Annotated in this window: 59 protein-coding genes, 1 tRNA gene and 1 pseudogene (2 of these 61 only partly in view); 31 read left to right on the top strand and 30 right to left on the bottom strand. The window is 62.6% G+C overall.

What is annotated here, in order from left to right:
* Window positions 1–667 carry the 5' portion of a monovalent cation:proton antiporter family protein gene (locus NTU39_RS03315; RefSeq protein WP_150665347.1) on the bottom strand. The gene continues 1,316 nt to the left of window position 1, outside the view, so the window shows 667 of its 1,983 coding nt (coding positions 1–667); it begins with the start codon at window positions 665–667; its stop codon lies off the left edge, out of view.
* A gap of 216 nt (window positions 668–883) precedes the next feature.
* Between NTU39_RS03315 and NTU39_RS03310 the strand changes: the two genes are divergently transcribed.
* From NTU39_RS03310 to rapZ, 11 genes are all read left to right on the top strand, one after another.
* Window positions 884–1,864, top strand: coding sequence for a KpsF/GutQ family sugar-phosphate isomerase (locus tag NTU39_RS03310; protein WP_039395525.1), 981 nt, complete (start codon window positions 884–886; stop codon window positions 1,862–1,864).
* Between the two features lie 107 nt (window positions 1,865–1,971).
* Window positions 1,972–2,457 (top strand): KdsC family phosphatase, encoded by a 486-nt coding sequence (locus tag NTU39_RS03305; protein ID WP_246184674.1) that lies wholly within the window; start codon window positions 1,972–1,974, stop codon window positions 2,455–2,457.
* Between the two features lie 24 nt (window positions 2,458–2,481).
* Window positions 2,482–3,168: an LPS export ABC transporter periplasmic protein LptC gene (gene lptC, locus NTU39_RS03300; protein ID WP_150665345.1), complete on the top strand. Its 687-nt coding sequence runs from the start codon at window positions 2,482–2,484 to the stop codon at window positions 3,166–3,168.
* A complete protein-coding gene (gene lptA, locus NTU39_RS03295) occupies window positions 3,165–3,863 on the top strand; it encodes a lipopolysaccharide transport periplasmic protein LptA (protein ID WP_257959186.1) in 699 nt (232 codons plus the stop codon). Before lptC ends, lptA begins: the two co-directional genes overlap by 4 nt.
* Before the next feature lie 25 nt (window positions 3,864–3,888).
* Window positions 3,889–4,659: an LPS export ABC transporter ATP-binding protein gene (gene lptB, locus NTU39_RS03290; protein WP_150665584.1), complete on the top strand. Its 771-nt coding sequence runs from the start codon at window positions 3,889–3,891 to the stop codon at window positions 4,657–4,659.
* Window positions 4,660–4,752: 93 nt separating this feature from the next.
* Window positions 4,753–6,243 carry an RNA polymerase factor sigma-54 gene (locus NTU39_RS03285; RefSeq protein ID WP_150665343.1) on the top strand — a complete coding sequence of 497 codons (1,491 nt, stop codon included), beginning with the start codon at window positions 4,753–4,755 and terminating at the stop codon, window positions 6,241–6,243.
* Window positions 6,244–6,384: 141 nt separating this feature from the next.
* Window positions 6,385–6,741 (top strand): ribosome hibernation-promoting factor, HPF/YfiA family, encoded by a 357-nt coding sequence (gene hpf / locus NTU39_RS03280; RefSeq protein ID WP_039395515.1) that lies wholly within the window; start codon window positions 6,385–6,387, stop codon window positions 6,739–6,741.
* Window positions 6,742–6,976: 235 nt separating this feature from the next.
* Window positions 6,977–7,432, top strand: coding sequence for a PTS IIA-like nitrogen regulatory protein PtsN (gene ptsN, locus NTU39_RS03275; RefSeq protein WP_150575389.1), 456 nt, complete (start codon window positions 6,977–6,979; stop codon window positions 7,430–7,432).
* Window positions 7,433–7,522: 90 nt separating this feature from the next.
* Complete coding sequence (hprK, locus tag NTU39_RS03270) at window positions 7,523–8,488, top strand: HPr(Ser) kinase/phosphatase (RefSeq protein ID WP_039395509.1); 966 nt, start codon at window positions 7,523–7,525, stop codon at window positions 8,486–8,488.
* A 184-nt stretch (window positions 8,489–8,672) separates the two neighbouring features.
* Window positions 8,673–9,005 carry a PsiF family protein gene (locus tag NTU39_RS03265; protein WP_150661073.1) on the top strand — a complete coding sequence of 111 codons (333 nt, stop codon included), beginning with the start codon at window positions 8,673–8,675 and terminating at the stop codon, window positions 9,003–9,005.
* Between the two features lie 167 nt (window positions 9,006–9,172).
* A complete protein-coding gene (gene rapZ / locus NTU39_RS03260; RefSeq protein ID WP_150665342.1) occupies window positions 9,173–10,045 on the top strand; it encodes an RNase adapter RapZ in 873 nt (290 codons plus the stop codon).
* 16 nt (window positions 10,046–10,061) lie between these two features.
* On the opposite strand, the gene mutY is transcribed toward rapZ, so the two are convergent.
* Together mutY and mutM are read right to left on the bottom strand one after the other, a co-directional pair.
* Entirely contained in the window at window positions 10,062–11,228 is a 1,167-nt protein-coding gene (mutY, locus tag NTU39_RS03255; protein ID WP_150665341.1) for an A/G-specific adenine glycosylase, read from the bottom strand.
* A 24-nt stretch (window positions 11,229–11,252) separates the two neighbouring features.
* Entirely contained in the window at window positions 11,253–12,083 is an 831-nt protein-coding gene (mutM, locus tag NTU39_RS03250) for a bifunctional DNA-formamidopyrimidine glycosylase/DNA-(apurinic or apyrimidinic site) lyase (RefSeq protein WP_150665340.1), read from the bottom strand.
* Window positions 12,084–12,162: 79 nt separating this feature from the next.
* Between mutM and NTU39_RS03245 the strand changes: the two genes are divergently transcribed.
* The 7 genes from NTU39_RS03245 to pth all read left to right on the top strand — a co-directional run bounded on the left by NTU39_RS03245 (window position 12,163) and on the right by pth (window position 18,309).
* Window positions 12,163–14,097 (top strand): tetratricopeptide repeat protein, encoded by a 1,935-nt coding sequence (locus tag NTU39_RS03245; RefSeq protein WP_150665339.1) that lies wholly within the window; start codon window positions 12,163–12,165, stop codon window positions 14,095–14,097.
* A gap of 23 nt (window positions 14,098–14,120) precedes the next feature.
* Window positions 14,121–14,765, top strand: coding sequence for an outer membrane lipoprotein LolB (locus NTU39_RS03240; protein WP_257959185.1), 645 nt, complete (start codon window positions 14,121–14,123; stop codon window positions 14,763–14,765).
* Window positions 14,766–14,817: 52 nt separating this feature from the next.
* Entirely contained in the window at window positions 14,818–15,687 is an 870-nt protein-coding gene (gene ispE, locus NTU39_RS03235; RefSeq protein ID WP_150665337.1) for a 4-(cytidine 5'-diphospho)-2-C-methyl-D-erythritol kinase, read from the top strand.
* Between the two features lie 54 nt (window positions 15,688–15,741).
* A tRNA-Gln gene (locus NTU39_RS03230) sits at window positions 15,742–15,818 on the top strand.
* A 50-nt stretch (window positions 15,819–15,868) separates the two neighbouring features.
* Complete coding sequence (locus tag NTU39_RS03225) at window positions 15,869–16,816, top strand: ribose-phosphate pyrophosphokinase (protein WP_039395490.1); 948 nt, start codon at window positions 15,869–15,871, stop codon at window positions 16,814–16,816.
* A 155-nt stretch (window positions 16,817–16,971) separates the two neighbouring features.
* A complete protein-coding gene (locus NTU39_RS03220; RefSeq protein WP_150575381.1) occupies window positions 16,972–17,589 on the top strand; it encodes a 50S ribosomal protein L25/general stress protein Ctc in 618 nt (205 codons plus the stop codon).
* Between the two features lie 123 nt (window positions 17,590–17,712).
* Window positions 17,713–18,309, top strand: a complete 597-nt coding sequence (pth, locus tag NTU39_RS03215; protein WP_150665336.1) for an aminoacyl-tRNA hydrolase — start codon at window positions 17,713–17,715, stop codon at window positions 18,307–18,309.
* Window positions 18,310–18,392: 83 nt separating this feature from the next.
* Here pth and NTU39_RS03210 read toward each other — a convergent pair whose 3' ends face one another.
* Window positions 18,393–18,650, bottom strand: a complete 258-nt coding sequence (locus NTU39_RS03210) for a YfhL family 4Fe-4S dicluster ferredoxin (RefSeq protein WP_039395480.1) — start codon at window positions 18,648–18,650, stop codon at window positions 18,393–18,395.
* Between the two features lie 493 nt (window positions 18,651–19,143).
* On the opposite strand from NTU39_RS03210, the gene NTU39_RS03205 reads away from it, so the two are divergent.
* Window positions 19,144–19,911 carry a transporter substrate-binding domain-containing protein gene (locus tag NTU39_RS03205; RefSeq protein WP_246184673.1) on the top strand — a complete coding sequence of 256 codons (768 nt, stop codon included), beginning with the start codon at window positions 19,144–19,146 and terminating at the stop codon, window positions 19,909–19,911.
* 198 nt (window positions 19,912–20,109) lie between these two features.
* Here the strand turns inward: NTU39_RS03205 and coaD are convergent, their stop codons facing one another.
* Both coaD and rsmD read right to left on the bottom strand, forming a co-directional pair.
* The gene (gene coaD, locus NTU39_RS03200) at window positions 20,110–20,604 is read right to left on the bottom strand and encodes a pantetheine-phosphate adenylyltransferase (RefSeq protein ID WP_150575378.1); all 495 of its coding nucleotides are present in this window, start codon (window positions 20,602–20,604) and stop codon (window positions 20,110–20,112) included.
* A 55-nt stretch (window positions 20,605–20,659) separates the two neighbouring features.
* Window positions 20,660–21,253: a 16S rRNA (guanine(966)-N(2))-methyltransferase RsmD gene (gene rsmD / locus NTU39_RS03195; RefSeq protein WP_150665334.1), complete on the bottom strand. Its 594-nt coding sequence runs from the start codon at window positions 21,251–21,253 to the stop codon at window positions 20,660–20,662.
* A gap of 303 nt (window positions 21,254–21,556) precedes the next feature.
* Between rsmD and nodI the strand changes: the two genes are divergently transcribed.
* The 3 genes from nodI (at window position 21,557) to NTU39_RS03180 (ending at window position 24,521) form a co-directional block, all read left to right on the top strand.
* Window positions 21,557–22,474 carry a nodulation factor ABC transporter ATP-binding protein NodI gene (gene nodI / locus NTU39_RS03190; protein ID WP_150665333.1) on the top strand — a complete coding sequence of 306 codons (918 nt, stop codon included), beginning with the start codon at window positions 21,557–21,559 and terminating at the stop codon, window positions 22,472–22,474.
* Window positions 22,467–23,267, top strand: coding sequence for an ABC transporter permease (locus tag NTU39_RS03185; RefSeq protein WP_257959184.1), 801 nt, complete (start codon window positions 22,467–22,469; stop codon window positions 23,265–23,267). Before nodI ends, NTU39_RS03185 begins: the two co-directional genes overlap by 8 nt.
* A 136-nt stretch (window positions 23,268–23,403) precedes the next feature.
* Window positions 23,404–24,521 (top strand): IS3 family transposase gene (locus NTU39_RS03180; protein ID WP_373275357.1). Its coding sequence is split into 2 segments (ribosomal slippage): window positions 23,404–23,665 and window positions 23,665–24,521, totalling 1,119 coding nucleotides; the frame shifts between segments, so codons are not numbered across the junction.
* 134 nt (window positions 24,522–24,655) lie between these two features.
* On the opposite strand, the gene NTU39_RS03175 is transcribed toward NTU39_RS03180, so the two are convergent.
* Window positions 24,656–26,095 carry a M16 family metallopeptidase gene (locus NTU39_RS03175; RefSeq protein WP_257959183.1) on the bottom strand — a complete coding sequence of 480 codons (1,440 nt, stop codon included), beginning with the start codon at window positions 26,093–26,095 and terminating at the stop codon, window positions 24,656–24,658.
* Between the two features lie 14 nt (window positions 26,096–26,109).
* Complete coding sequence (locus NTU39_RS03170; RefSeq protein WP_150664152.1) at window positions 26,110–27,528, bottom strand: M16 family metallopeptidase; 1,419 nt, start codon at window positions 27,526–27,528, stop codon at window positions 26,110–26,112.
* 396 nt (window positions 27,529–27,924) lie between these two features.
* On the opposite strand from NTU39_RS03170, the gene ftsY reads away from it, so the two are divergent.
* Window positions 27,925–29,202: a signal recognition particle-docking protein FtsY gene (gene ftsY / locus NTU39_RS03165; RefSeq protein WP_373275389.1), complete on the top strand. Its 1,278-nt coding sequence runs from the start codon at window positions 27,925–27,927 to the stop codon at window positions 29,200–29,202.
* Window positions 29,203–29,293: 91 nt separating this feature from the next.
* Here ftsY and NTU39_RS03160 read toward each other — a convergent pair whose 3' ends face one another.
* Together NTU39_RS03160 and maiA are read right to left on the bottom strand one after the other, a co-directional pair.
* A complete protein-coding gene (locus tag NTU39_RS03160) occupies window positions 29,294–29,920 on the bottom strand; it encodes a LysE/ArgO family amino acid transporter (RefSeq protein WP_150664150.1) in 627 nt (208 codons plus the stop codon).
* A gap of 7 nt (window positions 29,921–29,927) precedes the next feature.
* Window positions 29,928–30,581, bottom strand: a complete 654-nt coding sequence (gene maiA / locus NTU39_RS03155) for a maleylacetoacetate isomerase (RefSeq protein WP_150664149.1) — start codon at window positions 30,579–30,581, stop codon at window positions 29,928–29,930.
* Window positions 30,582–30,803: 222 nt separating this feature from the next.
* On the opposite strand from maiA, the gene ybiB reads away from it, so the two are divergent.
* A complete protein-coding gene (gene ybiB / locus NTU39_RS03150) occupies window positions 30,804–31,772 on the top strand; it encodes a DNA-binding protein YbiB (RefSeq protein ID WP_150664148.1) in 969 nt (322 codons plus the stop codon).
* Window positions 31,773–31,923: 151 nt separating this feature from the next.
* Here the strand turns inward: ybiB and NTU39_RS03145 are convergent, their stop codons facing one another.
* Entirely contained in the window at window positions 31,924–32,313 is a 390-nt protein-coding gene (locus tag NTU39_RS03145; RefSeq protein WP_039395446.1) for a nuclear transport factor 2 family protein, read from the bottom strand.
* 223 nt (window positions 32,314–32,536) lie between these two features.
* On the opposite strand from NTU39_RS03145, the gene rpoH reads away from it, so the two are divergent.
* The 5 genes from rpoH to cydX all read left to right on the top strand — a co-directional run bounded on the left by rpoH (window position 32,537) and on the right by cydX (window position 37,116).
* On the top strand, window positions 32,537–33,475 hold the full coding sequence (gene rpoH, locus NTU39_RS03140; protein ID WP_150664147.1) for an RNA polymerase sigma factor RpoH: 939 nt from the start codon (window positions 32,537–32,539) through the stop codon (window positions 33,473–33,475).
* Window positions 33,476–33,924: 449 nt separating this feature from the next.
* The gene (gene cydP / locus NTU39_RS03135) at window positions 33,925–34,227 is read left to right on the top strand and encodes a cytochrome oxidase putative small subunit CydP (protein ID WP_150664146.1); all 303 of its coding nucleotides are present in this window, start codon (window positions 33,925–33,927) and stop codon (window positions 34,225–34,227) included.
* On the top strand, window positions 34,217–35,821 hold the full coding sequence (locus tag NTU39_RS03130; RefSeq protein WP_150664145.1) for a cytochrome ubiquinol oxidase subunit I: 1,605 nt from the start codon (window positions 34,217–34,219) through the stop codon (window positions 35,819–35,821). The genes cydP and NTU39_RS03130 overlap by 11 nt, the downstream gene beginning before the upstream one ends.
* Before the next feature lie 26 nt (window positions 35,822–35,847).
* Window positions 35,848–36,984 (top strand): cytochrome d ubiquinol oxidase subunit II, encoded by a 1,137-nt coding sequence (cydB, locus tag NTU39_RS03125; protein ID WP_150664228.1) that lies wholly within the window; start codon window positions 35,848–35,850, stop codon window positions 36,982–36,984.
* Between the two features lie 15 nt (window positions 36,985–36,999).
* Complete coding sequence (cydX, locus tag NTU39_RS03120; protein ID WP_042114280.1) at window positions 37,000–37,116, top strand: cytochrome bd-I oxidase subunit CydX; 117 nt, start codon at window positions 37,000–37,002, stop codon at window positions 37,114–37,116.
* A gap of 114 nt (window positions 37,117–37,230) precedes the next feature.
* On the opposite strand, the gene NTU39_RS03115 is transcribed toward cydX, so the two are convergent.
* From NTU39_RS03115 to NTU39_RS03095, 5 genes are all read right to left on the bottom strand, one after another.
* Entirely contained in the window at window positions 37,231–37,836 is a 606-nt protein-coding gene (locus NTU39_RS03115; protein ID WP_257959180.1) for an SCO family protein, read from the bottom strand.
* A gap of 125 nt (window positions 37,837–37,961) precedes the next feature.
* The gene (gene cyoE / locus NTU39_RS03110) at window positions 37,962–38,867 is read right to left on the bottom strand and encodes a heme o synthase (RefSeq protein WP_150661057.1); all 906 of its coding nucleotides are present in this window, start codon (window positions 38,865–38,867) and stop codon (window positions 37,962–37,964) included.
* 19 nt (window positions 38,868–38,886) lie between these two features.
* Window positions 38,887–40,077, bottom strand: coding sequence for a COX15/CtaA family protein (locus NTU39_RS03105; RefSeq protein WP_257959179.1), 1,191 nt, complete (start codon window positions 40,075–40,077; stop codon window positions 38,887–38,889).
* A gap of 94 nt (window positions 40,078–40,171) precedes the next feature.
* A complete protein-coding gene (locus tag NTU39_RS03100) occupies window positions 40,172–40,804 on the bottom strand; it encodes an SCO family protein (protein ID WP_150664142.1) in 633 nt (210 codons plus the stop codon).
* Window positions 40,805–40,822: 18 nt separating this feature from the next.
* Entirely contained in the window at window positions 40,823–41,548 is a 726-nt protein-coding gene (locus NTU39_RS03095; protein WP_150664227.1) for an SURF1 family protein, read from the bottom strand.
* A gap of 144 nt (window positions 41,549–41,692) precedes the next feature.
* Here NTU39_RS03095 and NTU39_RS03090 point away from each other — a divergent pair, with 144 nt between their 5' ends.
* A complete protein-coding gene (locus NTU39_RS03090) occupies window positions 41,693–41,896 on the top strand; it encodes a twin transmembrane helix small protein (RefSeq protein WP_039395424.1) in 204 nt (67 codons plus the stop codon).
* 205 nt (window positions 41,897–42,101) lie between these two features.
* Here the strand turns inward: NTU39_RS03090 and NTU39_RS03085 are convergent, their stop codons facing one another.
* From NTU39_RS03085 to NTU39_RS03055, 7 genes and pseudogenes are all read right to left on the bottom strand, one after another.
* Window positions 42,102–42,962, bottom strand: a complete 861-nt coding sequence (locus tag NTU39_RS03085; protein WP_150664141.1) for a cytochrome c oxidase subunit 3 — start codon at window positions 42,960–42,962, stop codon at window positions 42,102–42,104.
* A gap of 39 nt (window positions 42,963–43,001) precedes the next feature.
* On the bottom strand, window positions 43,002–43,223 hold the full coding sequence (locus tag NTU39_RS03080; protein ID WP_150661054.1) for a DUF2970 domain-containing protein: 222 nt from the start codon (window positions 43,221–43,223) through the stop codon (window positions 43,002–43,004).
* Window positions 43,216–43,833 (bottom strand): cytochrome c oxidase assembly protein, encoded by a 618-nt coding sequence (locus NTU39_RS03075; protein WP_150664140.1) that lies wholly within the window; start codon window positions 43,831–43,833, stop codon window positions 43,216–43,218. Before NTU39_RS03075 ends, NTU39_RS03080 begins: the two co-directional genes overlap by 8 nt.
* A complete protein-coding gene (locus NTU39_RS03070; RefSeq protein ID WP_211279338.1) occupies window positions 43,833–43,952 on the bottom strand; it encodes a cytochrome oxidase small assembly protein in 120 nt (39 codons plus the stop codon). The genes NTU39_RS03075 and NTU39_RS03070 overlap by 1 nt, the downstream gene beginning before the upstream one ends.
* 2 nt (window positions 43,953–43,954) lie before the next feature.
* The gene (gene ctaD / locus NTU39_RS03065) at window positions 43,955–45,547 is read right to left on the bottom strand and encodes a cytochrome c oxidase subunit I (protein WP_150664139.1); all 1,593 of its coding nucleotides are present in this window, start codon (window positions 45,545–45,547) and stop codon (window positions 43,955–43,957) included.
* 37 nt (window positions 45,548–45,584) lie between these two features.
* Window positions 45,585–46,811: pseudogene (gene coxB, locus NTU39_RS03060) on the bottom strand (cytochrome c oxidase subunit II); the annotation flags it as partial.
* A 43-nt stretch (window positions 46,812–46,854) separates the two neighbouring features.
* Window positions 46,855–47,334, bottom strand: a complete 480-nt coding sequence (locus NTU39_RS03055; RefSeq protein WP_150664138.1) for a DUF2244 domain-containing protein — start codon at window positions 47,332–47,334, stop codon at window positions 46,855–46,857.
* Between the two features lie 637 nt (window positions 47,335–47,971).
* Between NTU39_RS03055 and NTU39_RS03050 the strand changes: the two genes are divergently transcribed.
* A complete protein-coding gene (locus NTU39_RS03050; RefSeq protein WP_257959178.1) occupies window positions 47,972–48,886 on the top strand; it encodes an autoinducer binding domain-containing protein in 915 nt (304 codons plus the stop codon).
* Here NTU39_RS03050 and NTU39_RS03045 read toward each other — a convergent pair.
* The 7 genes from NTU39_RS03045 to sbnB all read right to left on the bottom strand — a co-directional run.
* Entirely contained in the window at window positions 48,837–49,481 is a 645-nt protein-coding gene (locus tag NTU39_RS03045; RefSeq protein WP_150664136.1) for a flavin reductase family protein, read from the bottom strand. The two genes, NTU39_RS03050 and NTU39_RS03045, sit on opposite strands and share 50 nt — an antisense overlap.
* A 57-nt stretch (window positions 49,482–49,538) precedes the next feature.
* A complete protein-coding gene (locus tag NTU39_RS03040; protein ID WP_257959177.1) occupies window positions 49,539–50,507 on the bottom strand; it encodes an FAD-dependent oxidoreductase in 969 nt (322 codons plus the stop codon).
* Complete coding sequence (locus NTU39_RS03035) at window positions 50,504–51,772, bottom strand: threonine synthase (protein ID WP_150664134.1); 1,269 nt, start codon at window positions 51,770–51,772, stop codon at window positions 50,504–50,506. The genes NTU39_RS03040 and NTU39_RS03035 overlap by 4 nt, the downstream gene beginning before the upstream one ends.
* A complete protein-coding gene (locus tag NTU39_RS03030; protein WP_257959176.1) occupies window positions 51,772–52,785 on the bottom strand; it encodes an ornithine carbamoyltransferase in 1,014 nt (337 codons plus the stop codon). The genes NTU39_RS03035 and NTU39_RS03030 overlap by 1 nt, the downstream gene beginning before the upstream one ends.
* A 136-nt stretch (window positions 52,786–52,921) precedes the next feature.
* Window positions 52,922–53,884 (bottom strand): diiron oxygenase, encoded by a 963-nt coding sequence (locus NTU39_RS03025; RefSeq protein ID WP_257959174.1) that lies wholly within the window; start codon window positions 53,882–53,884, stop codon window positions 52,922–52,924.
* On the bottom strand, window positions 53,874–55,355 hold the full coding sequence (locus tag NTU39_RS03020; protein ID WP_150664131.1) for an adenylosuccinate synthetase: 1,482 nt from the start codon (window positions 55,353–55,355) through the stop codon (window positions 53,874–53,876). Before NTU39_RS03020 ends, NTU39_RS03025 begins: the two co-directional genes overlap by 11 nt.
* On the bottom strand, window positions 55,352–55,596 hold the final stretch of the coding sequence (gene sbnB, locus NTU39_RS03015) for a 2,3-diaminopropionate biosynthesis protein SbnB (RefSeq protein ID WP_150664130.1). It continues 790 nt past the right edge of the window; 245 of the gene's 1,035 nt are visible here — the last part of the coding sequence; its start codon lies beyond the right edge, outside the window — the gene reads right to left on this strand; its stop codon occupies window positions 55,352–55,354. The genes NTU39_RS03020 and sbnB overlap by 4 nt, the downstream gene beginning before the upstream one ends.

The following is a 55,596-nucleotide window of genomic DNA, read 5'->3' as shown; positions in this document are numbered from 1 at the left end:
GCATGAAGAGCTCTTGCGAGCGACGCGCGGCCACGATGTGGAACCAGCGTCCAACGAGTTTTTGCCCAATCCAGAGGAGCAACGCCAGTGCGCCGGTGATCTTGAGCGCCGCCAGCGAGAGGGCGAGCACCAGCGCCTTCGAGTTGCCGCCGAGCGCGGAGATCACGATCAGCAACGGCACCACGGCCAGATCCTGGAACAGCAGCACGCCCATGATGTTGCGGCCGTGCTCCGTCTCCAGTTCAAGCCGCTCGGCGAGCATCTTGGTGACGATGGCCGTCGAGGACATGGCGAGCGCGCCGCCCAGCGCCACCGAGGCCTGCCATGAGAACGACCAGAACAGGTTGACGAGTGCGCCCAGTCCGACGGCGACGAGCAACGTCCCGAGAACCTGTGAAACGCCGAGTCCGAGCACCACTCTTCTCATGCTCTTTAGCTTGGGCAATGAGAATTCGATGCCGATGGAGAACATCAGGAAGACGACGCCGAACTCCGCGAGGTATTGCACACGCTGCGAATCGGCGGCCAGCCCCAGCGCATGCGGGCCGATGACGATGCCCACGCTGAGATAGCCCAGCATCGGCGGCAGATGGAGCATGCGAAACAGCACCACCCCGACGCAGGCGGCAAATAACAATACGAGAGTGAGTTCGAGCGGCGATGCCATCAGCTAGGGTCGGTTTCCTGAGTGAATCCGGGTGAGCGGGGTGCGTTGTCTTGCCAATGTCATGCAAGGGCCGTGCCAGCGTACGTCCGGACGGCGGCCACGGGAGAGGAAACCGGACCGGTTCGGGCGATGTCCCGAATGGCGCTGGGCGGGGCGCAGGGCCAGACGTGGCGCGGCTGTCCTTCGACGCCACGTCCGTTTTGATATACTCCGCGCATGATAGCGAAAATCAATCCAGGCCGGGCACTAGAGGTCGCCCGGGAGGTGTTGCGCACTGAAGCCGACGCCATCGAACGCGTGTCCGCGCACCTCGACGACAGCTTCTTCGAAGCGGTCTCGCTGCTGCTTGCCTGCCGTGGGCGCGTCGTCGTCACCGGGATGGGCAAGTCCGGCCACATCGGCCGCAAACTCGCTGCCACGTTCGCCAGCACCGGCACTCCCGCATTCTTCGTTCACCCCGCAGAAGCCAGCCACGGCGATTTGGGCATGATCACGGCCGACGACGTCGTCGTCGCCCTGTCCAACTCCGGCGAAACGGGTGAGCTCGTCAGCATCCTGCCGATGATCAAGCGCATTGGCGCGAAGCTCATCGCCATGACCGGCAACGCCGCATCGAGCCTTGGCCGTCTGTCCGACGTGCATCTCGACGCGCACGTCGAGAAAGAAGCCTGCCCGCTGGGCCTCGCGCCCACCGCCAGCACCACAGCCGCCCTCGCCCTCGGCGACGCGCTCGCCGTCACGCTGCTCGACGCACGCGGCTTCGGCGCGGAAGACTTCGCCCGCTCGCATCCGGGTGGCGCGCTGGGCCGTCGGTTGCTGACCTTCGTGCGCGATGTCATGCGCACCGGCGACGCCGTGCCGCGCGTGCGCTCCGACGCCAATCTCTCCGACGCCCTGATCGAGATGACCGCCAAGGGTCTCGGCATGACCGCCATCGTGGATGCCGACGATCGCGTCGTCGGTATCTTCACGGACGGCGACTTGCGTCGTTTGTTCAAGCGTACACTCGATTTCACCTCGTTGAAGCTGGCCGACGTCATGAAGGCCGATCCGCGCACCATCGATCCGGACAAGCTCGCCGCAGAAGCCGCCGAACTGATGGAACGCTTCGGCATCATGCAGTTGCTCGTGACGGAAAACGGCCGCCTTGTCGGCGCCCTGAACGTCCACGACCTGTTCGCCGCCAAGGTCGTGTGAGTTTTCTGCCAATGAGTCAAACGAGTCAACCGAATCCCGCCAATACTTCGGGCATCGCTCAGTTCGATGTCGCCGCTGCCACGCAACGCGCGGCGCGTCTGCGCGTCATGGTGTTCGACGTCGACGGCGTGCTGACCGATGGCGGCCTGCGCTACGGCCCGACAGGCGAAGTCATCAAGACCTTCGACTCGCTCGACGGTCACGGCCTGAAGTTGCTCAGCGAAGCCGGCATCGTCACCGCCATCATCACGGGACGCCAGTCGGATATCGTCGCCAAACGCGCCGCGGATCTACGTGTCGCACACGTCTATCAGGGCGTGCACGACAAGCGCGCCGCGTTTGAAGACCTGTGCGCCAAAGTGGGCGTGACGGCCGACGTCTGCGGACATATCGGCGACGACTGGCCCGACCTGCCCGTGCTCACGCGTGTAGGCTTCGCCGCCTGCCCGGCCAATGCGCATGTCGAAGTGAAGGCACGCTGTCACTGGATCGCGAGTACGCGCGGCGGCGAAGGGGCTGCACGCGAGTTGTGCGACTTCATCTTGCGCGCGCAGGGGCGTTACGACGCCCTGCTCGCCGAAGCCATCGCCTGACGCGCCGGGAGAGTCGATCCACTCATGGCCATCCAACGCGTCTCGCCCGCTTCGCTGATCGCGATTGCCGTCCTGGCAAGCCTTGCCGCCGGCACGTACTGGCTCGTTCAGCGCACGCTGCCGTCCGACGCCGACCGCGCGCCGTACGTGAAGCAGCACATCCCCGATTACTACGCCGACGACATGGTGATTTCCATGCTCGCGCCCAACGGGGTGACGCAGTACCGCGTCAACGCCGTCCACATGACGCACTTCGAAGACGACCAGACCACGGCCATGACGATGCCCGCCGTGCGCGCCTTCACGCCGGATCAGCCCGAAGTCACCGCCACGAGCAAGCGTGGCACGCTCAACGCCGATATGTCGATCGTCGATCTGTACGACGACGCGGTCGTGGTGCGTCAGCCGGGGCCGCGCGATCCCGAAATGCGTGCGCTGTCCGAGCACTTCCAGGTGCTCGTGAACGAAGACATCGTGCGCACCGAGAAGCCGGTGCAGCTGTTCCGCGGGTCGTCCGTGATGTATGGCGACGGCATGATTTTCAATAACATCTCGCGCGCCGTACAATTGCTCGGCAATGTTCACGGCACGATCCAGCCGGCGGAACTGGGCGCCAAGCGCCCGCCGCCGTCAGGCCAGTCCACACTGCCTGTTAAGCCGACCGCTCCGCGCGCGCCATCTCAGACTCCACAGGGCCCCAAGACCCCATGACCGATCGCCTTTCACTGCGACCCGCCACTGTATCGCTGCGTGCGCTTCGCGCGCTGGCCGCCGCCTTCGCCGTTCTTGGCGCACTGGCTGCACCGCTGGCCCACGCCGAACGCGCCGACCGCGACAAGCCGCTCAATATCGAGTCGGACCACATGAGCTATGACGACCTCAAGCAGGTCAACATCTTCACCGGCAACGTGACGATGACCAAGGGGACGATTCTCCTGAAGGCCGATCGCGTCGAAGTGACTCAGGATCCGGAGGGCTATCAGTACGCCACCGCTTACTACAAGCCGGGCGGCCCGCTCGCCTACATGCGTCAGAAACGCGACGGCATGGATGAGTACATCGACGGCTGGGGCCAGACCATCTATTACAACGGCAAGACCGAAGTCGCGACGCTCACCACGCAGGCCACGCTCAAGCGCCTGGCCGGTGGCACCAAGGTGCTCGACGAGATTCACGGCAGCGTGATCACGTACGACACCTACAATGAGGTCTACACCGCCAACAGCGGCGCCGATCAGGTCAACCCCAACAATCCGAACGGTCGCGTGCGCGCCACGCTCGCACCGCGCAACGCCACGGGCGCGCAGGCGCAGGCACCGGGCGCTGCCAGCAAGCCGGCCACCGCGCCCAAGGGCGACCTGCCGCCGCTGTCGCCTTCCAAGAACATCGGGAATCCGCGTGAGTAATTCTGCCAATAGCAACGCCTCGACCATCAACCCGGGCAACGCCCCGGTGGGCAAGCCCAGCGCGCTCGTCGTGCGCTCGCTCAAGAAGCAGTACGGCGCGCGTACCGTCGTCAAGGACGTGTCGCTCGACGTGAAGAGCGGCGAGGTCGTGGGTCTGCTTGGCCCGAACGGCGCGGGCAAGACAACCTCGTTCTACATGATCGTGGGACTGGTGCCTGCCGACGATGGCGAAATCCAGCTCGACGGCAACCTCATCAGCGAACTGCCGATCCACGAGCGCGCCCGCATGGGCGTCTCGTATCTGCCGCAGGAAGCGTCGGTGTTCCGCAAGCTCACGGTCGAAGACAACATTCGCGCCGTGCTCGAATTGCAGGTCGATGCACAGGGCAAACCCCTCAAGCGCGACGAAATCGAACGCCGCATCGAAGCCCTGCTCGACGAGCTTCAAGTGGGCCATCTGCGCGAAAATCCGGCGATGTCGCTCTCGGGTGGCGAGCGTCGTCGCGTGGAAATCGCACGCGCCCTGGCCACACAGCCGCGTTTTATTTTGCTCGACGAACCGTTCGCGGGCGTCGACCCGATCGCCGTGCTGGAAATTCAGCGGATCGTGCGCTTTCTCAAGGACCGAGGCATCGGTGTCCTGATTACCGACCACAACGTGCGCGAGACGCTGGGTATCTGCGATCACGCGTACATCATCAGCGAAGGCTCGGTGCTCGCCGCCGGCACGCCTGACCAGATCGTTGCCGACGAAAGCGTGCGTCGCGTCTATCTGGGCGAAAATTTCCGGATGTAAAGCAGATTTTTCGCATGTAAACCCTGCCTCCGATAGGAGTCAGGGACGGTTCCGTTGGCGTGACAAAGCCTCTACAATGAAGGCGAGACCGCTATGAAACCGACTCTTCAACTCCGCACCTCGCAGCACCTGACCCTCACGCCGCAGTTGCAGCAATCGATCCGGTTGTTGCAACTGTCGACGCTCGAACTCCAACAGGAAGTCGAGCACGCGCTCACCCAGAACCCGATGCTCGAACGCGAGGACGATTGGCTCGCCGGTTCGGTACGTGTGGGCACAGACGGGTCGCTGCGCAACGAGCGGAGTTCGTCGTCCAGCAGTTCGAACGACAACGGCCACGAGTCCGCCAACGGCCACGACGAAGCGCGCGAACTCGATGGCGAGGCCCGCTTCGACGACAACGCGTCGGACAATGGCAGCGACTGGAGCCTGAACGACTTCGCCCGCTCCGGCAGCGCATCGGACGACGACGACAATGCGCGTCCGCAACTGCATGTCGACCACCCCAATCTCCGCGAACATCTGCTGGCCCAGCTGCGCCTGACCAAGGCGAGTCCGCGCGACCGCGCGCTGGTGGAATTCCTGATCGAATCGCTGGACGAAGACGGCTACCTCGGTAGCCTGCTCGACGAGATTCAGGCCGAAATGCCCGAAGAGCTGGCGCTCGAAACGGAAGAAATCAACGCGGCGCTGGCGCTGCTGCAAAGCTTCGATCCGGCGGGCGTGGGTGCCCGCAGTCCGGCCGAGTGCCTGCGTCTACAGCTCCAGCGACTACCCGCAAGCGGTGTGCGCACCCTGTCGCTGCGCATCGTCACCGATCACCTGGAACTGCTGGCCGCGCGCGATTACACGCGTCTGCGCCGCCTGCTGGGTGTCGGCGAAGACGGTCTGCGCGCCGCGCATCAGCTGATTCGCTCGCTGGACCCCTTCCCGGGCTCGGCTTACGGCTCGCCTCAGGCCGACTACGTCGTGCCGGACGTGCTGGTACGCAAGCAAGGGAGCGGCTGGACGGCGGAGCTGAATCCGGAAGTGATGCCGCGTCTGCGCATCAACGAGATGTATGCGCGCATTCTCCGAAATAACCGGAACGATCCGGGAACCGGCAACCTCCAACAGCAGTTGCAGGAAGCGCGCTGGCTGATCAAGAACATCCAGCAACGCTTCGACACGATCCTGCGGGTGGCGCAGGCGATTGTCGAGCGTCAAAAGAACTTCTTCACGCATGGCGAAATCGGCATGCGGCCCTTGGTTTTACGCGAGATTGCTGATACGCTGGGTTTACATGAATCCACGATTTCACGGGTGACGACGAGTAAGTACATGCTCACTCCATTTGGAACCTTCGAGCTTAAGTACTTCTTCGGATCACACGTGGCAACGGAAGCCGGAGGCGCTGCGTCATCGACCGCCATCCGCGCACTCATCAAGCAACTCATAGGAGCTGAAGACCCGCAGAGCCCCCTTTCCGATAGCCGTATCGCGGAACTGCTGGCAGAGCAAGGTTTTGTGGTGGCGCGGCGCACTGTCGCGAAGTACCGCGAGGCCATGCGAATCCCCGCAGTGAACTTGCGCAAATCTTTGTAGGACAGTCCTGGTGCGCCATGTTGGCCGCTGGGGCATAACGCCGCAGTGCGACATTGCGTCACGTCAATGGCTCGCACCCTCGCTAGCCAGCGTCAACGTTGACGCGGCCTGCACTTCGGCATTTCAGCAAGGAGAGCAGCTATGAATCTGAAGATCAGTGGACACCATCTCGAACTCACGCCTTCGCTGCGCGAATTTGTCGTCAACAAGCTTAACCGCGTGTTGAATCATTTCGACCAGCTAATCGGCGCCGAGGTGATCCTCTCTGTCGACAAGACCAAGGAGAAGAGCGGACGCCAGATCGCGAGCGTCACGGTGTTTCTCAAGGGCAAAGAAATTTTCGTCGAGAAGTGTGACGAGAATATGTATGCCGCCATCGACAAGCTGATCGACATGCTCGACCGCAAGGTAATGCAGTACAAGGACAAGGTTCAGGATCACGGTCGCGAGGCCATCAAGCACCACGAACTTCCTCCTGAGGCGGAACCGCTGCAATAGCATCTTCAGGCGTGGTAATCGCATTGGCTGATACCGACGAAAACCCGCAAGGAACCACCCGAGCGCATATCCGTCTGTTGTAAGTCTGGCATCACCCACCGCGGGGCCGTTGAACGGCCCCTTTTGTATGGTTCGCCCCACTTCCGTGACTTGCCGCGAGCGCGGCGGCGAGTGGTCTATAATGCGAGGTCAATCGGGGGTTGGAGGGCGACTAAGCGTTCGCCCGCATTACAAGATGAACCGTTTAGCCAAACTCATACTCGAGTCCAACATCCTGCTTGGACTGTCCGTTACCAGCAAGAAGCGCCTGTTCGAACAGGTCGGCCTCCTCTTCGAGAACAATGCCGGGCTTTCTCGCGCTGTGGTAACCGACAATCTCTTCGCCCGTGAGCGTCTCGGCTCGACGGGTCTTGGAGAAGGCGTGGCGATTCCGCATGGACGCATTAAAGGCCTGAAGGTCCCAGCCGCCGCGTTCATCCGCCTGGAAGAGGCCATTCCGTTCGAAGCGCCCGACGGTCAGCCGGTTTCCCTCCTGTTTGTGTTGCTCGTGCCCGAGCAGGCGACGCAGCAGCACCTCGAAATCCTGTCCGAAATTGCCCAGTTGCTCTCGGACCCCGAGATGCGCAGTATCCTGATCAACGCGCCTAGCGCCAAAGATGTCCACACCGCGCTGACGAACTGGAAGCCCTGAGTCGTCCCGAGTCGTCTGCGCACCGGTACGAATCGCCGCGAACACACACGAATTCCGTAGCTCCCACACCCAACCGAACGAGGCGACGCGGTGGAACTGACCGGCATCAACGCGCAAAGCATTTTCGACGACAACGCCGCGACGTTGCGTCTGTCGTGGCTCACGGGCCATGAAGGTTGGGAGCGCGGCTTTACGCCGGAGAGCGTGGCTACGGCCACCTCCAGCGCCGACCTCGTGGGCCACCTGAACCTCATCCACCCGAACCGGATTCAGGTGCTCGGCGAAGCGGAGCTACGCTACTACCAGCGTCTTACGGACGAAAACCGCAAGCGTCACATGGGTGAAGTCATCGCGCTGGAACCGCCGTTCCTCGTGGTGGCAGACGGCCTTGAAGCGCCGCCCGATCTGGTGCTGCGCTGTACACGCTCCTCCACCCCGCTGTTCACCACGCCGCTGTCGACGGCCTCCGTCATCGACAGCCTGCGTCTGTACATTTCTCGCGTTTTCGCGCCGCGTTGCACGATGCACGGCGTTTTCATCGACATTCTGGGCATGGGCGTGCTGCTCACCGGCGACTCCGGTCTCGGCAAAAGCGAACTCGGTCTGGAACTGATCAGCCGTGGACACGGCCTGGTGGCGGACGATGCGGTCGATTTCGTGCGTCTCGGGCCGGATTTCGTCGAAGGCCGCTGCCCGCCGCTGCTGCAAAACCTGCTGGAAGTGCGCGGTCTCGGTCTGCTCGACATCAAGACCATCTTCGGTGAGACGGCTGTGCGCCGGAAGATGAAGCTCAAGCTGATCGTGCAACTGGTGCGCCGTCCCGATGGCGAATTCCAGCGCCTGCCGCTCGAAGCGCAGACGGTCGACGTGCTGGGCCTGCCGATCAACAAGGTGATTCTGCAAGTGGCCGCCGGGCGAAACCTCGCCGTGCTGGTCGAAGCGGCCGTGCGAAACACGATTCTGCAACTGCGCGGGATCGATACGCTCAAGGACTTCATGGAGCGTCAGCGCCAGGCCATGCAGGACCCGGACGGCATGCAGGGCAAATTGCTCTGAGCGTTCGCGATTCGGCGGCCCGAATCCACCGAGTCCGCCGAATCCGCCGAAACCTTCCGGGTATACCGCTATTTTTGCGTTTTTCTGTCAACGCCGCGCGATTGCGGCGCGTTTTCTAACATGTTGTAATCGCAACGCGGTTCATCCCCGTGCCCGCGCGTCACGACCTTTTGGAGAGACGATCATGAAAAAAGCACTCGCTGCACTGCTTCTGGTATCCCCGCTGCTCGCATCGCCCGTGTTCGCTCAAACGGCCGCCGCCCCGGCATCTGCCCCCAAAGCGACCAACGCCCAACAAGACAAGATGAAGGCTTGCAACTCGCAAGCGACCGGCAAGAAGGGTGACGACCGCAAGGCCTTCATGAAGCAGTGTCTGTCCGCTGGCGGGGCCGCACCGGCCGCCAAGCAGACGCAGCAGGAAAAGATGAAGACCTGCAATACGCAAGCGAGCGGCAAGAAGGGCGACGATCGCAAGGCGTTCATGAAGCAGTGCCTGTCGAACGCTCCGGCGGCCTAAGTTTTACGCCTGACGAGCCTGACGGCGCCCCATGCGGGCGCCGTTTTCGCTTGCAGAACGGGGATTCTCGAAAACGCAGCGAAAACGGTAGAAACTCCCTAGTTTTTGCCTACGCGACACCCGTACGACACAATCGCTTACCATGATGGTTGTATTCGGGAAATGTCATGAAGATCGTACTGATTACCGGCGTCTCCGGTTCGGGCAAATCGCTCGCCCTGAACGTCCTCGAGGATGCGGGTTACTACTGCGTCGACAATCTGCCGTCGCGCTTTTTGCCTGAACTCGCCGTCTACCTCGGAACACAACACTACACGCGCCTCGCGGTCGCCATCGACGCGCGCAGCGGCGGCTCGCTCGCCGATCTGCCGCCGATCATTGGCGGCCTGCGCCGTTTCGGCCATGACGTTCGTGTGCTGTTCCTCAATGCGACCACGCAAACGCTGGTGCAGCGCTTCTCGGAGACGCGCCGCCGTCACCCGCTTTCCGCAACTGGCGACGACACGCTCTCGGCCACCGGCTCGCTTGTCGAAGCCATCGAGAAAGAGCGTGAGATGCTCAGCAGCGTCACCGAGCTGGGTCATCAGATCGACACCAGCAATCTGCGCGCGAGTGCACTGCGCCGCTGGATTCGCGAATTCGTGCAACACGATCAGACCGGCCTCACGCTGATGTTCGAATCGTTCGGATTCAAACATGGCGTGCCGCTCGACGCCGACCTTGTCTTCGATGTCCGCTCGCTGCCCAATCCGTATTACGACGTGCAATTGCGCCCGCTGACCGGGCGCGATCAACCCGTGATCGATTTCCTGTCCGCCATTCCCGAAGTGGACGAGATGATCAACGACATCGGCGCCTATCTGCAAAAGTGGTTGCCGAGCTATATGCGCGACAACCGCAGCTATCTGACGGTCGCCATCGGATGTACGGGCGGGCAGCATCGCTCCGTGTTTATCTCCGAGACGCTCGGCGCGCGCTTTCGCGACGAAGCGAGCGTGCTCGTGCGTCACCGCGAACTCGCCCCCATCGATACGAAGTGAAGGGTCGCCGGCTGGCTTACGCCGGCAGCGACAACTGACCGTCGTTCACACCGTGCAGCGACAGCGCGTCGGCGATCTTGCGAATCGGTGACGGCAACCCGGCGGCCGCGACCCCCTCCCCATCCAGCCATGAACGGTTGGCATCGTCGATCGATGTTGCCGCTGTCGCTGATGATGCGCACAGCGTCACCATCCACGGTCGCAAATGCAATTTGAAGTGCGTGAAGACGTGCGTGAGACCGTGCAGCGGCATGAGCGACTGCACCGCGCCGACCTTCGCGCCAAGTGCCGCCGCATGCCCCGTCAGACGCTCGCGCAGTAACGCGTCGTCGGCGTCGCGTGCGTCGGTCGGCGGCGTGAGTTCCGGCAGGCTCCACAGACCACCCCAGATACCGCTGTCGGGACGTCGCTCGAACAACACGCGATCGCCTGCGCGGATGACCAGCACGTCGACATAGCGCTCCGGCTGCGCCTTTTTCGGCTTGGAGGTCGGCAACGTCCGCTCGCGCCCCGTCGCATGCGCGACGCAATCGCTGTCGAACGGACACTCGCCGCAGCGTGGCTTGCCGCGGGCGCACAGCGTCGCGCCGAGGTCCATCATCCCTTGCGTGTAGGCTGGCAAATCGCTTTGCGGCAACAGCGATTCCGCCAGCGTCCACATCTCTCGCTCGATCTTCGGCGTGCCCGGGAAGCCTTCGATACCGAACACGCGCGCGAGCACCCGTTTGACGTTGCCGTCGAGGATGGCGGCGTGCGCGTCGTAGGCAAATGCGGCAATCGCCGCCGCAGTGGACCGGCCAATGCCTGGCAGCGTGGCGAGCGTTTCAGGGTCTGATGGGAAACGTCCGCCGTGGGTCTCTACGACGACCTGCGCGCAACGATGCAGGTTGCGCGCACGCGAGTAGTAGCCAAGACCGCTCCACAGCGCCATCACATCGTCTTGCGGTGCGCTGGCCAGTGCGGCGACGTCGGGGAAGCGCTCGAGAAAGCGGCCGTAATACGGGATCACCGTGGCGACCTGCGTCTGCTGAAGCATGATCTCGGACAGCCAGATGCGGTAGGCGTCGCGCGTGTTCTGCCACGGCAGATCGTGACGGCCGTGTTCGGCCTGCCAGGCGATCAGACGCTGCGCGAAGGTGTCCGCAAGCGTACCGACGGCGATGTCGTTGGGGGCGTCTTTCATGGGGTTTTCGGGAGAAGCTTTAATTTATTTCTGGCATTTCGGACAGAAGAACGTGGAGCGCTGTCCCTGCACGATCTGCCGGATCGTCGTGCCACACACGCGACACGGCTGGCCCGCGCGATCGTAGACGAAATACTCCTGCTGGAAATAGCCGCTCTGACCGTCGCTGCCGACGAAGTCTCGCAACGTGCTGCCGCCCTTCTCGATCGCAGCGGCGAGCACCGTCTTGACGGCTTGCGCAAGCTTCTCGGCACGCGGGCGCGACAGCTTGCCCGCTGCCATGCGTGGATGAATGCCTGCACGGAACAGGCTCTCCGAGGCGTAGATATTGCCCACCCCCACGACGATGCTGCCCGCGAGCAGTGCCTGTTTGATGGAGACGGTGCGTCCGCGCGTGCCCGCGTAAAGCCAAGCGCCGTCGAAGTCGTCGGTCAGTGGCTCGACGCCAAGACTTGCAAGCAGCGGATGCAGCAGCACATCGCCCGACGCGCGCGGATGGAAGAGGACTGCCCCAAAGCGGCGCGGGTCGCGATAACGCAGCGCGCAACGCTCGAAGACGAGGTCGATATGGTCGTGAACGCCTGCGCTCGGCAGCGACTGCGGTTCCGGCATGACGCGCAACGTCCCGGTCATGCCCAGATGCACGAGCAACCAGCCGGGCGCGTATTCGAGCAGCAGGTACTTGCCGCGACGGGTGACGCCGATGAGCGTTTCGCCGCGCAGGAGGGCGTCGAGCCCATCGGGCACCGGCCAGCGCAACGACCCGTTACGCACGTCGATGCGCGCGATACGCGTGCCGGCTACGTGCGGCGCGATACCGCGGCGGGTGACTTCGACTTCTGGGAGTTCAGGCATGCCTGCGAACGTTTGCTGAGGATTTAGACTCTATTGTATCGGGCGCGCTACAATCGCTCGAAACCTGCCGTGGATCCCTATGCCGAACACCCGATTCCAGTCCATTCCCGCCGCTGACCGTACTGCGGAAACCGTGGCACCCGTGGTTTTGCGCCTGCGCGGCGCCCTGGCTCGCGGGGCCTGGGCCGGAGCCACGGCGCTTGGCGTGACCTGCGCCAGCGCAATCATGGCATTCCTGCCATCTTCGAACGCCTTCGCCCAATCCGGACCGGCGGCGCAGACCGCACCCAAGGCACCTGCCGCGCCCGCCAAGGCCAGCGCACCGGGTGCCGCGAGCGGTGCTTCCACCGATGTCGACAGCGAAGACGTCGCACCGAATGCGAACGTCCCGCGTGAGAAGCTGCCGAATGTTGCGCTTAGCAGCGAGATCGTCTTCGAAGTGATGGCCGCCGAACTGAGCCTGCAACAAGGCAATCTGGCCCCCGCTTTCAATACCTACGTCGCCCTCGCTAACCGCACGAAGGATCCGCGCATGGCGCGCCGCGCGGTTGAGATCGCACTCGGCGCACGCCAGCTCGGCGACGCGCTGATTGCCGCCAAGCTGTGGCATCAGCTCGATCCGTCGTGGCGTCCGGCGACCCAACTGCTGGCCAGCCTCGAAGTCGGCACCGGCCATCTGGCCGAGGCCGAACCGCTGCTGGTCGACGAACTGAACAAGGTGCCCGAAGCGCGTCGCGGCCAGGCCATCCTCGAATTGCAGCAGATGATCGCCCGCAGTCCGGAGCGCGCCACCGGCATCGACTCGCTCAAGCGCATGCTGGCGAACGACATGCAGCGTCCGGAAGCGCAACTGGCCATCGCCCGTTCGCAGCTCGACGCAGGCGACACCGCCGGCGCACGCACGTCGCTCGAAACTGCGCTCAAGCTCAAGCCCGATTACGAAGCCGCAGCCCTGCTCTACGGCCAGATGGGTCCGGCGGAGCGCACCGGCGCGATCGCCAGCCTGAAGTCGTTCCTCGATCGGAATCCGAACGCCAAGGAAGCTCGCTTCGCCTACGCCAAGTTGCTGCTCGCCGACAATCAGCTCGACGCGGCGCAAAAGCAATTCGAAACGTTGGAAAAGCGTTACCCGCATGAACTGTCGACGCTGATGGCGCTCGCGCTGCTGAACCTGCACGCCAACCATCCGGAACAGGCCGAGCAGTATTTGCAGAAGTACGCGACGGAAGCCGAGCAGCAGAACACCGACGGCGCGCAGGCATACGTCTACCTCGCGCAGATCGCACAGGACCGCAAGGACTACCCGGCCGCCGACAAGTGGCTCTCGAAGATTCGCGAAGACAGCAACGCCTATCTGCCGGCGCAAATCGGCCGCGCGCAGTTGCTGGCGGATCAGGGCAAGCTCGAGGAAGGCCGTGCGCTGTTGCATGGCATCAAGTCGAGCGAGCCGCGTGAGCAACTTGCACTCAAACGTGCCGAATCGGATCTGCTGGTCAAATCCAAGCGTTACGACGATGCGGAGAAGTTGCTCGCCGTCGAAGTCAAAAACCATCCGGACGATGCCGACCTGCTCTATCAGTACGGCATGGTGGCCGAACTGAACAAGCACTATGACGTGATGGAAAAGGCGATGCGTCGCGTGATGGCATCGCAGCCGGATAACGCGCAGGCGTACAACGCGTTGGGCTACTCGCTCACGGAACGCAATACGCGACTGCCGGAAGCGCTCAAGCTGCTGCAAAAAGCGTCGTCGCTCTCGCCGGAAGATCCGTACATCATGGACAGCCTCGGCTGGGTGAAGTACCGCCTTGGCGACAAGTCGCAGGCGCTCGAACTGCTGCGCCGTGCGTACGGCATTCAGGCGCAGGCGGAAATCGGCGCGCATCTGGGCGAAGTGCTGTGGGAGTCGGGTCAGCAAGACGAAGCGCGCAAGACCTGGCGCGAAGCGCTCAAGCTCGATGGCGACGACGACACGCTGCGCTCGACGATGAAGCGTTACAACGTCGCGCCGTAATGACCGTAATGACGTTAGTGCGTATGGTCGAGAAGTCTCTATTCGCGTCGCGCCCGGTGACACGCCGTGCCGACGCATCGAAGTTCGTTCGTGCGGCCGCCCTCGTGGTGGCCTGCGCGGCGAGCGTCATCGCAACAGGATGTGCCAGCCTCGCACCGCCAACACCCGTCGAGCCGACTGCGGGCACCACCGTCGAACACTACCGCGGCCGCTTCTCGGTGCGTTACGAGCAGAATGGCGAAGCACGCAATACGTACGGCAATTTCGACTGGCAGCAGAACGGCGAGAACGCCACCGTCCAATTGCTCGACCCGCTGGGTCAGACGCAAGCGATCGTGCGCGAGAATCCGCGAAGTGCCTCGTTGGAACTGCCGGGCAAAGCACCGCTCACCGGGCCTCGTCTCGAAGATGTGATGCACGATGCGCTCGGCTTCGCGTTGCCTGTGGGCGGCCTGCGTTACTGGCTACGCATGCAGGGTGCGCCGGGGTCGCAGGCGAGCATCGAACGCGATCCGCAAACGCAGCGCCCCACCCATCTGACGCAGGATGGCTGGACCATCGACTATCAGGCATATTTCGACGGCACACCGTTGCGCGTCAAACGTGTCGATCTGTCGCGCGATCTCGACGGCTCTCCGCTCGCCGTGCGACTCGTGATCGACGAATAAGCCTGCGCCCCGCTCCCCCACCCATTCACCGTCTTCCGTTTTTTGCCTCGCCATGTACGAAATCCTGCGTGACTGCCCGGCCCCGGCCAAGCTGAACCTGTTCCTGCACATCGTCGGGCAACGGCCTAACGGGTATCACGAACTGCAAACCGTCTTTCAACTGATCGACTGGGCCGACACGCTGCATTTCGAGCGCCGCGACGACGGGCAGATCGTTCACACGAATCCGCTGCCCGGCGTGCCGCCGGAGACCGATCTGACGGTGCGCGCCGCGCGCCTGCTGCAAGAACACTGCGGCGTGCGTTTCGGCGTGGATATCGGCATCGAGAAGCGCTTGCCGGCCGGTGGTGGCATTGGTGGCGGCAGTTCCGACGCCGCGACGACGTTGCTCGCGCTCAACCGCATGTGGCAACTCGATCTTCCGCGCGAAACCCTCCAGACATTGGCCCTGAAACTCGGTGCAGACGTGCCGTTTTTCGTTTTCGGCCGCAATGCCTTCGCAGAGGGCCTTGGCGAAGAGCTGCACGCCGTGGATTTACCGCAGCGCCACTTCCTCGTGGTGAACCCGCGCGTACACGTCGCAACCAACAAAATATTTACGGATCCCCTGTTGACAAGGGATACGAAGATCGTCACAATGGCGTTCTTTCTTGAGCACGCCAACAAAAACGTGTTCGAAACGGATGAAATTTTCCGTAACGACATGCAGGCGGTTGTCACTCGAGAATACGCGGAAGTCGCTGCTGTGATTGACTGGTTCAGAACCTTCACCACTGCACGTATGACGGGATCCGGCGCTAGCGTGTTTGGCGTATTCGACACGAAAGCAGATGCGGAAGCGGCATGCAAGCGATTGCCAGAGCGCTGGATGGGTCAAGTGACCACTAGCCTGGCCGAACATCCAATGTTCGCCTTCGCGTAAAAGGGTTTTACTTTGTTGCGTTTCCTACGACGCAGCGAAGGCATCGGTTAGTGTAGGGGAGTCGCCAAGTTGGTTAAGGCACCGGATTTTGATTCCGGCATACGAGGGTTCGAGTCCTTCCTCCCCTGCCAATTTCTTCTGTCGTAAAGTCTCAGCATCCAAACGTCCCGCAGGTAGCCAGATGAGTAGTGATAACCTGATGGTATTCACCGGGAACGCCAATCCCGCCTTGGCCCAAGCGGTCGTCGATACTCTCGGTATCCCTCTCGGCAAAGCCATGGCCAGCCGGTTCTCGGATGGTGAGATTCAAGTCGAAATTCAGGAAAACGTGCGCGGCAAGGACGTCTTCGTCCTCCAGTCGACGTGCGCTCCGACCAACGACAATCTGATGGAACTGATGATCATGGTCGACGCGCTCAAGCGCGCTTCTGCCGGCCGGATCACCGCTGCCATCCCGTATTTCGGCTATGCCCGTCAGGATCGTCGCCCCCGCTCGGCGCGCGTGGCGATCTCGGCGAAGGTCGTAGCCAACATGCTGCAAATCGCAGGCGTCGAACGCATCATCACGATGGACCTGCACGCCGACCAGATTCAGGGCTTCTTCGATATCCCGGTCGACAACATCTACGCTTCGCCGCTGCTGCTGCAAGACGTGCGCGCGCAGAACCACGAAAACCTGCTGGTGGTGTCGCCCGACGTCGGCGGCGTGGTCCGTGCCCGTGCCCTCGCCAAGCAACTGCATTGCGATCTGGCCATCATCGACAAGCGTCGTCCGAAGGCCAACGTCGCTGAAGTGATGAACATCATCGGTGAGGTCGAAGGCCGTACCTGCGTCATCATGGATGACATGGTCGACACCGCCGGTACGCTGTGCAAGGCCGCACAAGTGCTGAAGGAACGTGGCGCGAAGAAGGTGTATGCCTACTGTACGCACCCGGTGCTTTCGGGCGGTGCCGCAGCGCGCATCAACGCCTCGGAGCTGGATGAAGTGGTCGTCACCGACACGATCCCGCTGCGCGACGACTCGAAGGGCGGCAAGATTCGCCAACTGAGCTGTGCGAACCTGCTGGCCGAGACGTTCTCGCGTATCCGTCGTGGCGACTCGGTGATGTCGCTGTTCGCGGAATAAGCGTTCGGTAAAATTTTGCGACGGCGCCTGTGTGGCGCCGTTGTTATGTCGGCGGGGAGCCTATCCCCGCCTTTGTCGTTCCTGAAACCCGTGTTTTTTGGCGGGAAATTCAGGAAGAAATCGCTGCCTGGTCGCGGGCAGTTCAAGGAGTTGTTATGAAAGTCGTCGCTTTTGAGCGTAATCTGCAAGGTACGGGTGCGAGCCGCCGCCTGCGCAATGCCGGTAAGACCGCAGGCATCGTGTACGGTGGTGAAGCTGCTCCGCAACTGATCGAACTCGATCACAACGCGCTGTGGCACGCCCTGCGTAAAGAAGCTTTTCACTCGTCGATTCTCGAGCTGGAAGTCGCCGGCAAGACCGAACAAGTGCTGCTGCGCGATGTGCAGTACCACCCGTTCAAGCAACTGGTTCTGCACGTTGACTTCCAACGTGTCGACGCGAACAAGCCGATCCACGTCAAGGTGCCCCTGCACTTCCTGGGCGCAGAAAACGCCCCGGCCGTGAAGCTGGCTTCGAACGTGATCAGCCACACGCTGAACGATCTGGACGTTAGCTGCCTGCCGGGCAAGCTGCCGGAATTCCTGGAAGTCGACCTGTCGACGCTGGAAGCTGGCAAGACGGTTCATGCCAAGGACGTCAAGCTGCCCGCCGGCGTGACGCTGACGCTGCACGTCGAGCAAGAAAACCCGGTGGTCGCACAAGCCGTGCAACCGGCTGGCGCTGCTGCTGACGAAGCTGCCGCTTCGGCCGAAGGCGAAACGCCGGCTGCCTAAGCCTCGTTCGCCAGCATTCAGCGGCGACGCTGGACGCAAGACCCGCCGCGATGTCATGTCCGGCGGGTTTTTTTATGGCGGTACGCATGTCACCATGACGCGTACCAAGATCCTGATACCGAAATGATCAAGCTGATCGTAGGGCTCGGCAATCCGGGCGCCGAATACACTGCGACGCGTCACAACGCGGGTTTCTGGTTCGTCGATGCGCTGGCGCAGCAATGCGGCGCATCGCTCACCAGCCAGAAGAACTTCCACGGCTTCGCCGCGCGTACGCGCGTCGCCGGGCAGGAAGTGTGGCTGCTGGAGCCGCAAACCTTCATGAACCGCTCGGGGCAGTCGGTCGTCGCACTCGCTCGCTTCTATAAGATCCTGCCGGACGAGATCCTCGTCGTGCACGACGAACTCGATCTGTTGCCGGGCACGGTCAAGCTCAAGCGCGGCGGTGGCAGCGGTGGGCACAATGGCCTCAAGGATATTGCCGCACATCTGACGACGCCGGAATTCTGGCGCCTGCGTCTGGGCATTGGACATCCCCGCACGCTGCAACCGGCTGGTAGCCAGCAGCAAGTCGCGGACTTCGTGCTTAAGCCACCGCGCAAGGAAGAGCAGGAGCAGATCGACGACGCCATGTCGCGGTCGCTCGACATCGTCGACCTGGTCGTCAAGGGTGAGATGGAAAAGGCGATGATGCGTCTGCACGCGTCGCCGGGGAAGTGATCCGGCCGGTGAGACGTGGAATCGTCAGCGATGCAGAATGAGCGGTCAGATGCCGCTCATGCCGCGCGTGGCGCTCAGGCCATTCAGGCTGACTTGGCTGCTTGCAGATGGGTGTACTTCTCCAGCAGTTGCGTGGGCGTCTCGACATGCTCCGGATTGATGGGAATACACTCCACCGGACACACCTGCACACACTGCGGTTCGTCGAAGTGTCCGACACACTCCGTGCATTTGTTCGGATCGATCTCATAGATCTCGACCCCCATCGAAATTGCGTCGTTCGGGCACTCAGGCTCGCACACGTCGCAATTGATGCATTCGTCGGTAATCATCAGTGCCACTGTTGACTCGCTTTCCTCTGACCGTTCATTGACTTGCGTGAACCCCGGCGAACGGCGGCCGTTACGGTTCCTGGAACAATTCTCCAATTATACGAAAGTTAGCAGGTGTCCACTTGCCGTGGGTGCGCCGGATGCCCGTTATGCATCCCTTTATGCACCCTGTGATGCACCTCGCCTCATGCACCGGTTCGTCCGCCGACCGGTTCACTTTGGTGCACGACGCACCGCCGCGCGGAATGCCTACACGTGCATAAGCGCTCGTCAGCCTCCCTCACCGCCCCATTTCGACTTCACGGCTATCGCCATCAACGCTCCCGAGCGGCTGGCACGGTTAGTGCTTTATCACTGAGCACCACTGGTCGTACCAGTTCGACCGCTGTGACCTGCGTGCGTTATCGCGTACGCAAGCCCCCATTTCACGTCATCGTCGTTGTCCAAAAGCCAAGGAGTTCGAGTCATGCCTGCGTTCCTTCATCAAGCCGGTCGTCGCCGGATGCTGCAAGCGGTTGTCGTTGCGTCGCTGGGAGGTCTCGCAGGCCTCGCCCATGCCGATGCCCTCCAGAGCATCGCCAAGACCGGCGTCATCCGCATTGCCATCCCGCAGGACTTCCCGCCGTTCGGCTCGATCGGCACCGACCTCAAGGTGCACGGCTACGACATCGACATGGCGGAGCTGATCGGCAAGGAGATCGGTGCGAAGGTCGAACTCGTACCGGTCATCAGCACGAACCGTATCGCTTATCTGACGACGGGCAAAGTCGACATCGTCATTTCATCCCTTGGCAAGAACGCCGAACGCGAGAAGGCAATCGATTTCACGAAGGCGTACGCGCCGTTCGCGAAGAGCATCTATGGTCCGCAAGACATCGCGATCAAGGTGCCCGCCGACCTCGCCAACAAGACCATTGCGGTGACGCGTGGCTCGACGGAAGACCTCGCATTGACCGCCGTTGCACCGCCGAGCGCGAACATCAAGCGATATGAGGACAACAATGCGACGGCGGCGTCGTATCTCGCCGGTCAGGTTCAGCTCGTGACGCTGGGCGATATCGTGGCGAACGCCGTACGCGAGAAGAGCAAACAGCGCGCCTTCGATCTGAAATTCCCGGTTGAAGAAACGCCCTGCTACATCGGTGTGGGCAAAGGTGAAACGGCGATGGTGGCGAAGCTGAACGCGATCATCGACAAGGCGAAGGCCGACGGTCGACTGAACGCGATGTCCGTCAAATGGATGCAGGCACCGTTGCCGAAGGGCTTCTGATGCTCATCGCGGACGAATGCCCGATCAGACAGTCGCTTCGATTCGCGATCTGAACTGCGACGCGATGCGCCGCTTAGGTAATCGAACTTAAGCAATTGCGCTTAAACATGTCCGCAACAAAAAACCCCGCAGTGTCGAAACACGCTGCGGGGTTTTTGCTGACATCACGCGAAACAACCGGTAACGGCGTACGCGTGCTTAGCTCTTCGGCGTCATTTCGCCGACTTTCGTGACCAGCCACTTTTCGACGGACGGGAACACGAACTTGCTGACGTCGCCACCCAGTTGGGCGATCTCGCGCACGATGGTGCCCGAGATGAACTGGTATTGGTCGGACGGCGTCATGAACATGGTCTCGACGTCGGGCAGCAGGTAGCGGTTCATACCCGCCATCTGGAACTCGTACTCGAAGTCGGACACGGCGCGCAGCCCGCGCACGATCACGCGCGCCTGATGCTTACGCACGAAGTCCTTGAGCAGACCGGAGAAGCCTTCGACGCTCACGTTCGGATAGTGACCGAGCACTTCGCGCGCGATGTCGATCCGCTCTTCGAGCGAAAAGAACGGCTTCTTATTTCGGCTGTCGGCCACTCCGACCACGAGCTTGTCGAAGATGCCCGCCGCACGGCGGACCAGATCCTCATGGCCTCGGGTCAACGGGTCGAACGTCCCCGGATAGATCGCCACTACCATGCCAACGTCTCCTCGCGGCTGGGGACCGCTGCTGCGTACTTATTCATTGTGGTCTCTAGGTTTTCGGAATCGATTCAAGCAAATGATAATGCACCGCTCCAGCTTTCGCCCGGCGCAAGCACACGAGGCCCAGCTCGGCGAGTGCCTCGTCCTCCAGGGGGACGTCCGACTCGGCATAGATCACGCCATTCGGCGCGAGCAGACGGGCGGCGGGCGCCAGCAGATCGTTCAGCCAGCCACTCGCGAACGGCGGATCGAGGAAAATGACATCGAAAACCCCGGGTGAGAGTGTGGTTATCAGGCGTCTGGCATCCGCCTGTACGATCTCGATCTGGTTGGCGTCGAGTTTGGCCTGATTGGCGCGCAACTGACGAATGGCCGGCGCGGCGGACTCGACCAGCAACACCCGCTGCGCACCGCGCGAAGCGGCCTCGAAGCCGAGCGCACCGCTGCCCGCGAAGGCGTCCAGGCACTGCATGCCCGTCAGGTCCTGCCCGAGCCAGTTGAACAGCGTCTCCCGCACGCGATCAGGGGTCGGACGCAGACCGTCGCCCGGCGGCACCGGCAGCGGCGTGCGCTTCCACTGACCGCCAATGATGCGGACCTGCTGCGGCGCGCCACGCGCCACGTTACCTGCACCGGACTTCATGGCGTCCTCCGCAATACGGCTTGACTGGGGGCACCGCGGACGGTGGAAAAATGGGGTCGCGCGCGTCGTTGCGCACGCAGAGAATCCAAAATCATGACAATTCACGCTACATTGTTGAGGCGAAACATACCACATCGCCCGCGCCTTATGCCCCATAGGCCATGCCCCATAAGGGATGGCGGCGCGCGGCGGTGCACAAATCCCGGCCGGTGAACGTCCAGTTATGCGACGCAGTCCCAGCGTTGATCCAACGCAGCACCATCGTTGTCGCCCGGCCACGCGACAGGAGACCGCAGATCCGCCATGACCGATGCCGCCATAGAGGTAACCGAGCTATGCAAGGCCTATGACGGCCGCCCCGTGGTCGATCACCTGTCGCTGCACGTCGCACCGGGCGAGTGCTTCGGCCTGCTAGGGCCCAACGGTGCGGGCAAGACGACCACGCTACGCATGCTGCTGGGCCTTGTCACGCCCGACGCCGGCGAGATCAGGCTCGGCGGCCTGCCCGTCCCGAAACTCGCACCGGAGGCCCGACGCCGCGTCGGCGTCGTGCCGCAGTTCGACAATCTGGACCCCGACTTCACAGTGCGCGAAAACCTGGCGGTCTTCGGACGTTATTTCGGACTCGCCTCGGCCGATATCAAGGAACGCGTCCCAGCGCTGCTGGCGTTCGCCCGTCTCGAGTCGAAGGCGGATGCCCGCGTCGCCCAACTCTCGGGCGGCATGAAGCGACGCCTCACGCTCGCCCGCGCCCTCATCAACAATCCCGACGTGCTCGTGCTCGACGAGCCGACCACCGGACTTGATCCTCAAGCCCGGCATCTGATCTGGGAGCGGCTGAAATCGCTGATGAACGAGGGCAAGACGATTCTGCTCACTACCCACTTCATGGAAGAAGCCGAGCGACTGTGCCACCGCCTTTGCGTGATCGACGCAGGACGCAAGATCGCCGAAGGCACACCGCCGGAACTCGTGGCGCGCGAAATCGGCTGCGATGTCGTGGAAGTCTTCGGCGACGTCCCGCACGCCCTCCTCGCCAGCCTCGCCCCATTCGCCGAGCGCATCGAAACCAGCGGCGAGACCCACTTCTGTTACGTTCGCGACGCCGCGCCGGTCGTGAATGCCTTGCAGGACCAGCCGGGGGTGCGGTATCTGCACCGTCGGGCCAATCTGGAGGACGTCTTTCTTAAGCTCACGGGACGGGAGATGCGAGATGACTGAGCATCACATGTCGGCAGATACGCCTCGCTACCTGCCGGGCGTCACGCCGTGGATGGGTGTCTGGCGACGCAACTTCCTCGTCTGGCGCAAGCTCGCGATTGCCTCGATGTTCGGCAATCTCGCGGACCCGATGATCTACCTCTTCGGTCTGGGCTTCGGTCTCGGCATGATGGTCGGCAATGTCGACGGTACGTCATACATCGCATTTCTCGCCGCGGGCACCGTCGGCTCCAGCGTGATGTTTTCCGCGAGCTTCGAGTCGATGTATTCGGGCTTCTCGCGCATGCATGTGCAACGCACTTGGGAAGCGCTGATGCATACCCCGCTGACGCTGGGTGACATCGTGCTCGGCGAGGTCGTCTGGGCCGCCAGCAAAGCCGTGCTCTCGGGCGTCGCGATCCTGCTGGTGGCAAGCGTGCTCGGGTACGCGCGCATCGACAGTCTCGCCGTGGTCCTGCCAGCGGTTCTGCTCGCGGGGCTGGCTTTCGCCAGTCTCGCCATGGTAATGACAGCACTCGCGCCCAGCTACGACTTCTTCATGTTCTACCAGACGCTCGTGATGACCCCGATGCTGCTGCTCTCAGGGGTGTTCTTCCCGTTATCGCAACTCCCGGCGGCAGCGCGTCATGTGACGGAATGGTTACCGCTCGCGCACGCTGTCGCGCTGATTCGTCCCGCCATGCTGGGGCGTGCCATCGATCTGCCGTGGCTGCATGTGGGCGCACTTGTCGTCTACACCGTCGTGGGCTTCTCCGTCGCGCTGGTGCTGTTGCGTCGCCGGATACTTCGATAGGGTTTGTGAGCGAAGCCGACACGTCGGCCGCAAAGCAAAACGGCACCGGAAATTGACGTGTCCCCGGAATATCCGAACAGGTCAAAACTAGAGGTAAAGTTGCTTCTCAGCGCCCCGAATGGGGCGAGGAGTCGCCATGAAACGCTCGAGATTTAGTGAAGAGCAGATCGCCTATGCGCTGCGATTGGCCGAGAGCGGCACACCGGTGGTCGACGTGTGTCGGCAGATCGGTGTGTCGGAGGCAACGTTCTACACATGGAAGAAGAAGTACGCCGATTTCGGCGTTAGCGAGATGCGCAAGCTCAAGCAACTCGAAGACGAAAACGCGCGCTTGCGACGTATCGTCGCCGACCTGACGCTGGATAAACAGATCCTGCAAGAGGTGGTGCGAAAAAAAGTCTGAAGGCCGCCAAACGGCGCGAGCTGGCGGCTTGGATGCAAGAGCGTTTCCACATAAGCGTGCAGCGTTCCTGCGCGTTGGCGTTGCTGCAGCGCTCGACTTGGTACGCGAAGAGTCGTGCACGCGATCAAAGTGCGCTGCGCCAACGTATCCGGGACATCGCCTTAAGTCGTCCGCGGTTTGGCTATCGGCGGGTGCTGGTGATGTTGCGTCGCGAGGGCTGGGACGTGGGTAAAATGCGCGTCTACAGGCTTTACAGCCTAGAGGGCCTGCAATTGCGGATGAAGGTCAAGCGCCGCAAGCGCATCGCGCTGCTGCGAGGCAAGCCACCGGCGCCCACCGGACCGAATCAGCACTGGAGCATGGATTTCGTTCATGACCAGATGCTTGATGGACGCCGCTTTCGCATTCTGACTGTCATCGATCAATGGAGTCGCGAGAGTGTTTGTCTGGAGGCCAACTTCCGACAGACCGGCCGTGCGGTGGGTCAGGCGCTGGATCGTTCTGCGGTCCTTCGCGGATGGCCCGAATCCATCACCGTGGACAACGGCACAGAGTTCACTTCTCGCGCTTTAGACGATTGGGCATACCGACGCGGCGTGAAACTCGACTACACGCGCCCCGGCAAGCCGACCGATAATGGATTGATCGAATCTTTCAATGGTCGGTTGCGAGATGAATTCCTGAACGTGCATGAATTCGTCACGCTATACGACCTCCGAGAGAAAATGACAGCCTGGCAGCATGACTACAACCATCATCGTCCACACGGCTCACTCGGCCATCTGACCCCGAGAGAGTTCGTCCAAAAATGGTCAGTAAAACCCAAAGAGGCAATCCCTCTCCAGTTTTAAACTGTCCAGTTACCGGGGACACGTCATGCAAAAACCCCCCAAGGGTTGGATTTATGTCCAACTCTTGGGGGTCAGTTCAAATCCCGGTGCCGTTTTTTTCAGACGCGATCAGACGTGCGAACTACACGCTGTCGTCACTTCACAGGCTTGCCCGCTGTCGGCGTAGCGCTCGGCGCGGTGGCTCCTGCGCTCGCGGCACCAAACACATCACTCGGTCCGACGACGACAGTCACGAGGCGATCCGGCTGCACGTGACGCGCAAACGCGTCCTTCACTTGCGCCGCCGTCACGGCCTCGACCTTGGCGGTCCACGTGTCGAGGTAGTCGAGCGGCAGGTTGTAGAAGCCGATGGCCGCCACGTTTGCCAGCAGTTTGCGGTTGCTGTCCAGACGCAGCGGGAAACCGTTGGTCAGGTTGTCCTTCGCAGCCTGCATTTCCTCGGCGGTGGGGCCGTCCTGAACGAACCTGGCCAGCGTCTCACGCACGACCTTAAGCGCTTCGGGCGCTTGCTCGCGACGCGTCTGCAAGTTGATCTCGAACGGCCCCTCCTGCAACTGCGGCACGAAGCCACTCGATACGCCATACGTCAGACCGCGCTTCTCACGCACTTCCGCCGTCAGACGCGACACGAAACCGCCGCCGCCCAGCACGTAGTTCCCCACGAGCAACGGGAAGTAGTCGGGATCGCTGCGCGCCATCGACGCCTGCCCCGTCGCGATGTGTGCCTGCTCGGCCGGATGCGGCAGGTCGATCTGCATGGCGCTACGCAGCGCCGCCACCGGCGGCATCGTGGGCGGCGTAACGCCGACAGGCATCGCGTCCGTCAACTGGGCGACAAGCTTCTCGGCCTGCGCGCGGTCAATGTCGCCAACGATGGAGACGACCGCCCGCTTCGGGCTGTACATATCGCGATAGAAACGCATCAGATCGTCGCGCTTCACGGCGTTGACGCTCGCCACCGTCGGCGTCACGCCATACGGATGGCTGCCGTAGATCGCGCTACGAAAGGCCTTCTCGGCGATCGCTTCGGGTTTCGTATCCGATTCGGCAATCGCGGACGACAGACGCGCCGTCTCGCGCTTGAGCACGACATCGGGGAACGTGGGATGTTGGAGGAATTGCGCCAGCGTACTCACGGCCGCATCGCGCTCGGCCGCCGACGACAGCGTGCGGATGGTGACGGTCGCGGCGTCGCGTCCGGCGCTCGTCGCCTCCATCGCGCCCACGTCCGCGAAACGGTCGGCAATCTGCGCCTCGGTCAGCGCAGGACGCCCGCCTGCGGCCGACGCGCCAGCGTCGAGCAACCCCGCCGTCAGCAACGCCAGCCCCGACTTGCCCTTCGGGTCGTATCGGCTGCCTGCATCGAAATCGATGTTCACGTCGATCATCGGGATCGAACGGCTCTCGACCAGCATCACCTTGGCACCGGACGGCGCGACCCAGGTCTGGATCGGCAGCGCGGCGCTGGCCGTGAGCGGCAGACCGGCCACCAGCGCGCCAGCGGCTGCGCAAGCCATGAAACCCGTTCGCGCGGGCACGGAGAACGCACGCAACAGTGCGGAAATTTTCATCATCGTGTGTGGCCCTCTCAGCGCATGTTCTTCAGGTCTTGCGCCCCTTGGGCGCGGCGCTTGCGTGTCGCCTCGTCGATCGGCTGCGGCACGAGTGTGGCAACCGTCAGCGACTCATCGCCGAAGTACTTGCCCGCCACCGCCTGCACCTGCGCGGGCGTGACTGCCTTCACCTTTTCAAGCATGCGATCGATCTGACGCCACGAAATGCCCGACATCTCGCTCAGCCCGATTTCCATCGCCTGACCGAACACCGAGTCGCGCTTGTAGATCTGCGATGCCACCACCTGCGCCTTCACGCGCTTGAGCTCGGCCTCCGTCACACCGTGTGCTGCGATGTCGGCGATCTGCGCACGCAAGGCCTTCTCGATCTGCTCCGGCGTCTTCCCCTGCGCAGGGGTCGCGTCCATGATGAAGAACTGCGGACCGCGACCTACGCCGTCATAGCTCGCACCGACGTCGTTCGCAATGCGCTGCTCGCGCACCAGACGGCTCGTCAGACGCGCGTTGCCGTAACCGTCGAGCACGGCGGAGAGCACCTGCAATGCGTAGACGTCGTCATCCTTCTCGACATCGTTCAGACGCGGCGCACGCCACGCGAGCATCACGTTCGGGTTCTCGGCCGGTGCCTTCACGAACACACGGCGCACGCCGATCTGCGCCGGTTCGTTCTGCGGGCGACGTTCCGGCAGCGTGTGCGACTTGATCGGGCCGTAGTACTTCTCGGCAAGCGTCTTGACCTGCGCGGGATCGACGTCGCCGCTCACCACGACCACGGCATTGTTCGGCGCATACCAGCGCTCGTACCAGTCGCGCGTGTCCTGAACCGTCATGTGCTGGAGATCGTCCATCCAGCCGACGATGGGGCGACGATACGGATTCGCGACGAGCGCGGTCGCCATCAGTTGCTCATAAAGCAGTGCGCGCGGCTGGTCGTCCGTGCGCAGACGACGCTCCTCCATCACCACCTGAATCTCTTTCGCGAACTCGTCGGCGGAGAGCGTCAGATTCGCCATGCGATCGGCTTCGAGACGCATCATTTCCGGCAGACGCGACTTCTCCGTCTGCTCGAAGTAACCGGTGTAGTCCTTGCTGGTGAAGGCGTTCTCACGACCGCCGAGGGCGGCGACCTGGCGGGAGAACTGCCCCGCGCCGACGGTCTTGGTGCCCTTGAACATCATGTGCTCAAGCGCGTGGGCGACGCCGGTGGTGCCATTGAATTCGTCGAGCGACCCGGCGCGATACCAGACCACGTGTGCGACCGTCGGTGCCCGGTGGTCCTCGCGCACGATCAGCCGCAGACCGTTCGAGAGTGTGAATTCCGAAGTGTTATCCGTCGTCTTGCTGCCGCCGGTGTCAGCGGCGTGGCCCAGGCTCATCACACCAGCCAAAGCCATTCCGGCCAAGGCGTGTCGCCAGCGCATGGTTCCCGTCATGGATCCCCTTTCGCCCATCATGGACGTCGATTCGCGTCTGATAAAATACGTCGCATTTCCCGCGTCGGAAACAACGACCTGCCCATTGTAGGGCGTTTTGTGCGGCGCGAATGGCAGGACAAATCATAGTCGCACGCCGATAGCGCGCCCCCACGTCGAGTTCCTCACCCCATGTTCAGTTTCTTCAAGCGCTTCAAGTCGGGCGGCAACAAGGCCGCCGAAACAAGCCCCGCACCGACCGAATCGCCCGAATCCGAAGCGTCTTCCGCAGACGTTGCGCAGACACAAGCGCCGCAGACGTTTGCAGCACCGCAGCAACTGGAAAGCCCGCCGACGCAAGGCGAGTCGGCACCGCTGGCACCTGCTGCGCCTGTCTCACCTGTTGCACCGGCCGCTATGCCGCAACCGTCCGCAAACCAGCCGACGACGCCGATCCAGTCCGCTGCACCGGCACCGGTTACGCCGTCCGCTCCCGCAGCCGCGCCGACGCAAGCCGCCCAGCCCGTTCAACCTGCCGTCAGCCCTGCCGAAAATTCGGCGCATTCCGAGCCTGCTCGGGTCAATGTCCCAACGGCGCCAACGCCGGTTGCGGCTACGCTGACGCCTGCCCCGCAGCCGACGCCGGTCGCCCCCGCCGTTCGGAGCGCGCCCGTCGAACCTGTCGAACCTGTCGAACCTGTTGAACCGGTCACCACGCCCGCTCCTGTCGTCGTGAAGGATGCGCAGGGCGAAGCCATCGGCGAAATCGTCTCGGCCCCGGCCCCCGAACCGGCGGCCAAGCGTTCGTGGCTCACCCGTCTGAAGGCCGGGCTGTCCAAGACGAGCTCAGGCATCACGAGCATCTTCGTCGGCGTAAAGGTCGACGAGAACCTGTTCCAAGAGCTCGAAGACGCCCTCCTGATGAGCGACGCAGGCGTGGACGCCACGACCTATCTGATCGACGCCCTGCGCAAGAAGGTCAAGGCCGAGCGTCTGACCGAAGGCGAACAGGTCAAGCGCGCGCTGCACGACCTGCTGGTCGACCTGCTGCAACCGCTCGAACAGAGCCTCGTGCTGGGCCGCGAAGCGCCGATGGTCGTGATGATCGCAGGCGTGAACGGTGCCGGGAAGACGACCAGCATCGGCAAGCTCGCCAAGCACTTCCAGCACTACGGCCAGTCCGTGCTGCTCGCAGCAGGCGATACGTTCCGCGCAGCGGCCCGTGAACAACTGGCGATCTGGGGCGAACGCAACAACGTCGCAGTCGTCGCGCAGGAAAGCGGCGACCCGGCAGCCGTCGTGTTCGACGCCGTGAGCGCCGCACGCGCGCGCAAGATCGACATCGTGATGGCGGACACGGCTGGCCGTCTGCCCACGCAGTTGCATCTGATGGAAGAGCTCAAGAAGATCAAGCGTGTGCTGGGCAAAGCGGCCGACGGCGCGCCGCACGAGGTGCTGCTCGTCATCGACGCCAACACCGGCCAGAACGCGCTCACGCAGGTCAAGGCATTCGACGACGCCCTCCAGCTCACCGGTCTCATCGTGACCAAGCTCGACGGCACGGCCAAGGGCGGCATTCTGGCGGCCATCGCCCGTCAGCGTCCGGTCCCGGTGTACTTCATCGGCGTGGGCGAGAAGGTGGAAGACCTGCAACCGTTCTCAGCCCGCGAATTCGCCGACGCCCTGCTGGGGTAAGCCGCGAACAACATCACGAAGCCGACGCATCAAAACAAACGGCCCGCACACTCACGTGGCGGGCCGTTTGTTTTTCATCTGCAGTACGACGTTACATCTGCTGCGCGACGAGTCCAGCGCAAAGCCCCCACATCATGAGGCCGACCACGCCGTCGAGAATCTGCCACGCGCGGGCGCGCGAGAAGAGCGGTGCGAGCAGACGTGCGCCGTAACCGAGCGCCGTGAACCACAGGATGGACGCGATCATCGCGCCGCCCGCGAACCACACATTGCCCGGTGACGGCTCGCGTGCGCCGATGCCGCCGAGCAGAATCACCGTGTCGAGATAAACATGCGGGTTGAGTAGCGAAAGCATCAGCACGAGGCCGATGGCGCGTTGCCACGACATCTCCTGCGTCGCCGCGCGACTGCCGTCGGCCTGCAACGCCCCCGCACCGCGAAACGCCGCACGCCACGCCCGCAGACCGTAGAGGAACAGGAACGCCGCGCCACCCCACGTCACGATCGTGATGAAGCGCGGATAGGCGGCAATCAGGCCCCCCATACCCGCCACGCCCGCCGCGATCAGCGTCATGTCGCAAATCGCACAGACCGTCACGACGATGCCCACGTGACGTCGCAAAATCCCCTGACGCAAGACGAACGCATTCTGCGCGCCGATTGCCATGATGAGGCTGGCGCCAAGCGCCATGCCCCGCCAGAAAGCCGGATCGATCATCGGGGACTTACTCGGCGTCCGGTTGCGCTTCAGGTGCAGCGCGCTGGAAGGCTTCGAGCGTCTGGCAATGCGCGTGGATGGCGGAGATGCGCGGGAATTGCGTCATGTCGACCTTGAAGCGATTAGCGTTGTAGATTTGCGGCACGAGGCAGCAATCCGCCAGCGTCGGCGTATCGCCAACGACGAACTTGCCCGGCGACGTCTGCGCCGCGAGACGCGCTTCAAGCGCCTTGAACCCTTCCACGATCCAGTGCACGTACCACGCGTTCTTCTGCTCTTCCGTCACGCCCATGTCGTGCTTGAGGAAACGCAGCACGCGCAGGTTGTCGATCGGGTGGATGTCGGCCGCGATGTCCAGCGCCAGTGCACGGACCTGAGCGCGCGTGGCCGGGTCGGACGGCAGCAGCGCGGGCGTCGGATGCACGTCTTCCAGATACTCGATGATGGCGAGCGACTGATGAATGTTCACGTCGCCGTCGACGAACGTCGGCACCAGCGCATTGACGTTGAGCGCACGGTAGGCGGGCTTGAGATGTTCGCCACCGTCGCGCACCAGATGCACCGGCACGATGTCGTAGTCGAGTCCCTTGAGGTTCAGGGCGATACGCACCCGATAGGCCGCAGAACTGCGGAAATAGCTGTACAGCGTGAGCGTGGACATGGGGCTGACCTCGAAAGCGGAGATTCGGAAAAGCGGAAATTGGCGGACGACGCGGCGACCGGGGGATCGTGAGAATCCGAGGGGTCCGCAAGCGCGCCCGAACACGAGATGGTACTGCAAGCGCTGGCCCCGATGACACCTGATTGCGTATGATGGATGACGACTCGCCCACGAACGTAGATTGAAGCCCCATACCGCGTGCACACCCCGGATAACCGCGTCATGACCTCTGCCGCCCCCTTTGCCTGCGCCCCGCTGCTCAAGATCATCGCCCGCGGGGCGAAAGGCGCTCGCGCGCTGAGCGCGGACGAAACCCGCACGCTGTTCGACGCCATCCTCGCCGACCGGGTTTCGCCCGCCGAGCTGGGCGGCGTATTGATCGCGTACCGCATCAAGGGCGAAACGCCCGTCGAACTGCGCGCCATGCTCGACGCCGCGCACGCCACGTTCACCCCGCTCGTCGCCCCGGCCGACGCCCCGCCGCCGGTGCTGCTGCCGAGCTATAACGGCGCACGCAAACAGCCGAACCTCACACCGTTGCTGGCGCTGCTGCTCGCGCGCGACGGCATCCCGGTGCTGGTGCACGGACAACATCACAGCGGCGCGAATCGCGTCGGCACGCAGGCGATCTTCGCGGAACTCGGTCATCCCGCGAGCCAATCGGCCGCCGAGGCGGAGGAGGCGCTGCGCACTCGCCGCGTCGCCTATCTGCCGATTGCAGCGTTGTCGCCTGCGCTGGAACGTCTGCTGGAGATGCGTGCGGCACTCGGCGTGCGAAATTCCGGGCACACCGTCGTCAAGCTTTTGCAGCCGTTCGCCGGGCCTGCGCTGCGCCTCGTGAACTACACGCACCCGGAGTACCGGGAGACGCTGAGCGAGATGTTTGCCGATGCGACCAATAGCGCCGCCCCGGGCGTGCTGCTAGCGCGTGGAACGGAAGGCGAACCGGTCGCGGACGCCCGCCGTCAGGCGGCAATCGATGGGTTTTCGGATGGGGCATACCGCTCATGGCAGGAAGCCGAGGAAGGCGCTACCGGTGTACCGCCGTCGCTTCCTGCGGCCGACGCCCCGGCCACTGCCCGGTGGATCGAGGCGGTTCTCGCTGGCGAGGTTCCGGTGCCCGCCCCCATCGCCCGCCAGGTTGAAGTGATCCGTCAGGCCATCGGGCTAAGTGCGTCATCGACGCATTGAAACGAATTACGCGCGCAACGTCGGATAACTCGCGCGAATTTCGTCACAAAATCGAAATATCACAGAAAAATTCGATTTTTCCGGAACATTTCATCCCGAAACACATCAAATATTCTGTTTTGGAGAGGACGCCCGGAGAGTACCGGGCGGGTCAGTCGGCTGACGCCATGCGGGTTGCCTGCCAGGAGATGACGAGCCAGGCTTCAGCCAGCAGCTTGTGCACTGCCGTGTAGGTCATTTGCGACGCGAGCGAACCGGTCGCGGTTTCCAGTTCGACCTTGAGCTTGCCGGTGACGACCACCGTGTCGCCGAACTGGCGGAGTTCCTGCGCTTTCGGGTCGACGTCGATGTCTAGGTAACGGCGGCGGCCGGAGCTGATCGCGTCGAGAAATTCGCGCTTCGTCTCGCGTTTGCCATTCGAATGCACGTAGAACAAATCGTCCGCGAGGAGCTTTTCCAGCTCATCGACATCGCCTTCGATCATCGCTTCGAAGCGCGCCGATTCGAGTTGTCGTACCGCGTCAATGTGCTTTCCCGCCATGCTGACCTCCCATCCTTCGCCATCACTTTACGCTCGTGGCTTGGGTTGCAATTTACACCATCCGAGTCACGTTTGCGCCAGTGACTTCTCCCGTTTAACGGGGGGTGCTGGAAAACCCCAAGAAGCCGGAAACTTCCCGTCCGGTAAGGGTTCTAACGTCTTTAGCACTCATCGAAAGAGAGTGCTAAAATGCTTTCCCAGAGGCTAACCAGGAGTCCACCACTTGAGTACTGCCGCCACCAAGCATCCGACGACGCCGGCCACCGGCACGGCGCCGAATTCGCGTGCCCTTGCACTTGCCCCGTCGGCGCTGATGCTGCCGGGCAGTCTGGGCAATATCGACAGCTACATTCAGGCTGTCCATCGCATTCCCCTGCTCACCGCCGAGGAAGAGCAGTCGCTCGCCAAGCGTCTGCGTGAGAACGACGATCTCGAAGCCGCCCGCCAGCTCGTGCTTTCGCACCTGCGTCTGGTGGTCTCGATCGCGCGTAATTACCTCGGTTACGGTCTGCCGCACGCCGACCTGATTCAGGAAGGCAATATCGGCCTGATGAAGGCCGTCAAACGCTTCGACCCCACGCAGGGTGTCCGACTCGTGTCGTACGCCATGCACTGGATCAAGGCCGAGATTCACGAATACGTGCTGAAGAACTGGCGCACGGTCAAGGTCGCCACGACCAAGGCCCAACGCAAGCTGTTCTTCAATCTGCGTAGCCAGAAGCAAGGCTTGCAGGCCTTCACGCCGGAAGAGATCGATCAGGTCGCACGCGATCTGAACGTCAAGCGTGAAGACGTCATCGAGATGGAAACGCGCATGTCGGGCGGCGATATCGCCCTCGAAGGTCACAGCGACGACGGCGAAAGCGCGAGCTTCGCCCCCATCGCCTATCTGGCCGACTCCCATCAGGAGCCGACCGCCGTGATCGCCGCACGCGAGCGTGACCATCTGCAGAGCGACGGTCTGCAAACGGCACTCGGCCGTCTCGACCCGCGCAGCCGCCGCATCATCGAAGCGCGCTGGTTGTCGGTCGCCGACGACGGCAGCGGTGGTGCCACGCTGCACGAACTGGCAGACGAGTTCGGCGTGTCCGCCGAGCGTATCCGTCAGATCGAAGTGGCCGCCATGAAGAAGATGAAAGGCGCGCTGCAAGCCTACGCGTAATGCCGGGATCGGGTGTCGACGGCAGCGACAAATTGCCACATGACACTGCGATTCCCAAGTCGACGGAACTTCGCCGACAGCTAAGCCCCGTGAAGCCCCGAGAGGTTCGCGGGGCTTTTTTATTGGACTTCGAAAGTTCATCCGCCATCTGCTCCCGACTTGATGCATCGCAAGGTCTGCGATCGAGCCCGTCGATAGAATCGGCTCGTACGTAGCCATGCTGCGTGCGAAGGACGGCCCGGGGGCCGTTCGCCGCGCCGGACCCTTGTCTCGAATCCGCTTCTCATCCGCCGTTGCTCGCAACGACAGATCCGCATCGAACCAGCGTCATCTGCGTGTCATCCGCCCCCGTGCGCTGCGGTTTGACATTTTCAAGCGATAAGGCAAAATGCGCCGAAAGTCGACGCTGTTCCCAACAACACGACTTTCGACGCCAGGAGCCGTCACGGATGGACACCCACTCTCCTAGCAGTCTGAAGCCTCACGCCACGGCCTCACCGGCAGCCACGGGCATCGTCGCCTGGACGATCCGGCGCTGGCGCACCCGCCCTTCCCGTTTTGCCCTCGAAATCCTGATCGTTCTGGCGATCAAGGTAGTACTCCTGTTCATTCTGAAGCACGCGTTCTTCGACGCTCCAATGGCCAAGCACATGCAATTGCCGCCGGACGTCGTGGCCCGCGCCCTCATCGGGCCGCAGGCCGTCGAAGCGCAGTCCCCCACCAAAAATCAAGGTGTCCGCCATGATCAGTAGCGAAGTCGTCGACCTCTCGCGCTTGCAGTTCGCCATAACGGCGCTGTATCACTTCCTGTTCGTCCCGCTCACACTGGGCCTGTCGTGGCTGCTCGTCATCATGGAATCGGTCTATGTGATGACCGGCAAGCAGATCTACAAGGACATGACCCAGTTCTGGGGCAAGCTCTTCCTGATCAACTTCGCGATGGGCGTGACCACGGGTCTCACGCTCGAATTCCAGTTCGGCACCAACTGGGCCTACTACTCGCATTACGTCGGTGACATCTTCGGTGTGCCGCTCGCCATCGAGGGGCTGATGGCCTTCTTCCTCGAGGCCACGTTCGTCGGCCTGTTCTTCTTCGGATGGAACAAGCTCTCGCGCATCGGCCACCTCGCCACGACCTTTGCGGTGGCGCTCGGCTCGAACCTCTCGGCGCTGTGGATTCTCGTGGCCAACGGCTGGATGAACAATCCGATCGGGGCGCACTTCAACTACGAGACCATGCGCATGGAGCTGAGCAGCATCTGGGAAGTGGTGTTCAACCCGGTCGCTCAGGTGAAGTTCGTGCACACGCTCTCGGCCGGTTACGTGACCGCCGCCATGTTCGTGCTCGGCATCTCCGCGTGGTACCTGCTCAAGCGTCGCGACGTGCCGTTCGCGCTGCGCTCGTTCGCGGTCGCAGCGGGCTTCGGTCTGGCGTCCACGCTGTCCGTCATCGTGCTGGGCGACGAATCGGGCTACACCACAGGCGAAGTGCAGAAGGTGAAGCTCGCGGCCATCGAAGCGGAATGGGAGACGGCCAAGCCGCCCGCATCGTTCACGCTGTTCGGCTTCCCGAACCAGAAAGAACAACGCACCGACTACGCGGTGAAGATTCCCTGGGCGATGGGTCTGATCGCCACGCGCTCGGTCGACACGCCGGTCATCGGTCTCACCCAGTTGCGCGACGAGCATAAGGACAACATCAAGCGCGGCATGATCGCCTTCGCAGCGCTCGAAAAGCTGCGTGGCGGCGATACGTCGCCAGCAGTTCGCGCAGAGTTCGACAAGTACAAAGACGACCTCGGCTACGGCTTGTTGCTCAAGAAGTACACGCCGAACGTCGTCGACGCCACGCCCGAGCAGATTCTGATGGCGGCCAACGACACGATCCCGCCGGTGGCGCCCGTGTTCTGGTCGTTCCGCATCATGGTCGGCCTCGGCTTCCTGTTCCTCTTCACGTTCCTGTGGGCGTTCTGGCTGTGCGCACGACGCCGTCTGCTCAAGCCGCGCTCGGCGTGGTTCCTGCGCTGGTGCGTGTGGGCGATTCCGCTGCCGTGGCTCGCCGCCGAGTTCGGCTGGATCGTCGCCGAAATGGGGCGTCAGCCGTGGACCATCGCCGGGATTCTGCCGACGCATCTCTCCACGTCGTCGCTGTCTGCCACCGATCTGTACATGAGTCTCGCGGGCTTCATCATCTTCTACACCGCGCTGCTCATCATTGAGATGTTCCTGATGGTGAAGTACGTCAAGCTCGGCCCGTCGTCGCTGCACACCGGCCGCTATCACTTCGAGACGGAAGGGTCAGGCGGGGCCGCGATTGCGGGTGACCGTCCGGCGGCTTCGGTCTGATCGTCAGGGAGACACACATCATGATGATCGATTACACCGTACTCAAGCTGATCTGGTGGGTGCTCGTCGGCGTTCTGCTGATCGGCTTCGCCTTCTTCGACGGCTTCGACATGGGCACCGGCACACTCCTGCCCTTCCTCGGCAAGACCGACGCGGAACGACGCGTCATCATCAACACCGTCGCCCCCACGTGGGAGGGCAACCAGGTGTGGTTCGTGACGGCAGGCGGCGCGATGTTCGCCGCGTGGCCGCTCGTCTACGCCGCTGCCTTCTCGGGCCTGTACTGGGCGCTGTTGCTCGTGCTCTTCGCGCTGTTCCTGCGACCGGTCGGCTTCGACTACCGCAACAAGCTGCCGAGCGCACGCTGGCGCAACTCGTGGGACTGGGCGTTGTTCGTCGGCAGCACGGTGCCGTCGCTGGTATTCGGCGTAGCCTTCGGCAACCTGTTGCTCGGCCTGCCGTTCTCGTTCGACAACACCCTGCGCTCGACCTACACCGGGTCGTTCTGGGCCCTGCTCAACCCGTTCGCGCTGCTGTGCGGACTGGTGAGCCTGCTGATGCTGGTCACGCACGGTGCAGCGCACCTGCGCATGAAGGCCGATCCGCTCGTGGCCGAGCGCGCCGGACGCATCATGCGTCTCACCGCACTGGGCACGCTGCTGCTGTTCCTCGTGGCCGGGGTGCTGGTCGCCACGCACGTCGACGGCTTCGCCATCACGCAGATGGGCGCGACCGACTCACCGGCCAACCCGCTGATGAAGCAGGTCACGACCGGCCCGGGCTTGTGGCTCACGAACTATCACACCTACCCGTGGATGATTGCGGCCCCGGTCGTCGCCTGTCTGTGCGCGCTGCTCGCCGCCCTGCTCGCCACGAGCCGCGCGTATGCATGGACGTTCGTCGTCACCGGGCTGATGATCGCAGGCATCATCCTCACCGCCGGTTTCTCGATGTTCCCGTTCGTCATGCCGTCGGCCACTGCGCCGGGCAGCAGCCTCACGGTCTGGGATGCCACATCGAGCCAGCTCACGCTGCAAATCATGCTGATCGCCGTGGTCGTCTTCCTGCCCATCATCCTGCTCTACACCGGCTGGGTGTACCGCGTGATCCGTGGGCGGGTGACGATCGAGACGGTCAACGACAACCCGCACACGATGTACTGATCAAGGAGTCGCGACATGTGGTACTTCTCTTGGATTCTCGGCCTTGGCCTCGCGCTCGCGTTCGGCATCATCAACGTGATGTGGTTCGAAGCGCACGACGACCTCGAACGTCGCAGCCAGGAAGGCAGTTGAGCCTGACGACGCTGAGCCCTCACAGGTCGGCGTCGTAGCGAACGTAGAAACAAAAATCGCGCCTCCAGGGGCGCGATTTTTTTATGCAGTGAGATCCTGCGACGGATCGAAGCCTTAGCTCAGCAACGTCTTCAGGTCCTTGGCCATCGCATCGACCGGCTCGTCCGGACGCATGAACAGACGCAGCTGCCCGTTCGGGTCGAAGACGTAAATGCCAGCGGTGTGATCGATCGTGTAGTTGTTCGGTGTCGATCCTTCTACCTTGTTGACCACCACGCGGAACGACTTGGTCACTTCCTTGAGCGCGGCGTCATCCGCGGGACGCAGCCCCACGAACGCGGGATTGAACGCGGGCACGTACTGGCCCATCAGTTCGGCCGAATCGCGCTGCGGATCGACCGTCACGAACAGCACCTGCACGCGCTGGGCGTCGTCCGCACCGAGCTTCTGCATCACCTGATTGAGTTCCGCCATCGTGGTCGGGCAAACATCCGGGCAATGCGTGTAGCCGAAGAACATCACCACGGCCTTGCCTTTGTAATCGGCGAGCGTGCGCGTCTTGCCCTGCGGGTCCTGCAACGAGAAGTCCTTGGCGAATTCCTTGTTGCCGGTGATATCGAGGCTCGTGAACGTCGGACCTTCCTGACCGCAGGCGGCGAGAAACACCGTCAGCCCCATCAGCAACATCGCACGGCGCAACCAGATGACAGCAAGATTCATGAACGAATGACCCCAGAACGTATGGAAAAAACGCCTTCGGAAAACACAACAGGCGCGCCGGCGAAGAATACCGTAACGCGCCTGTCGTCGTGACTCAGCCTGTGACGGGCAAATGCCCCGGAGGTTCAGCCCAGCAGGTAAATCTGCACGTAATGGTCGACCAGCAGCGCCGCGAACAGCAGCGAGAGGTAGACGATCGAATAGCGGAACATCGAGCGCGAGAGCTCATCGGAATACTTGCGCCACAGCTTGACCGCGTAACCGAGGAAGATGCCCGAGAGCACAACCGCCGACACGAGATACAGATAGCCGCTCATGCGATGTGCGAACGGCAGCAGCGACACGGCAAACAGCACGACGCTGTACAGCAGGATCTGCAAACGCGTGTACTTCTCGCCATGCGTGATCGGCAGCATCGGCAGCCCCGAATTCACGTAATCCTGACGGCGGTAAAGCGCGAGCGCCCAGAAGTGCGGCGGCGTCCAGACGAAGATGATGAGCACCAGAATCCACGCGTCGGCAGGCACTGCGCCGGTCGCAGCGGCCCAGCCGAGGGCCGGGGGCATCGCACCAGCTGCACCGCCGATCACGATGTTCTGCGGCGTCGAGGGCTTGAGGATGATGGTGTAGATGAGCGCGTAGCCGACGAACGTGCCGAGCGTCAGCCACATCGTCAGGGGATTCGTGAACGTGTAGAGCACCACCATGCCCGCCGCACCCAGAATCGTCGAGAAGACGATGATCTGCCACGGTGCGATCTCGCCGCGTGCCGACGGACGCCACGCAGTACGACGCATGAGCGCGTCGACGCGTTGCTCGATCAGGCAGTTCACGGCAAAGGCCGATCCGGCGAGCAGCCAGATGCCGATGGTGCCGCCGATCAGCACCTGCCACGGCACCATGCCGCGCGTGGACAGGAACATGCCGATCACGGCACAGAAGACGGCGAGCTGCGTCACGCGGGGCTTGGTCAGCGCCCAGTATTGCGCGATACGGCTAGCCGGCGGATGGGGAAGGGTCGTGCTTTTCATACACTCTGAAGGCAATGCGCTACGTCGGGCCAGACGGGGCGCCGAGCGGTGCGGCAGCCGGCTCCGCTGCGGAGAAAGGCTTCTGGCGGGCCGGGACGTCTGCCTGATCTATCAGGCTGGCCGCAATGGGCGCCGCTGCGACTAGGCGGGCGGCGCGAATGCGGTAGTTTAACATGACAAGCAAAAGCAGCAGGACCGCCGCGCCGCCGTTGTGGGCGATGGCGTTGAGCAGCGGCCACTGGAAAACGATGTTCGACAATCCGGTCGCGAATTGCACGAGCACCAGTAGGAATACCAGAATCGACAGCTTTCTGAGCGCGGCATGACGTCGCAGGCGACTCGCCAGCCACGCCAGATACAGCACCACGACTACGGCAAACGTCCGGTGCACCCAATGGATCGCCACGAGCGCATCCATCGGAATCACCTCGCCGCCCGCAGTCTTGCCCAGTTCTCGCCATAGCTTGAATCCGTTATGGAAGTCCATCGACGGAATCCACTGACCCTGACACGTCGGGAAGTCAGTGCATGCCAATACAGCGTAGTTGGTGCTTACCCATCCGCCAAGGGCAATCTGGAAAACCAGCAACGCCAGCCCGATCAGCGCCGCCCACCGCCAGCGCAACGCCCCGGCGTCGGCCGCAACGCTCGTCAGCGGCATTTGTCGGCACGCAAGCCATGCCAGCGACCCCAGCAGAGTGAGCGCCAACATCAAATGGATGGAGACGATCACCGGTTGCAGCTTCATCGTGACGGTCCACGCCCCGAACGCGCCCTGCACGCACACGAGCACCAACAGCCACGTAGCCAGCCACGGCGATTGCTTCAGTTCGCGACGTTTCACCCACGCCATCACCATCAGGGTGATGATGAGCACGCCGACGGCCATTGCGAAATACCGGTGGATCATCTCGATCCACGCCTTGACGAAGGTCACCGGGCCGCTGGGCAGCATCAACTGCGCCGCGTGGATGTCGGCATGCGCGGCGAACGGCGACGACGTGCCGTAGCACCCCGGCCAGTCGGGACATCCGAGACCCGAATCCGTCAGACGCGTAAAGCCGCCGAACATGATCAGGTCGAGCGTCAGAAAGGTCGTCACCCAGGCCAGTTTGCGGTACTTGTTCGCGTCGCGGCGCAGCAGCACCCAGCCGAGCGGCAGCACCGCGATACATAGGCCGATGAAGCCCAGTTCCAGAAGGTAAAGCATCGGTTTTACGTCAGTTCTTCAATATGTCCGGGGCGCACGTGCGCCCCGGGGCCATTCGTTTCATTCATCGTGGGAGGAACGTTCCCTCCCCCCATCAACCCGTCCCCGACCACTTCAGCAGTCGCGACAGGTCGCTCTTGATCTTGCCCGGATCGGCGTTCTTCGGGAACGCCATCATCAGATTGCCTAGCGGGTCGACCAGATAGATGTGATCGCGCAGGCCGGTGCCCTCCTGCGTCGGCAGCCACGAGGCGAGTGCGACGGGATCGGCCCGCAGACGGCGCGTATCGGGATAGGCGTCGTCGATCTGTTGCGACACCTTCGAGGCGTCCGTCACCAGCCACAGCGTTTCCACCCGCGTGCGCTCGTTGCCTTGCAGGACGCGGATCTGCCGCATGTAAAACAACTTGCTGACGCAATTCTCGTCACACGTGGCAGTGTCGGCGCTGATCATGAGCCATTTGCCCTTGAGCGACGACAGCGGCAGGTTCTCACCCGTTTCGTCGTCATGCACGACGAGCGCGGGCAACGGACGCTGCGGCTCGATCAGCTTCCCGTAGGCGGACGTGCCACCCTGCGGCTTGAAAACGAAATACATCAGATACGCCGCTACCGCAGGCGCGGCGCACACCACGAAGAGCAGCACGAGCATGCGTCTCGCGCGGCGGCGTTGCACCGGGTCGATGGGAGGACTTCCGCTGCGATCCGTACTCACATTTGCACTCATGTTCGCCTTATGCGCGTCTTATGCCCGCGTGAATTTGTTTGTCGCCGTCGCCATGCGACGGCCACGTCGATACGCCAGACGCAGCCCCAGCAGCGCCAGAATCAGCGACATGCCGAACCACTGCGCCATATAACCATAGTTGCGATCCGCGCCGCTCGCCGGTTGCGGCCAGTCGCGCAGCAGGTGATCGCCCGTGTCGTTCGTCTGCATGACGACGAACGGTTGCAGCGGCAGCGACGTCTCGCGCGCATATTCCGCCACGTCGAGATTCTGACGAATCGACAGCCCCGCCGCCGAGCCGCCATGCCCCAGTTCAAAGGCGCGAGACGGGTCGGGCATGGCCAGGCCTTCAACCGTGATATCGCCCGCCGGCGTCGCATACGGCATGATCGACGCGCGGTCGCGCAGGTCGCGCGGCAGCCATCCGCGATTGACGAGTACCACGTGATCGGGCGCGACTTGCAACGCCATCACCACATAGAAGCCGGGCAGTTCGTTGCGCGGACGGTTGTCGAGATACACCACGCGATTACGCAGGAACCGGCCCGTGACGCGCACGCGCCGATGGCTCACATCGTCCAGCGAATAGGCCTGCGCCCCGAGCGCGATAACCGGCGCGCGCTCTGCCTGCTCGATCTGCGCCTGACGCGCCAGACGCAACTGCGCGCGCTGGTACTGCCACACGCCGAGTGCAGCGGTGAGCATCACGCCCAGCAGTATCAGCACGGCCGGCACAGGGCGCATGCCGCGCAAGAGAGTTTTCAACACGTACGTTCCTTGTCCGGCTGCCGCCCGATGTTGCGCAACGCAGGCTGTCCACACTGCAATGCAGCGTGCCAGCGCGTGTGCGTTGCCCGATAATGACGAATTCCCGTCATCGGACAGATCATGCGCATCATCGTTGCCATCGCCTTCGTCCTGATTCTCGGCAGTCTGGCGTCCGCATTGTTTTTCATGATGCGGGACAAGGGCCGATCGAATCGCACCGTGCAATCGCTGATGGTGCGCGTCGGCCTGTCGGTGACGCTGTTCCTGCTCATCCTGTTCGCCAATTGGATGGGCTGGATTCACAGCACGGGCATACGATACTGAGTCCCGCGCCGGGCTCCTGCGGCAAATCGCCGCACCTCATCCCTGCCACGCTGCTTTACCCGGAATAACCTCTGCCGACGTTCACGACAGTGGCGCAATGCCGTCACCGCCAGTGTCGCGCCGTTTGTGCGACATAAGGCCGCATCCAAATGGAAACGCCGCCGGAATCCGGCGGCGTCCCCCAAAGCATGTTCCGATGCCGACGTCAGAGCCAGTAGACCACGACGTACAGCCCCAGCCACACCACGTCCACAAAGTGCCAGTACCACGCCGCGCCTTCGAAACCGAAGTGATGATCCGGCGTGAAGTGGCCCTTCATCAAACGCACCAGCATCACGGAAAGCATGATCGCGCCCAGCATCACGTGGAAACCGTGGAAGCCCGTGAGCAGGAAGAAGGTCGATCCGTACACGCCCGAGGTCAGCTTGAGATTCAGTTCGGTGTAGGCGTGGTGATATTCATATGCCTGGAAGCCGAGGAACACGAAGCCGAGCACGACGGTGGCGAACAACCAGAAGATCGCGCTGCCACGATGGTTCGCACGCAGTGCGTGGTGCGAGATCGTGAGCGTGACGCCCGAGGTCAGCAGCAGTGCGGTGTTGAGCGTCGGGATCGGCCACGGGCCCATCGTCTCGAACGCGTCGACCACTCCGGCCGGGCCGGTGTTCGGCCACACGGCGCTGAAGTCGGGCCACAGCAGCTTGTTATCGAGGTCGCCGAGCCACGGCATGGCCAGCGTACGTGCGTAGAACAGCGCGCCGAAGAATGCCGCGAAGAACATCACTTCGGAGAAGATGAACCAGCTCATGCCCCAGCGATAGGACACGTCGATGCGCTTGCTGTACAGGCCGCCCTCGGACTCGGCGATCGAGTCGCCGAACCAGCTGCGCAGCACCCACAGCACCCACAGCAGGCCGGCCAGCGCCGTCCACGGTGCCCACGATAGTCCATTGACCCACGCGGCGGCCGAGCCGAGCACCACCAGCAGGCCGATACTGCAGCTCACCGGGTGACGCGAGGGGGCCGGCACGAAGTAGTACGGCGCCGTTTGGTGTTGACCACTCATTCTTATCTCTCCAGGCTTGGTTCTCTTTGTCTGTACCAATCACGTCGCGAGCCGGATGGCGAGCTTCGCCAGAAACACCAGCGCCACAACGAACAGAATGCCCCCGATCAACCCCGCCACGATCAGATGCACAGGGTTGAGCTGTGCCATGTCGCGGTCGTGATCACGCCCCTTGCGCACACCGAAAAACGACCAGAACACCGCACCGATGGTCTGGAAGAAAGACAGCTTGCGCCGGGTCGCCTCCTTCAGGTCATCCATTCCCGCCCTTGCCTCCCCCTAACGTTCCTCCGGTGACTTCGCCAGCCTGGGCGCCCGTCGGGGCGTCCGCGCGTTGATTGGCGTCGTTCTTGCCGAGATCGAAAAAAGTATAGGACAGCGTGATCGTATTCACATCTTTGGGCAGCTTCGTGTCGACCACGAACACCACCGGAAACTCTTTGGCCTCTCCGGCCCTGAGCGTTTGCTGCGTGAAGCAGAAACACTCGATCTTCTTGAAGTAGCTCGCCGCCTGTGCGGGCGCGTAGCTCGGAATCGCCTGCGCGCGGACTTCATGCGGTTGCTGATTCGCCACTTCGTATTCGATGGTCGCGATTTCCCCCGGATGCACCGTCAGACTGCTCTTCGCCGGTTTGAAGCGCAGCGGCCCCTGCGCATTGGCGTCGAACTCGACAGTGATCGTGCGGCTCTCGTCGACCTGCGAATTGCGTGCGCTGATCTCGGTCGTGCGATCGCCCAACTGGTTAATGCCCACGAGATCGCAGAACGCGCGGTAGAACGGCACCATCGCGTACCCGAATCCGAACATCACCGCGACCAGCAGCAAGAGCTTGCTGAAGGTGCGCACGTTGAGACGTCGCATGCCGGCCATCAGATACCGCCTAACAATTTGGTCTTGATCATCACGCCGATGAAGAACACCAGCACCACCGAGCCGAGAATCAGCCCGGTGCGCAGGTTTCTCGCCCGCTGTTCAGGACTGAGTGCCATGTTCAATGCACCTTCGGCGGCGTCTCGAACGTGTGGAACGGCGCCGGACTCGGCACGGTCCACTCCAGCCCTTCCGCACCGTCCCACGGCTTGGCTTCAGCCGCCTTGCCGCCACGCCACGTCGGAATCGCAACCCAGAACAGGAAGTACACCTGCATCAGGCCGAAGCCGAATGCGCCGATGGTCGCGATCTGGTTGAAGTCCGTGAACTGTGCCGGGTAATCGGCGTAGCGACGCGGCATGCCCGCCAGACCCAGGAAGTGCATCGGGAAGAACGTCACGTTGAACGTGATGAGCGAACCCCAGAAGTGGAACTTGCCGCGCCACTCGTTGTACATATGGCCCGTCCACTTCGGCACCCAGTAATAGAACCCGGCGAATAGCGCGAAGAGCGAGCCGGCCACTAACACGTAGTGGAAGTGCGCCACCACGTAATAAGTGCCGTGCATCTGAATGTCGAGCGGTGCGAGCGAGAGAATCAGGCCCGTGAAGCCGCCCATCGTGAACACGAAGAGGAAGCCGACGGAGAAGAGCATCGGCGTCTCGAACGTGAGCGAGCCCTTCCACATCGTGGCGACCCAGTTGAAGACCTTCACGCCCGTGGGCACGGAGATCAGCATCGTCGCGTACATGAAGAACAGTTGACCGGTGACCGGCATGCCCGTCACGAACATGTGGTGCGCCCACACCATGAACGACAGAATCGCGATCGACGCCGTGGCGTACACCATCGAGCTATAGCCGAACAGCGGCTTGCGCGAGAACGCCGGAATCACCTGCGACACGATCCCGAACGCCGGCAGAATCATGATGTACACCTCCGGGTGTCCGAAGAACCAGAAGATGTGCTGATACATGACCGGGTCGCCGCCGCCCGCAGCGTTAAAGAACGACGTACCGAAGTGACGGTCCGTGAGCAGCATCGTGATCGCACCGGCCAGCACCGGCATCACGGCGATGAGCAGGTAGGCGGTGATGAGCCACGTCCACACGAACATCGGCATCTTCATCAGCGTCATGCCCGGCGCGCGCATGTTCAGAATCGTGACGATGATGTTGATGGCGCCCATGATCGACGACGCGCCCAGAATGTGCGCCCCGAAGATCGCCAGATCCTGACCCGGCCCCATCTGCACCGACAGCGGTGCGTACATCGTCCAGCCTGCTGCGGTCGCACCGCCCGGCACGAGGAACGACGAGATCAGCAGCAGACCGCCCACCGGCAGCAGCCAGAAGCTGAAGTTGTTCATGCGCGCGAACGCCATGTCCGACGCGCCGATTTGCAGCGGGATCATCCAGTTCGCGAATCCCACGAACGCCGGCATGATCGCGCCGAAAATCATCACCAGCCCGTGCATGGTGGTGAGCTGGTTGAAGAACTCCGGACGAATGAACTGCAGGCCCGGTTCGAACAATTCCGCACGGATCATCAACGCCATCACGCCGCCCGAGAGCAGCATGACGAACGAGAAGATCATGTACAACGTGCCGATGTCCTTGTGATTCGTCGCGAACAGCCAGCGACGCCATCCGTGCGGATGGTCGTGCGCGTGATCGTCGTGACCCGCCACGTGATCGTGAGCGATGGAACTCATACCCAATCTCCTTGCTTCGAACTGGTCGAACGACTTAACTGTTCTTCGCTGCGTCGGCCGCGGCACCGGCGGCATTCGCCGACTTGTTGCCGCGTGCTTCGCGCACCTGTGCCGGCTGAATCACGTCGCCGGTCTTGTTGCTCCACGAGTTGCGCTCGAACGTGATGACGGCCGCAAGCTCCACATCGTTCAGATGCGACCAGTTCGGCATCGCATTCTTGCCATGCAGCACGATGCTGATGTGATCGGCCACCGGGCCCGTCACGATCTTGCCGCCGTCGAGCGCCGGGAACGCACCGCCGCCCTTGCCGTTCGGCTGGTGGCACACCGCGCAATTCGAGGCGTAGACCTTCTGGCCGCGCTCCATCAGTTCCTGCACGGTGTAGGTCTTGTTCGGGTCGTCTGCCGAGGCCGCCATCTGCTTCTTCTGCGTGTCGACCCACTTGTTGTAATCGTCTTCCGAGACCACCTTCACCACGACCGGCATGAACGCGTGCTCCTTACCGCACAGTTCGGTACAGAAGCCGCGGTACTCGCCAACCTTCTCCGCCTTGAACCAGGTGTCGCGCACGAAGCCCGGAATGGCGTCCTGCTTGATACCGAAGGCAGGCACGTAGAACGAGTGGATGACGTCGTTGGCCGTGGTGATCAGACGTACCTTCTTGTTGACCGGCACGACCATCGGGTTATCGACTTCCTGCAAGTACGTGTTGCTCTTCGGCTCCGCGCCGTCGATCTGGCTGCGCGGCGTGGTGAGCGTCGAGAGAAACTTGATGCCCTCGCCTTCGCCCTTCAGGTAGTCGTAGCCCCACTTCCACTGATAGCCGGTCACCTTGATGGTGATATCGGCGTTGGTGGTGTCCTTCATGGCCACGACGGTCTTCGTGGCGGGCAATGCCATCAGAATCACGATGATGAACGGCACGACCGTCCAGATCACCTCGACCGTGGTGCTTTCATGGAAATTCGCAGGCTGATGGCCCTTGGATTTGCGGTGCTTGATGATCGAGTAGAACATCACGCCGAACACAGCAATGAAGATCACCAGACAGATGATCAGCATCATGGTGTGCAGGCTGTGAAGCTCTTCCGCGAGTTTCGTGACCGGCGGCTGGAAGTTGAGTTCGTTGACGGCCGGCCCCCCCGGCATATCCGCGACTCCCGCCGCGATGGCCGGAGCGCCGGCGAGCAGTGAGGCGCCCGCAAGGAAAGCCGCCAAGGCGTGTTTCGTTTTTTTCATAGCTTCCTTACCCAAAATTACCATCCAAATCCTCCCTGGCGGTCGCCCGAGATCGTCTCCATCTCTCTCAGGCCTGTTGGGCAAGACAACGGCGCAGCTCGCGCGCAAACGTTTCGCGGCGATGCGGCGCAAGATAGGCACCGACAGTGACCGAGCGGCTACCCGAGCGCAAGACGATGCGCATTCGCGGCGGCTTCTCGATGTCGATGCGTACCCAGCGGGGATTGAACTCGAACTGCGTCAACCTCTGTGCTGAACGTTGCTCGACCACAAGGCTCACGGGCGACAACCGAATGACCTCGTAATCTGTGGCATGCCGGGCATGAATGACGAACGCAACGCCCACCACGAGCAAGTCCAGGCCTGTGAACGGCAAGACCAACCACCCACCGCGCCACGCCGCAATCAAGGCAACACCCAGTGAGACGGCGGCCAACGACAGGTAGAACAGGACAAACTGGCGCGGCGATATCGCGCAGTTGCGCTTATGCGTCCATTCCTTCATCGCCGAACCGTTTCCGGTCTCGGAAGAAGAGGCTGCGAGCATCGCCGTCACCCGTGGGGCATTTTGGGTCTTTCATGTCCGACGGCCGGGAACTAGTTGCGTCCGGGCCGCGACAAACTGCCGCATTATAGAACGCGCATTCTCGAAGCGACAACATTGATACCGAGTATTTGGCGCGCCATAGCATCCTCCTGAACTCATTGATGCAAAAGGGAAATCCGGTTAATCCCCTAGCCGAAAATCCCAACGGCCGAGCGACTACGGGATACTCCCTATGCGTCGCACGATTGACACATTGCAACACGCGGCGACTCGTTGCGGTGTCCTGAATACCCTGCCAACCGACACATTCGAACGACACGTCAGCATCTCGTCACCGCCTCGTCTTCACATCGGCGGCTTCGTTGCGATGCGGGATTCTTCCGATATCCATCAACAGTAGACGCTGCGCCGGATTTCGCGTGCGACGTTATGTCGCGCCCGCCTATACGACCTCAATACTGTGGCGACACCGCGTCATCAAGGGACTTTGCCCCGAGCTTTCGTCCGGTGTCGCGTTGGCATACTGCCGCCATCGCGGCATCTCGACGCACGGACCCCGCACATTGCAGCGAAGCCCGATGCGCACTGCCATCAGACGCATGCTACAAGCGAAACATGTTCCCTACATCGCTTTGCCATGCGAGCCACGCGCCCTCTCTCTCCCCGCTCGTTTGCCGACGGCCTGAGCGCCCTGCAGGACGCCACCGGCTTCGACGTCCTTCACACGCTGCTCCCTTCGCTTTGCAGCGCGCTCGGCCAACGCTACTTCAGCTATCGCGGCCACTTCGCATTGCCCGACGGCCGTTTCGCAACACCGCGCCTCGGCAATCTTCCCCGTGTGTGGCAGCAACGCTATGACGCACAACGCTATGACACCGTCGACCCTGTCCTCTCGCTCGCTGCCCGGCAACTGACACCGGTGGAATGGACGGTCGGGTTGTACGCGTCCCCCGAGGCGCGACAGCTGCTCCACGAACAGCGCGCTGCCGGGTTGCGCTTCGGCATCACGTATCCGGTCTTCACGCCATCGGGGGCATCGGGCACATTGAGTCTGTCGTCACCGAGACGCACCGCGCATTTCGCCCGCCCATCGGCACAACATCACGCACAACCTCAGGGTCGCCACGATGCGCGCTACTGCGCGCGGCCAACGCATGACGTCAGCGATTCGGGCGCACATGTGTGGGCGTCGCATGCCGGCGTCGTACTCGCAGCCCACGTGCATGAAGCCGTGTGGCGCATCGTTCAGCGCGATGCGGCTCGTCGCTGCGCGCCAGCACTGACGCCGCGCGAGCGCGAGTGCTTGAGATGGGTGGCGTGCGGCAAGACATCGTGGGAAATCGGTCGCATCCTCACGCTTTCCGAACATGGCGTGGTCTTCCATCTGCGCAGTGCCATGCGCAAGTTCGACGTATCGAGCCGCCATCGCGCCGCGAAGATGGCAAGCGACTACGGACTGCTCGACGATGTTGCGTTGCCGCCGCACCCGAAGGTCAAGGAGATCACTTTCGCGACGCAAGATCGGCAAGCGTCTTGTAGCGTGTCAACGTGAACGTATCGGTAGCGGCATTCACGAACGAGCCACCGCCAAGACGCCCCACCGGACTGAGGGCGTGTAAGTCGACATGACAGGTGACGGGATCGAGCAGCGCGTCGTCTACGTGCGCGGCAAGCACCGTGCCGAGCACGACCCATCCGCCGCCGGGTGCAGCGCTGATCTCGATGATGTCGCGCACCTCGCACTCGAAGGCAACGGACGCCTCCCGAACACGCGGAGGTCGCACACGCGAAGACGGCACCGGCGTCATGCCCGTGAGGTCGAATTCCGACTCCCCGGGTGGCAAGGGCGCGGCCGAGAGATTCACGGCATCGATGCATGACGTACTCGCCACGTTCACGACGAACTCCGGCACCGCCTCGATGTTGTGCAGCGTGTCCTTCTTTCGCCTCGGCCGCGGCGGCACCACAGGACAGAACAGCACCGTCATCGGCACACAGCACACGCCCATGAAGTACGCATACGGCGCGAGGTTCGATCGCCCCAGCGCATCGACCGTACTCACCCACGCAATCGGACGCGGGAGAATCGTGCTCATCATGAAGTTGTAGATGCGCGCCTCGTCCAGCGTCGACGGATCCAGTTCCATCGGGTCTCCTTACACGGTTGCATTGAATCGTGCGTGACAAGCGCGGTGTGAAGGCGCTCACGCGTCGCTCGACACCTCGCCCGCGAGTCGAACGATGTCGTTCGCACATCCCCATGACAAGGTGAAGCCGCCCCCGCCATGTCCATAGTTGTGCAGCAAGCGCGCGTACCGCTCGTCCCGGACAACACGCGGCGAACGACGCACCGGACGAAAGCCGACGCGCGCATCGATGACACGCAGGGCCGCAACGCCCTCGCAAAGTCGTGTGCAGCGATGAACGATGTCATCGATCTGCCGTTGCCCGATGACCGTCGATGTCAGGTCGGGTTCTGCCGTACCGCCAAGTACGATGTCGTCGTCGCGCTCCACGATGTACGTCGGCGCGAAAGGATCCGAGTCATCGATGAAACACCCTTGCACGGCGTCGTCACGCGTGGCACGCAACACAACGGCCCGCGACAGCGACAAGGCGTCGTCGCCGAACTGGCGGCTGCCGTAGCCGCAGCAATTCACCACGATCTCGACCTCTTCGAGCAATGCAGCGGGATCCTCGATGCGACGTGGCACGAACTGCCCGCCAAGTTCAAGGAACATGTTCATCAGATAACGCAGGTAGGTCTCAGTGACCGCGACGGGCACGTCCATGCGGTACGCGCAGGCGAAGCGCGATGGCACGCGCGCCTGCGGTAGCCGACACAGACCGCTGGCGCATTCCGCCCACCAGGGCACGCCAGCGTCGCGTTGAAAGTATTCGGTCAATGGCCTCATGCTCACCCCGGACATCGCATCCGACGACAATCGATGCATGGCTGCATACGTGTGCCGGGCGCGAGCGAGATAGACGAGATCCGGGGCCTGATAGAACGGATGCCAGATCGCTGCCGCCAACGCCGACGTCGTTTGCGATGGCCCCTCAGCTGCGAAAATGGCAACGCGACGACCTGCGAGCGACATCGCCACTGCCGTCGTCAGGCCGCTCACACCCGCGCCTATGACAATGACGTCCACCCCCGACATCGCACTCATGGGCATGCCCCGCGATGCAACGGACCGTGGTCGCCGGGCGCATGCCCCTCCGGCGGCACCGCCAACCCGCAAGCCGGTGGCCAGGTCACGCCATCGAAGCATTGCGGTGACTTCAATCCACTGCCAGTGCCAAGCAACACCACTTCCGCCCCCGACTGGATACGCCCGCTGGCGAGACCCGCTCGCAACGCGGCGTAGCCTGCCGCCGTCGACGGTTCATACCAAAGACCGAAACGCTGGGCGAGCGTGCGCGACGCGGCCGCAATGCACTCGTCGTTCACCACCACACAGGTGCCGCGCGTGGCTCTGAGGGCGTGCAGCGCAGCAAAGTGGTCTCGCGGTCGACTGACCGAGAGACTGTCGGCCACCGTGTTCGGCGTAACAGCGGTGGGCGACACAGGCAACGCTACGGTCTCGTCGTACGTCGTCCAGTCGCGCGCGATGCTGTCGGCGCTGTTGGCTTGCGCTGCCATCAGACGCGGAATCGCCGAGGTAATACCCAGTGCAAACAGGTCGAGAAATCCCGCCGCGATGCCTGACAAAATATTGCCGTCCCCCGTCGGCACGATGACCCAGTCGGGGACATGCCACGCCATCGCTTCGGCAATCTCGTAGGCACATGTCTTCTTGCCTTCGCGTGTGAATGGATTCACACCGGTGTTCCGACAACACACCAGCGCGTCGTCTGCCATGCGTTCGGCAATCTCAAAGGCGTCGTCATAAGTGCCCCCGATCTCGCAGACGTTCGCGCCATATGCCCGAATCTGCGCAAGCTTCGCGAAGGGCGTACTGGCGGGCACCACGACCGTTGCCGCCATTGCCTGCGCGGCGGCGATGCACGCAAGCGATGCCCCTGCGTTGCCGGTCGAGGCCGTCACCGCCCCCTTGCACCCGGCGCGTTTAGCGACGGCCAGCACCAGCTCGGTGGCCCGGTCCTTGAGCGAGCCGCTGGGATTGCGCGCTTCGTCCTTGATCCGAAGGTGGATACCGCCGTCGTCCCCGCAATCGATCAAAGGGGTTCCGCCGACACGCAGGCGGCTGCCCCAATGCGCTTCGACGGGTAGCAAGGCGACGTACCGCCACATGCCTTCCGTTCCACTTTCTCGGAACGTCGTCACGATATCCATCGCCGACGGCGAGTCCGCATCGGCCTTGCGCTGGATTCGCAAGTTCTGACCACACACATGGCATCGATAGCGAATCGCCCCCCATGTCTGTGGGGTCGCGCAGCGCACGCAGGTATAGCGATAAGAGAACGACGGCATCACGTCAGACTCCCCGGATTCAAGAGGTGCGCCATCACGGCGTTTTGCGCATGCAGTCGGTTGGCCGCTTGTTGGAACACCCACGATGCCGGGCTTTCTACGACGTCATCCGACACCTCCTGCTCCCGGTCCACCGGCAAGCAATGGAGATAACCAGCATTCGGTGCGGCAAGCCGCATGATGTCTGCGTCCACGCACCAGTCGCGATGCCGTTCGAACGCCGCGTGCATCCCCGCTTCGTCGACACCCTCTCCCGAGTACTGTGGCAGGTGATTGAGGCTGCACCACGACTTGGCGTAGACGGCGTGCGCGTCGGTCACGCCATCGCGCAAATCGTGCGTCACGCGAATCCGCGCCCCCGTCTGCCCCGCAAACTGCGCAGCGGCCGCCATGATCCGAGAGTCGAGCGCAAACGGCGGTGGATAGGCGAGCGTCACGTCCATCCCGGTTTTGACGGCGGCGAGCAACAGACTTTGCGGCACCGCGACAGGCTTGTGCCAGCTTCCCGAGTAAGCCCAGCTGATGCACAGCTTGCGCCCGGTGAGTCCACCCAGTTGTTCACGTAGCGTCATCACATCCGCGAGTGCCTGACACGGATGAAACCGATCGCACTCCATGTTGATGACCGGTACCTGACTCCACTCGGCGAACGCTTCGAGATGCCGGTGCGCCGCACCGTACACCCAGCCTGCGGGGGTGCCGTACATGCGAATCGCTATCGCGTCACCATAGGACGACAGCACTCGCGCGACGTCGGCCACACGCTCCGTCGTGTAGGGGATCTCCGCGTCAGGAAGCGCCGGTGTGTAGATCCCCGTGTGCGGATCCAGGACGATGGCGTTCCCCCCCAATCTCGCCAGTCCCGTCTGGAAGCTGCTACGCGTGCGCAGCGATGCGTTGTAGAAAAGAAAGTAGATCGTCCTGTCACGAAGCGCCCCCTCGGTGTGCAGGGGATATCGACGCTTGAACGACAGCGCCGCACTCAGCAACGCCCGGTAGTCCGGGGCACTCATCGTCAAATCGGGCGCAAGCCAATGACACGTCACATGTCCCTCCTGATCGCCGTTCTTCAACCTCGTCTGAACCTTGCCTCAACCGTCTCACGGGCGTTACGCAGACTTCACACCTAAGTCCTGTAGCGCCACACCATCAAGGTGGTCGCCACCGGCTCGCCAGTTGTGCAAACCGTTCTCCGCATGAGAGTCCCAGGCGTTCGAAAAGACGGCGTGGCACCCGCGCGGCCTCCATCATCTGCACGCCGACGGCCAACGGATCGACACTCTCCAGCAGCACCTGATCGGCCTCGGTTTCCCCGAGCCCGATGGCACAGAGATGTTCGCGCCACGTCTCGATCTCGGGCGCAAGAAATGCCATCATCAGGTCCGGCAACAGTTGATCGAGGTATTCCCGCTCATCGAGCGAAAGCCCAGGCACCCACTCGCTTGCGAAACGAACGAACGCTGCCTGATGCCGCATCTCGTCGGCGCCGTGCTCCGACAGCAAGGTGTGTACCGGCGGGTAGATCTCCTCGCCCGCGCCTGCCTGACGCAACGTTCCGGTGATCAGCGTCTCCGTCACGGTCGCAGCGGCAATGCTTGCGATGCCCGCATGCGCTGGCGAAACCGATTCGCACAACGCCAGTACCCGCGCGACACCCCGAGATGCCCCTTTCTCCATGACGTGCCCCGCCGCGCGCAACATCTGCAAACGGAAACGCTCCATCATCCAGGTGTGAAAGCCTTCGTCCGTGTAGATCGCCAGCAAATCGTCGCGACTCACCGCCGTGATGTCATCCCTATCGAGCATCTGCTCAATGGCCCGGTTAACGATGAACAACTCGACCCGCTCCGTCTTGTTCAGGTAGTCTCCGAGACGCAGTGCACTCAACCGCTGCCGCGCCGCCTGACCTTGCGCACAGACCAACGGATGCGTCGCATACGGCATGAGCGACACATTGAAGAACAGATGGCCGGGCAGCAACGGCGGAAACGGCAACTCCGTGGCGCAGCGGGTGACTGCCGCAACGTCACGCCAGGGTTTGGGCTCGAATACGGACGCACCGTGTCCGCCGGAGACACCATATGCGCCGATGCCGGTCTGCTTATGCGTCATGAGGCATCGATGACGCGACAGGTGCTATTTGATGCGGCGCCAGCGGCACGAGACTGGCGCGCTCAGGCCCCAGCCCGAGCCCGGCCAAAGGTGCCCCGATGTGACGCTCGACGAAGTCGACAAAGCCGTGCATGGCGGCGTCCAGCGTCCCTTCCCGTGCCTGATCGAGCGATGGCGCCGTCAGCCCGGGATAGATCAGCACATCCGGCATGGCATCTGCTGTCAGCACATCGCGATGCACTCGCATCGGCACCCCTTGATACGTCGACTTTGCGAAGTACGCGAGACAGTCCACCTTGTTGAGATACACACAGTCCACGGCGTGCGTTCGGATAACGTCTCGCAACTGAGCGAGATCGAGCATGCCGATACGACGCGGACGCCCGGTGCCCGTTCCGTACTCCGCTGTGAGCATGCGAAGCGCCGTACCCACGTCGAATGGATCGCTGGAACGAAGCAATGTGTCGGCGGAGAAACATGACTGCTCCTCGGCTTTTCCGATGCGGGACTGCGACGCGTCGTGGCAGTACTGTGCGGAACGCTCGCCGCCAAGCTCCGAAGGAAATGGCCCGCGCCCTACGCGCGACATGATGGCCTTGGCCACGCCGATCGTTTGCCGGTGGTACTTCGGCGAAAGATCGCCGCCCACATACGCGTAGGCAGGCACGGTGTGGCTCGATGTGACGTAGGGCTGACTTCCCTCGACCACGTCGAGCAACACCGACTGTGCGCCTTCAAACAACACGCTCGCGCCCGCCCTGACACGATTCGCGAGCCATCCACGATCCGACTGGATGTACCGCCGTAAAGTCGCCGCCGCCCTGGGCAAGTCCCTTAGCAGATCTGACATTTCGGCCATCCACGGCGAGGTGCCGCCCTCAGCGTTGACCATGCGCGTGAAGATGTTTCGCATCGAAGCCACTGCCTCGGATTCGTTCGCGATCAGGTCGCCAAGCATCAGATTGACGCGCATATCGTTTCGAACTCGCAAGGCGCGGTCCGCGTAGCACGGTCCGATACCGTTGCCAGTCGTGCCGATTGTGTCGCCATTGCGGCGATCCATCGCAATGTGATGCGGTTGCACCAATGCCGCGCGTGCACTGATGTGAAGCCGCCCTTCGAGGGCAATACCCATCTCGCGCAGTTGACCGATCTCATCCGCCAGCTTCCACGGATTGATGGCACAACCCGACCCGATATACAGCGTGGTATGAGGATGAAATACACCCGACGGCAATTGCTTTAGCGCGATGCGTCCTTGCGGCGTGTCGATGGTGTGGCCCGCATTGGCGCCGCCGTTGAAGCGGGCAATCACGTCGTACCCCGGTGCGAGGGCGTCGATGATTTTCGCCTTACCCTCGTCGCCGTATTGCAGCCCGACGAGGACGTCCGCGAACCCTTCGGCAGCGAGCGAAGCGTGTTGATCCGACGATGATGAGGAACTAATGAGAGCGGTGGAAGCTGTGGTCATGCGCGGTGCAAGTCAAAGAAGAATCGGGGGACGGGCGCCTGCTCGGCCGCCAGGCACTCGTAGACCCAGCGACCGACGGCAATGTCGAGAATGCCAAGTCCGAAAGGAGAAAACACGATGGGCCGATCGCGCATTGGCGGCTCACCGCCGCACAGCAAGTGGGGCAGTGATGTCGTGACGAAGCGTCGATGGCCCGTCGCGATTTCGGTGAGATGAAGCGATGTCGAGGCGCGCAAGCAAT

Origin of the sequence: Pandoraea commovens, from assembly GCF_024704525.1 — a bacterium.
GTDB classification, from domain to species: Bacteria; Pseudomonadota; Gammaproteobacteria; order Burkholderiales; family Burkholderiaceae; genus Pandoraea; species Pandoraea commovens.
The sequence above is the reverse complement of the archived record's forward strand: the minus strand, read 5'-3'. Positions and strand labels throughout refer to the sequence as shown.

Excerpts from the sequence above, each read along its gene's own strand:
- NTU39_RS03025 (WP_257959174.1), bottom strand. The coding sequence starts at position 53,884 with ATGACGCATAAGCAGACCGGCATCGGCGCATATGGTGTCTCCGGCGGA.
- NTU39_RS03145 (WP_039395446.1), bottom strand. The coding sequence starts at position 32,313 with ATGGCGGGAAAGCACATTGACGCGGTACGACAACTCGAATCGGCGCGC.
- NTU39_RS03225 (WP_039395490.1), top strand. The coding sequence starts at position 15,869 with ATGAGTAGTGATAACCTGATGGTATTCACCGGGAACGCCAATCCCGCC.
- NTU39_RS03040 (WP_257959177.1), bottom strand. The coding sequence starts at position 50,507 with ATGAGTGCGATGTCGGGGGTGGACGTCATTGTCATAGGCGCGGGTGTG.
- NTU39_RS03285 (WP_150665343.1), top strand. The coding sequence starts at position 4,753 with ATGAAACCGACTCTTCAACTCCGCACCTCGCAGCACCTGACCCTCACG.
- cydP (WP_150664146.1), top strand. The coding sequence starts at position 33,925 with ATGGACACCCACTCTCCTAGCAGTCTGAAGCCTCACGCCACGGCCTCA.
- NTU39_RS03030 (WP_257959176.1), bottom strand. The coding sequence starts at position 52,785 with ATGAGTGCCCCGGACTACCGGGCGTTGCTGAGTGCGGCGCTGTCGTTC.
- NTU39_RS03055 (WP_150664138.1), bottom strand. The coding sequence starts at position 47,334 with ATGCTCGCAGCCTCTTCTTCCGAGACCGGAAACGGTTCGGCGATGAAG.
- rapZ (WP_150665342.1), top strand. The coding sequence starts at position 9,173 with ATGAAGATCGTACTGATTACCGGCGTCTCCGGTTCGGGCAAATCGCTC.
- NTU39_RS03045 (WP_150664136.1), bottom strand. The coding sequence starts at position 49,481 with ATGGAACTGGATCCGTCGACGCTGGACGAGGCGCGCATCTACAACTTC.
- hpf (WP_039395515.1), top strand. The coding sequence starts at position 6,385 with ATGAATCTGAAGATCAGTGGACACCATCTCGAACTCACGCCTTCGCTG.
- NTU39_RS03245 (WP_150665339.1), top strand. The coding sequence starts at position 12,163 with ATGCCGAACACCCGATTCCAGTCCATTCCCGCCGCTGACCGTACTGCG.
- NTU39_RS03185 (WP_257959184.1), top strand. The coding sequence starts at position 22,467 with ATGACTGAGCATCACATGTCGGCAGATACGCCTCGCTACCTGCCGGGC.
- pth (WP_150665336.1), top strand. The coding sequence starts at position 17,713 with ATGATCAAGCTGATCGTAGGGCTCGGCAATCCGGGCGCCGAATACACT.
- NTU39_RS03205 (WP_246184673.1), top strand. The coding sequence starts at position 19,144 with ATGCTGCAAGCGGTTGTCGTTGCGTCGCTGGGAGGTCTCGCAGGCCTC.
- mutY (WP_150665341.1), bottom strand. The coding sequence starts at position 11,228 with ATGAAAGACGCCCCCAACGACATCGCCGTCGGTACGCTTGCGGACACC.
- lptC (WP_150665345.1), top strand. The coding sequence starts at position 2,482 with ATGGCCATCCAACGCGTCTCGCCCGCTTCGCTGATCGCGATTGCCGTC.
- NTU39_RS03075 (WP_150664140.1), bottom strand. The coding sequence starts at position 43,833 with ATGGCCGGCATGCGACGTCTCAACGTGCGCACCTTCAGCAAGCTCTTG.
- coaD (WP_150575378.1), bottom strand. The coding sequence starts at position 20,604 with ATGGTAGTGGCGATCTATCCGGGGACGTTCGACCCGTTGACCCGAGGC.
- ispE (WP_150665337.1), top strand. The coding sequence starts at position 14,818 with ATGTACGAAATCCTGCGTGACTGCCCGGCCCCGGCCAAGCTGAACCTG.
- NTU39_RS03265 (WP_150661073.1), top strand. The coding sequence starts at position 8,673 with ATGAAAAAAGCACTCGCTGCACTGCTTCTGGTATCCCCGCTGCTCGCA.
- NTU39_RS03130 (WP_150664145.1), top strand. The coding sequence starts at position 34,217 with ATGATCAGTAGCGAAGTCGTCGACCTCTCGCGCTTGCAGTTCGCCATA.
- NTU39_RS03085 (WP_150664141.1), bottom strand. The coding sequence starts at position 42,962 with ATGAGTGGTCAACACCAAACGGCGCCGTACTACTTCGTGCCGGCCCCC.
- NTU39_RS03220 (WP_150575381.1), top strand. The coding sequence starts at position 16,972 with ATGAAAGTCGTCGCTTTTGAGCGTAATCTGCAAGGTACGGGTGCGAGC.
- NTU39_RS03305 (WP_246184674.1), top strand. The coding sequence starts at position 1,972 with ATGGTGTTCGACGTCGACGGCGTGCTGACCGATGGCGGCCTGCGCTAC.
- mutM (WP_150665340.1), bottom strand. The coding sequence starts at position 12,083 with ATGCCTGAACTCCCAGAAGTCGAAGTCACCCGCCGCGGTATCGCGCCG.
- ftsY (WP_373275389.1), top strand. The coding sequence starts at position 27,925 with ATGCCGCAACCGTCCGCAAACCAGCCGACGACGCCGATCCAGTCCGCT.
- NTU39_RS03035 (WP_150664134.1), bottom strand. The coding sequence starts at position 51,772 with ATGCCGTCGTTCTCTTATCGCTATACCTGCGTGCGCTGCGCGACCCCA.
- NTU39_RS03310 (WP_039395525.1), top strand. The coding sequence starts at position 884 with ATGATAGCGAAAATCAATCCAGGCCGGGCACTAGAGGTCGCCCGGGAG.
- NTU39_RS03175 (WP_257959183.1), bottom strand. The coding sequence starts at position 26,095 with ATGATGAAAATTTCCGCACTGTTGCGTGCGTTCTCCGTGCCCGCGCGA.
- NTU39_RS03080 (WP_150661054.1), bottom strand. The coding sequence starts at position 43,223 with ATGGATGACCTGAAGGAGGCGACCCGGCGCAAGCTGTCTTTCTTCCAG.
- NTU39_RS03020 (WP_150664131.1), bottom strand. The coding sequence starts at position 55,355 with ATGACCACAGCTTCCACCGCTCTCATTAGTTCCTCATCATCGTCGGAT.
- nodI (WP_150665333.1), top strand. The coding sequence starts at position 21,557 with ATGACCGATGCCGCCATAGAGGTAACCGAGCTATGCAAGGCCTATGAC.
- cydX (WP_042114280.1), top strand. The coding sequence starts at position 37,000 with ATGTGGTACTTCTCTTGGATTCTCGGCCTTGGCCTCGCGCTCGCGTTC.
- NTU39_RS03160 (WP_150664150.1), bottom strand. The coding sequence starts at position 29,920 with ATGATCGATCCGGCTTTCTGGCGGGGCATGGCGCTTGGCGCCAGCCTC.
- NTU39_RS03070 (WP_211279338.1), bottom strand. The coding sequence starts at position 43,952 with ATGGCACTCAGTCCTGAACAGCGGGCGAGAAACCTGCGCACCGGGCTG.
- NTU39_RS03115 (WP_257959180.1), bottom strand. The coding sequence starts at position 37,836 with ATGAATCTTGCTGTCATCTGGTTGCGCCGTGCGATGTTGCTGATGGGG.
- rsmD (WP_150665334.1), bottom strand. The coding sequence starts at position 21,253 with ATGAAGTCCGGTGCAGGTAACGTGGCGCGTGGCGCGCCGCAGCAGGTC.
- NTU39_RS03050 (WP_257959178.1), top strand. The coding sequence starts at position 47,972 with ATGCGAGCCACGCGCCCTCTCTCTCCCCGCTCGTTTGCCGACGGCCTG.
- ptsN (WP_150575389.1), top strand. The coding sequence starts at position 6,977 with ATGAACCGTTTAGCCAAACTCATACTCGAGTCCAACATCCTGCTTGGA.
- cyoE (WP_150661057.1), bottom strand. The coding sequence starts at position 38,867 with ATGAAAAGCACGACCCTTCCCCATCCGCCGGCTAGCCGTATCGCGCAA.
- NTU39_RS03240 (WP_257959185.1), top strand. The coding sequence starts at position 14,121 with ATGGTCGAGAAGTCTCTATTCGCGTCGCGCCCGGTGACACGCCGTGCC.
- NTU39_RS03090 (WP_039395424.1), top strand. The coding sequence starts at position 41,693 with ATGCGCATCATCGTTGCCATCGCCTTCGTCCTGATTCTCGGCAGTCTG.
- ctaD (WP_150664139.1), bottom strand. The coding sequence starts at position 45,547 with ATGAGTTCCATCGCTCACGATCACGTGGCGGGTCACGACGATCACGCG.
- NTU39_RS03170 (WP_150664152.1), bottom strand. The coding sequence starts at position 27,528 with ATGACGGGAACCATGCGCTGGCGACACGCCTTGGCCGGAATGGCTTTG.
- NTU39_RS03105 (WP_257959179.1), bottom strand. The coding sequence starts at position 40,077 with ATGCTTTACCTTCTGGAACTGGGCTTCATCGGCCTATGTATCGCGGTG.
- NTU39_RS03095 (WP_150664227.1), bottom strand. The coding sequence starts at position 41,548 with ATGCGCCCTGTGCCGGCCGTGCTGATACTGCTGGGCGTGATGCTCACC.
- maiA (WP_150664149.1), bottom strand. The coding sequence starts at position 30,581 with ATGTCCACGCTCACGCTGTACAGCTATTTCCGCAGTTCTGCGGCCTAT.
- ybiB (WP_150664148.1), top strand. The coding sequence starts at position 30,804 with ATGACCTCTGCCGCCCCCTTTGCCTGCGCCCCGCTGCTCAAGATCATC.
- NTU39_RS03100 (WP_150664142.1), bottom strand. The coding sequence starts at position 40,804 with ATGAGTGCAAATGTGAGTACGGATCGCAGCGGAAGTCCTCCCATCGAC.
- lptA (WP_257959186.1), top strand. The coding sequence starts at position 3,165 with ATGACCGATCGCCTTTCACTGCGACCCGCCACTGTATCGCTGCGTGCG.